The following is a 56756-nucleotide window of genomic DNA, read 5'->3' on the forward strand; positions in this document are numbered from 1 at the left end:
CTCCTCGGGCTATCATCTCCTCCGTGCTTAGGTTTCACGATAGGATGCAGCGCATTCTCAAACAGCACTACCTGAACCTGCCCCCTTACTGATGTGGGATGAGAACGAGATGAAGAGATGGGTGGAAGGAGGAGATATTACTGCATAAAATTGAAACAAAGCGAAATTTTTGATGCAAAAAAATAAAAAGGGGTTAGTTTGCTTTTTCCCTTCCCCTTCTATCAGACTATTTTATTCTACTGCTTCTGCGATATCTTCTGCCTTCACGGTCTTCCTTCCGGCGTGCTTCGCGAGGGCTACGGCTTTTTTCGCTATTTTAGCGCCTTCTGCCTCTATAAGCTTCGCCAGCTCTTCAGTAGCGTCTTCGCTTACTCGCTCTGCTCCTGCGTTCCTAATTATCTTGGTTACCGGTGCTTTTGGTATTTCAGCCATTTTTATCACTATAATAAAGTAATGGGCAGTTATATAAAAGCTTTTATCTAGTTTAGCTTCTAAAAAATCATAAAATACGATGAGCAATTATGTTCTGTCTTTATCCTGCAAACAACTCCCTTATAGAAGGCTGTGAACCTGCCCTGCGTCTGAGGGAAAGAAGGAGATGAAGCGATAGGTGGAAGATGAGAAGGGCGTAAGCTGGGTGTGGGTGGGTGGGTGCGTAAAGGCTACAGGTGTGGAGCGTTTTGCTCAATTCACCTTCTCAGCGCTCTTAAAAACTTCATCAATCTCCGCTTGCACCGCAATCTTCCGCTCAATCGCTTTTTATCAGTGCCAGCTCGACCAAGCGCTTGTAACTAAAGGAGTGCCCCCCCCCCGCGTTTCTCAGCATGCAATTCGCCATACCGGATCCAGCGCTTCACACTCTCAGGATGGACGCCCAGTATTTTTGCCGCTTCCAAGACGGTCACCTCGGGTTCCATGATCCTCTCAGTATATCTATAAACAACAACAGTTAAGTTGTTTTGATAAAAGAGAAAGGGTTATCATTCCCCCATACGACCGGAGGTCTTCGCTTCGCATTACAAATCAGCCAAAAGCGGAAGGTTTATATATCCTATGCTCTAACAAGTTATACAGTACAAAAATTTCGAGAGGTGAGATAATGGTTGAATATCCTTACATCTTGGTTACGGGGAGATTAAAAGACTTTTTGAAACATATCAAAAGTGCGGGTGTTCCACCTAAGATAACTATCAGCTATCTTCCTTCTGTTAGCTTTAAAAGCACTAACGACCGTCCAATTGTCAAAGTGTTGAAATTTATTGGTTTTTTGGATTCTAGTGGTATCCCTACTGAGAGCTATAAGCAATTTCGGCTGAGAGGAGCTGAGGTAGTAATGGCAAAAGCTCTTCGGGTAGCCTACGAAGATCTCTTTAGAACTTACCCCGATGCCTATCGAAAAGATAATGAAGCATTAAAGGACTTTTTCAGGTCACATACAACTGCAGGTGAGCAGGTAGTCAATCAAACCGTTGTAACATTTAAAGCTTTATGCGAGTTTGCTGACTTTGAAGCTAAGATCGAGGGGGAGAAGCAGCCAAAAACCGAAAACGAGTCGGAAGATTCATCCAAAGGGGAGAGTCATGGAGCCCCAAGAGATGTTACAGTAAATATCAATATCCAATTACAACTACCAGCAACTGACGACGCACAAGTATATGAGAATTTATTTTCTGCCCTTAAGAAGCATCTGTATCCGTAGGTCTTGGATCTAATGATAGACAATGTTGAAGAGATTTATCTAAAAGTCCAAGCTTTTGAGAAAGATGCACATGTAATACTTGGAAAACATGAGACTTCAACATCGCGTATTGTCTTGCTTGGGCAAACTTATAAAAAATTAGGCGGATTAAGTTTGCAACAAGATGAATTGTTTCGTCAAGCACTTCGTTGCGTAGAGAATGGCCTTTTTAGAGCTGCACATGTTATGGCATGGGCAGGATTTATGGATTTCATTGAGGAAAAAGTTGCATCGGATGGTTTTATAAAACTTAAAAAGGTTAGACCTAAGTGGAATTTTTCGAGTGTTGAAGATCTACGTGAAAACTATCCTGAGTTTCAATTGATCGATGCCTGTCATGCTGTTGGTCTGTGTACAAAAAACGAGAAGAATACGCTTCATGGCTTATTAAGCAAACGTAATGAATGTGCACACCCTAGCAATTATTATCCAGGACTAAACGAGAGCCTTGGTTATATTTCAGAACTCCTTCGACGCATACATGCATTAAAAAAGAAAACTTTGTAGTTATTCCATTCTTAATCTCCTCTCTAGTTCGAATCCTACCTAGACTTTTTCATATTTTCACCCTTCCACAACACTCTCTTTATGGTGATAGTAAGCTATACGACGGTTTAAGAACCTAGGCGATGTAAATAACCTTTAAACACGGTAAAGAACACCGTCTCTCGCTTTGAGTCCGCACACGAAGCGGCTCTGAAAGACTCTTCTTTCTATCGTGCCATCACTCAATCATCCCGACTCCGACCGCTAGCGACCAACCACAAAGTTTTTAAGGTGACGTGCTATACATCACACTAGCCAAGGAGGGTAGTGTATGGAAGAAGAAGACGAAGAGGTGCTGGAAACTCCAGGATTCGCGTGGCGAGTTTCACTTTCCATCATTGGGGTGTGGGCTGGCTCGTATTTCTCATCTTATGGGTGACCTTCTATGCCTCTACGTTCACGCTCCTGGAGAACCTTGTAATTGTCCTTGTCTCTCTGCTCATCGTGGGTGCGATACTCGGTGCGTCATGGGGCATAAAATACGGTCGGAAATTCGGGAAGTGCAAATAACTTCTTTAAAAAATACGGTATGCGTCTGTGGGCAATCCGAAACGGCTGCTCTGAAGAAATCAATTTGACGTCAGGAGCATATGCAGAAACAAAAACAAAGGCAGAGGAATAATTAATCGCTATCCCGGGTCGGAGGAGGAGGATCAAACTGCGCCAAGAACAAACGTGAGCACTTCTCTTCCAGAACCCGCATCGCCTCCTTCTCCCGACGTCCACCGCACTTCTCGACTATTTCCCTGTATCGTTCAATCAACCGCAGCATCTCCTCCCTTTCCTGCTCGTCTTTTGCCAGATCAAGCCGCGTTGCGAGTATCGTCGCCTCGATTACTGCATTCCGTCCTCGGTTGATCGCTTTTACTTCCTTTTTATTGATCTTTACCGTTTGCGGCAGCACCTGGAAATAGAAATAGTCGCTGCGTTCTTCTATCAAAACGGTGGTGAAGACGATCCATGCATTTGCTTTTGCTAGTACGGGCACACCGGCAAACTCGGAGAGATTCAATTCGCTCAGATGCCCGAACGCCGTTTTTACGAACAGAACCGCGTCATCAGTCACGTTCGCCGCTACCGTACTGGTTTCGAGTACGTTCTCGAGCGTCTGTGAGCCCTTGTAAAGCTTTACGAAATGCGTTGTCTTCCCCTGCTGCTCGTCGTCAATCTCGGTTATGATTCCTACGGGAGCGGCATTCGGCATTCCCACAGCCGACTGCGTCGTAACGATGACTTCCGAGATGCCCTCGCCTATGCCTGCTTCCTGAAGTTTCATTTTTTTGTTTTTACGCTTCTGCCTACGTGCAACAGGTGCTCGATTCAAGCCCACATCTGTGCTATTGCTTCCGCGGCTTCACCTCTGGGTTCTACCTCATACGCCACCACGGGCACGCCAGTAACCAGTGCTTTCGTAACGGTCTCGTCATTTAGTATCTTGCCGGCGATCTTTATCCCTTTTTCCCTGCAGTACTGTTCGATCTCCTCACTTACCACTTCATTCTGATCGTACTTGTTGATGCAAACCGTCGCTTGCCGTCGAGATGCTCATCACTGCACCACCTTTATTCATCAGACCTTCCACTTCTTTTCTCCTCTATGGTAAGCCAGAAGACTTTGTTTCTGTATTCTACCTTCTTTATTTTGCCGCTTTTCTCCAGTCTCATGAAGCTATCGTGAACAGCTCCTGCCTCCGCCTCGAATTTCTTTAGTGTTTCTATAACCTGCTCTTCCCGCATTGGATGACGTCGTATTATTGCTAAAATAGCGTCTTCGGGATTTGTGAAACCCTCGATGGAAAATTCACCCATTTCCTCTGCGGTAATATCCATTATCACGTTAACCTCGCTCAGCATCGCATGTGCTAATGCGATGGCTTCGTGATCAGGAGGAACAGCCCACGGCTCCGCGGGAGGTCTTATCGGGACATTGATATAAATCCGGTCGGGCGCTATGTGCTTAAGCCTGCTTTTTAGCGCCTCCAATTCCTCCTCTGAGTCATTGAGCCCCTTTACCAGCATGACCTCAACCCAGAGCTCTCCATCATATTCTCGTCGGAACCGTTCCATACCGTCGACAACCGCCTCAAAAGCAATCCCACGAAACGGTCTGTTTATCTTTCTGAACGTTTCCGCAGTGCCTGCATCGAGTGAGGGCATCACTACATCTGCCTGCGAAAGGTCGGCTCTTACATCCGCCCTGTTAAGAAGAGAACCATTTGTATCAACGGCTATGGGTATTTCTGCTAATTCTTTAGTCTTGCGGATTAGCCAGCCAAGGCTTTTACATAACGTCGGTTCGCCTTCCCCTACGAAGGTTACAAAATCTAGCTCATTCCGGGTACGTTCTGTTTCTGGTTCTGGTTCTAGCACTCGCGTGATCTCGTTTAGTATCTCTTCCGGTGGAAAGAAGTCTCTACGCTGATTGGTCATCTGCGTCGTCCGGCCAAGCTGACAGTAGACACAAGAGTAGTTACAGGTTTTGAATGGAATTGTATTTACGCCTAAAGAGCGCCCGAGACGCCGTGATGGAACCGGTCCATAGACCAGCTTCATTGTATGCGCTCCCAAATATCCCGTATCGCATTCGAGACGACCCCTTCCGAGAATTCAACCACCGGCATACCTGCAACCATCGCTTCAGTGACCACGGGGTCGTAGGGGATGTTTCCAACGATCTCCACGCCACGTTGCCGGCAAAACTCGGTAATTCTCGTGCTGTTCTCCTCATTAATGTCATATTTGTTGATGCAAACCGTAGGCTTCACGCCGAAGTGCGCCACCACATCCAGAATGCGTTTGAGGTCGTGCAGTCCGGACATCGTGGGCTCGGTAACGATCAGTGCGAGGTCCACGCCGGTCAAGGACGCAATCACCGGGCAGCCGATGCCAGGCGCGCCATCAATTAAAATGAGGTCTGAACCTTCCCGTTCTGCGATCTCCCGCGCCAGCTCTCTAACGACCGTAACCAGTTTCCCGGACGCCTCTTCCGCGATATTGAGCTGCGCGTGCACCATTGGGCCGTACTTTGTGGTTGAGACGTAGGTGTACCCGGAGACGCGTTCCTGCAACGAGAGCGCCTCTTGCGGGCAGGTGAAGACGCACGCGCCACAGCCTTCACACCGTGCGGGATTGACCGTATACGTCGCTTCTTCCGTCACGTCTATCGCATTGAACCGACAGGTCTCCGCGCACGTGCCGCACTCGCTGCACAACGATTTGTCCATTACTGCTACTTTCAAGCCTTTGAATTCCTGCTTCGTTACCATTTCAGGATGCAACAGCAGATGCAAGTCAGGTGCATCCACATCACAGTCCGCAATGACTTTGTTCTCCGCGAGGACCGCGAAAGAACCCACAAGCGTGGTCTTGCCCGTGCCGCCCTTGCCGCTAATAACCGTTAATTGTTTCACCGCTCGTATTCCTCCTCGATACGCCCCATCAGCGCTGCAAATCGCTCCCGCCATTCCGGCAGCTCCTTTATGAAGAGCACACCTTCCGAATAGCTCCGCGCAATTCGTTTGTCGTGCGGGATCTCGAGCAGAATCGGAATTCGCTCAGCAGCGCAGTACTCGTAGACTTTTCGATCGCCAACCCCCGCTTTGTTTATTACCACACCAAAAGGAAGCTTGAGTACTCGAAGTACCGCAACTGCAAGCGTCAAATCATAGAGTCCAAACGGCGTGGGTTCAGTCACGAGAATACAGTAATCACTGCCCTGCACCGCTGCGATCACCGGACAGGCCGTGCCCGGCGGCACGTCAATAATCACGGTCTTTGCTGGATCGATTTCCGCTTTTACCTGATCGATCAGCGGTGTCGCCATTATTTCGCCGATATTCAGCAGCCCGTACACAAGCGCTATGCTGCCGTCACCACTTGTCCCTTTTTTGATAACGCCAATCTCACGTGGTTGCTCGCTGATCGCACTCCGCGGACAGACCAGAGAGCACAACCCACAACCGTGGCAGAGTCCTGGGAACACCATGACTTCTTGCTTTGGCACCACGACAAGCGCGTTATATTCGCATGCCAAAGCGCACTTCCCGCAGAAGTCACACAGCTCGTAATTGACCGTTGGCACCAGTGTATACGCGGACTTTGTCTCCTGAATCACGGGATTCAAAAAGAGGTGTGAATTGGGCTCCTCGACGTCGCAATCGAGTAATTGCACGTGCCTGTTCGAAAGCGACAGGGCAAGATTCACTGCCACGGTCGTCTTCCCCGTGCCGCCTTTGCCGCTCGCTAGTGAAATGATCATCCGTTCACCGTTTTGTTTTGTTGCGTTGTGGGCTTAAAAATGCTTAATGCCGATGTTCCTTGCACGCAGTGGCGTCACTGGCTTCAATAAGCTCTCCAGCCTGAAAAGCTCGTATTGTGTCCTGCACCGTGCCACGGGCACCTACGTACACCTCAATTCCTAACTGCTCAAACGCGTTGATCGCTCGCGGACCTAACCCCGAGCAGAGCAGTACTTCAGCACCTGCCGCTGCAACGAGATCCGGTGTGTTGCCAACACCGCCAAAATGCTCGCCGGTATTCTTCACCACGTTCACCTCGTTATCCGCCATGTTCACAACAGTAAAGGTTGGCGCACGTCCAAAATGCTCACTTACTAAATCTTCCAATCCACCAGTTCCCAGCGTGGGAATGCATAATTTCATACGTTCTTTACCTCCTCTCTTCTTCTCCACTCAACTTACTCTTATAATCCTCCAGAGCCGCTCTGAGCGTGTTCGCGGCAAGTAGAGCGCAATGAATATTATCCTCGGGCAACCCGCCCAAAACCGACAGAACGTCCTTGTCCTGTATCCTTGACGCTTCTTCTACTGTCTTTCCTTTCGCCAGTTCGGTAATGACACTGCCGCATGCTGTTGAAGCGCCGCAGCCGTCGGTGATGAATTTGCTAGCCACGATCGTATCCCCTTTTACTGCAAGGTGTATCTGCACAGTATCGCCGCACGGACCCGTTATGCTGGCCGCACCGTCGGGATTCTTCAACTCTCCCACGTTCTTCGGGTTGTAAGCCTCTTCAAGCGTCCTTTCCGTGTAAATCTCTCGCTCTTCCTTCTGAATCGTCTCTTCCATACTCGCTACAAACTCGTCTAAACCTGAATAATCCTTTCTATCTACTTTTGACCGCTCTTTTTGCGTCCCTTTATCCATTTCTTGTATCCCAAATTATCTGATTATCAGTATGCCTGTATCACACAGTAGTGAATTCCATAAGGTATGAGCACGCTAAAAATAGGATAAGGAGGAGCTGATTTACTTCTTCAGCTCTTCCAAGCGCTTCTTTATCTGCTCTAACTGGTCACCAAGCATCTGCGCCTGTGATTCGAGCATTGTGATCTCCTGCTCCTTCGGCATTGCAGGCATGCCTATTGGCGCTGTCGCTGCTACTGCTACTGGTGCAACAGGCGTTTGCTGCTGCATCCAGGAAGCAAACTGCGGCATCTGGCCTGTCTGCATAAGATACTGCGCACCTGGCGGCATTCCCGTTGGACTTCTATCTATCCAGCCGGGAGAGTAGCCAAACCGCATCCACCCAGGCAAACCAGTTAGATAATACATGTTTCTCCTTCTATTTCCTCCCATTTTTTCCTCTTCGCCTCCTAAACAGACTTTTTAACAAAACATTTCTCTCAGGGTCTCGCCATTTTAGACCCGCATTTGGGACAGGTTTGCTGGAAACAGGGCACGCCAACTTGATGAGGCATTGTATAGCCACACTGTGGGCATCGGCAATCTCCGCCAGGGCCCAAACCACTGCCACCCATTCGTCCTCGACCCTGACCACCTCGTCCCACTCCTTGACCTCGTCCTCCACCACGGCCCATGCCACTCATCTTATCGTAGCCACCTCCCGTAGGAATAGCCATAATGTGGTACGGGGTACGTTGAAGGAGCTAGTGGCCCATACATGCCAGTCCACCACCCACTGGGAAGCCATGGGAAGTTCCGGCAGAATGGATAGGGGTTTCCCATGCCCCTTCCAGGTCCTGACCCAAACCAAAATCCTCTCCCAAATCCCATTCCTCTTCCTCTCGGCATTTTTATCACTCCTTTTTCAGTTCCTTTATCCGCTTCTTCACTTCTTCCAAACTCTTCTCCAAAGACTCAACCACCGCTGATAGCTGCTCGACGTCATCTTCTTTTGCTTTCGGCTCGACGGGCATTTGCTGCGGTTGCTGTGGTGGCATTGGTTGCTGCATGCCAAGTCCCATACCTCGGCCCATGCCTCTGCCGCCGCCTCGGCCTCCACCCATGCCTAGGCCCATCCCTGCGCCCATACCCGCATGAGCGGCAACCGTCGAAGTTCCCGTCTCACTGAGCTTACCGCTTTTATACATCTCAACCGCTTCTTTTACCGTGCCGTAAGCGCCCGTTGCGATTTTCACGCCTGCAGTCGAAAGCACCTGAAACGCATTGGGACCCATGTTACCTGAAATGACCACGTCCACGCCTTTATTCACCATTGCTTGCGCCGCTTGAATCCCCGCGCCTCCCGGTGCGTTCATGGCTTCGTTTGGCAGTGCTTCGAACGCCATCGTGTCAGCATCAACGATAACGAAATATTGACTCCTTCCAAATCGCGGGTCTACCTGTGCATTCAAATCACCCGCTGTCGCTGTTACACAAATCTTCATCTCTTTTCCCTCCTAAGTGAATATATATTCATATTGGTATATAAAGTTATTCCTTTGCTTTTTTACCCTCCACAAACGCTCGCACGTTCTTCACGATCTCTTCAAATGCCTTACTCACTTGCGACCCCGTGTGTAGCACAAAGGGCGTTCCATTGTCCGCAGCTTCGACCATCTCGGGATCAAGTGGCACCCTGCCGAGGAACGGCACACCTAATTCCTCCGCCGCACGCTCGCCTCCGCCGTACTTGAAGATGTTTACCTCTTTGCCACAGTGCGGACAGGTAAAACCACTCATATTCTCTATTACGCCTATGACGGGCACTTTCAAGATCTCTGAGAAGTTCACTGCCTTCCGCGAGTCAAGCAATGCCAGATCCTGCGGTGTTGTGACGATGATCGCGCCGTCCACCTTCTTCATCAGTTGCACAACGCTGAGCGGCTCGTCTCCTGTCCCTGGCGGAAGATCCACAATCATATAATCCAGCTCACCCCACTCCACACCGGACAGAAATTGTCGTATCGCATTCATCTTCATCGGGCCACGCCAGATAACCGAAGAGTTTTTACTCGGAAGTAAAAACGCGATGGAAATCGCTTTCAGTCGCGGTGTGACGGGAACCGGATAGATTTTATCTTCGTGTACTTCCGGCCGCTTCTCCTCGATTCCCAAGATCTTCGGCACATTCGGCCCGTGTATGTCCGCATCCATCAACCCTACATCTAAACCCTGCATACCAAGAGCGAACGCGAGATTCGCGGCTACTGTCGTCTTTCCTACGCCGCCCTTGCCGCTCATCACCATTATCTTATACTTTACCTTTGCCATTCGTGACTCTACCGTCCCTTCTTGCTCTTTTCCCTTCTCTTCGCCTTTATTTTCCTCTACTATTCCCTTTTCCGTGCTCATAGTTCATTTATCCCCCTCAGAAAGTCTTAAAATATCAATTAAAGCATTCCTCCTCGTCTGCACCATCTTCCTCTTCCATAACCAACCGGTACCGTAGGAGAAGGCTTTTGAACGTCATCAGCCTTGGTCAGTATGTAATTACCGCCCTCTATTCGAATAGCTTTACCTTCGACGAAGGCTTCGGCTATCTTCCGATGCGCTTCGCTTACTATCCGGTGGAACGTCGGTTGCGAAACACCCATTCGTTCTGCTGCTTCCTCTTGGCTCAGCCGAAGATGATCTTTCAGTCTTATACTCTCCAGCTCCTCCACCTTCAATACGCTCTCCTCTAGCTCTGAGTCTTGTCCTCCGTCTCCATCTCCACCACGCGGCTCGAACCGCGGCTCAAAGTAGAGGAATAGCGGCTCAAAGCCCACGCATCGGCATCGTCTTCTCCCTGGCATGGTACTATAATAGCTGAATATATATTCTTATTTACTTACTCTTAAAGTTTCTCGACCTTCCGTCTGCACTCCATCGCCAAGGGTTGAGGTTGCTCTGAAGTGATAATGGTAAGAGGGCGATACTGCAGCAAACGGCATGCTGTTCTCCCCGTGTACCGCACTGATCAGAAGCTTTTATGGGAGACCGTGTAATTAATAATAGAGCACGCACGTAGTCAGGAGTAGAATCATGCCACGAAAAGACGAGTTAAAGAATAAGGAGATCGAATGCCCGAAATGCTGGGTCACGATGCGCCAGGAGGAAGTCGAGGTCTTCGGTCCGAACATCATCATCGACCGCTGTCCCGAGTGTGGCGGAATCTGGTTGGATCACGGTGAATTGAACAAGCTGTTAAAAGACAGGAAACTCTCGAATTATCTGACCAAGCACATTGGTACTCAGAGCAAGAGCAAACTGGTATGTCCCCGATGCGGGTGGTTGATGGACATCGAGACCGCAGAAGACGTAGAAGTCGATGTTTGTTTGAAATGCGGCGGGGTCTGGCTCGATGCGGGTGAGCTGGAGAAGTTGCGGGAGATCTCGGATGCCGGCTTTGAAGGTGATGAACTCGCGAAGGCAGAAGAGCGGTGGGAAGAGCTGAGACAAAAGGATCGTGAATCGGTGCTTCTAGGACTCTTCAGTCGATTATCGCGACGGTGAGGTGAATAGAGGTCACTACTCCTTTAACTCCTCGTCCTTCAACCGTTCCACAATCTCCTTTATAACCGCCTTTAAATTCTGTATATTATCGTAATCCTCTGCTGATTCTACCGTGCCAGCGCCAGCCTTAACTATCGAAATCAGGTTGTCCAGAGCGCGTTCTATATCGTCCACAATGCTTACGGTCGCATGCCGAGACGTTCTCGATACCGGATTCAAATCGATGGTCACTACCTTCTTACCCATCGCGATTAAGGCTTCGCACCGATCACCGTCTTCTAACGGCGTCAGAACTGCGTCCGCATCGTAAATACCATCAGCGTCGACGCGTGCTCGTGCGTGCTCTATGCCAGGTATTCTCGCATCTGCTTTCACACCCAGCACGTTCGTAGCGCCGTGCCGCTCTAGGTGCTCCTTTATCTTCCGCACGCGCTCCTCAGTCCAGTAAAAGATGTTGACCTCCAGCGGCGCGTTCAGCAACTCGCTCAGCTCGATCACCTGTTCAGGCACCAGCGCCGCGACGTTGCCATTCACGGAGATTACAGGCTTCTTTGCTCGGAGCAGTAAAGCAGCGGCTGCTTCCGTCGCCCGCATCACAGACGGTAACGTTCGTTCACCGAGCAGATAATCGAACGCTTCGCCACGACCGTGCGCGATCAAGCCTTGCCTGCTGGTTATACCTGCCTCTATACCTTCAACGATCCTTTCACGCTTCACTAACGATTTGTACCGGGGATGTGACTCTGGAACTCGAAACATAAGCTTTAAACAACACCACTAAACTGGCTGATTATATCCGTTTAATGGTAATTTCACGCTTCTTCGGCGTTATCTGCTTCAGAATCTCTTTAAATTGCGCATCGGTGATCATGCTCTTTAATCGCCCCGTCTGCGCTAATGCAATGAGCTGATTCTCCAACAGCTCGGCCAGTTCAGGCTTTGCCATGCGAATGGTATTCAACCGCTCTCGTGCCTCGGAAGTGAGAATTTGCCGGATGATGTTCTTCTTTGCCTCTTCGAGCTCCTGGCGCTTCTGCTCCTCCGCTGCAGCCCCTGCGTGCTCCTGTTGCAATTGCTCAAGCTTGCGCCTCCGTAACGCTTCTAACTCCGCTTCATCACCGGCCATCTTTCATACGCTCCCTTACTTAATCTTCCTTCGGTTCAGCGTGCATAAGCTTCAGCTCGTGCGCAGTGTTGTCAAGGAACTTCTGGCCCTTCGGCGAGATCTTCCGACCTCTCTTCGTCTTCGTTACGTACTCCGCTCGTTCTAACTGCATAAGCACTTCGCGAATTATCTTACCCGACGCTTCTCGGAACCGCTCCTTCTTCGTACCCCTTCGCACTCTTCCACCGTAATAGGTGCGCAGCCTTGCCACTCCGACCGGCCCGTGGAGATAGATCTGCCGGAGCACGGACGCGCATCGCACCCACCACCAGTCTTCATTCTCTGGCGGTAACTCTTTATGCGCGCCTTTCTTGACATCCAAGCCCCACTTAGGCAGAGAAATCGCTTTATTCTTTTTCAACTTCTCCCCGGCCATCTTTACCAGTTTATCCGGTGGCACATCGTATACTGTCGTCATTTTATTTATCCATTTATATGCCACCAAGACATAAAAGTTTATGTACTAAAAGTAGTGGGTATTTGGTGAATGGAGAGCGCGTAAATGGAGGTAAAAATCGGTTTAGAATGTCATGCACAACTTCTCACGAAGTCGAAATTATTCTGCCCTTGCTCTACCGATTATCATAACGCCGAGCCGAATACGCACGTCTGTGCCACCTGTTTGGGCTTACCCGGTGCGCTACCCGTGGTTAACCGGCGTGCAGTACGCTACGGCATAAAAATCGCGCTCGCTTTAGGCTGCTCCGTGCAGTCCGACATCATCTTCTACCGGAAGAATTATTACTATCCTGACCTCCCACGCGGGTTCCAGATTACGCAGTATGATTTCCCCATTGCGTTTGGTGGCCTGGTGCGCATAGAGAGCGAAGACAGTGATGGCAACGGCGGAAAAGAGCGCGAGATCCGAATCACGCGAGTGCACATGGAGGAAGACCCCGGCAGGCTGGTGTACAAGGGAACGATCGATACGGCGAGCTACGCGCTCGTTGATTATAATCGGTCAGGAATGCCGCTGGTGGAGATCGTTACGGAGCCCGATCTCAGGTCGCCGAAGGAGGCTCGCATATACCTGAACAAGCTGCGGAGTATTCTGGAGTACCTGGACGTATTTGACGGCGATTTAGAAGGTGCGATGCGTGTGGACGCGAACATCTCGATCGAGGGCGGCGAACGTGCGGAAATAAAGAACATCTCGTCGTTTAAAGGCGTGGAGCGCGCTCTGCTCTTCGAGATAACGCGGCAGAAGAATATGCTGCGACGCGGGCTCACCGTACAGCAGGAGACGCGGCATTACGATGAAGTGCGCGGCATCACGCTTTCGATGCGCACGAAGGAGTTCGAGCACGACTACCGCTATTTCCCGGAGCCCGACCTCGTGCCGATTCGCATTGCGCCCTATGTCGATGGAGTGCGGCAGGAGATCCCGGAACTACCGGACGAAAAGAAGCTGCGGTTCGCACAGCACTATGGCATAACGCGAGAGCATGCGAATTCGCTCACCTACGATCTCCATACCGCGGACTTTTTTGAAGCGGTAGCGGCGAAGATCGATCCGAAACTGAGTGCGACCTGGATTGCGGACGTTTTGAAAGGTGAGTTGAATTATCGCTCCCTGTCCATGAAGGATGCATTGGCAATGATCTCACCCTACAATTTTGTCGCTATTTTAACCTATTTGAAAACGGGCATGATCACCGAACGGGGCGCGACGGAGATCATTCGGGAGACGCTCGATCACGGCGGTACGCCCAAGGAGATTATAGCGCGGAAAGGGCTGGGCAGTATCGGGCTGGACGCGATTGAAACGGCGATTGAAGCAGTGCTTAAGGAGCATGCAAGTGCCGTTCAGGATTACCGAGCGGGCAAAAAAGAAGTATTGAATTTCCTCGTCGGGCAGGTGATGAAGCAGACCCGAGGTAGATCGGAACCAAAAATAGTTCGTAATATGCTGATAGAGGCGTTATATAAGAAGGTAATAGACGATGCGACTAAGAGGTATTATGAACCTTTTTGAACACGAAATCCAGCTTCATCCGCATACCGCTCGATCAGCGGCTTTAATCGGTCGCTGTACCAGCCCTTCTGGATATATTGTGGATAAATCGGCAGCCGCTCCCGTAACTCAAACGGTGCGATTTTATGTCTGAGTTCTTCCTCTCGGGGCCAAGGCGCTTCTGGATTGATGTAATCAATCGTCCGTTCCGAGATGCCGCCGAGGTCCGATGCACCCAGCTCGATCAATTCTTTCGGTGAGGTTAAGTTCGGCGGCACCTGAATCGCAATATCATCGGGCAATAGTGAGCGCGCTGCACGCACCGTCTCTTTTATCACCTCAAACGACGGTGAGGGTGTCTCCCACATCGCCGTTCTCGGCTTCGGTAAGAACGGCTGGATAATAACTTCCTGGATATGCCCGTACTGCTTGTGTACCGATGCAATAGCTTCTAACGAGCGGATACGATCTTCGTTGCTCTCGCCGATCCCGATTAAAATGCCAGTGGTGAACGGTATTTTTAGTTTGCCAGCCTCTTCGATCATCTGTAAACGCAATGCGGAGTCTTTACCTGGCGAGTTCCTGTGCGCCTCCAACTCTGCAGTGGTTTCGAGCATCAGGCCCATCGAGGCGTTCACGTCTTTTAATTCAAGGAGCTCTTCCCGGCTCAACACGCCCAAATTGCAGTGTGGCAGTAACCCGTGCTGTATCGCGAGTTCACAGAGATGCTTCGTGTATGCAACGAGCGATGAAAAACCCTCTCTGGTAACGCGGTCGTTAAAGAACGAGGAAAGAGCTGCGTCTTCGGGATTCTCACCCCCGGAGAAAAGAGCCTCGGTCGCCGCGCCTTTGTTCAGCACAACGGTTACAAAGTCAGATACCGTGGTGACGTACGCATCGTTGCGGCTGCGCGCTCGAAAAACACAGTAGTCGCAGGCGTTTCTGCAGACGTTCGTCACCGGTATGAAAATGTTCTTCGAGAAGGTTACGTACTTGCGAGTCATCGTCTCTCGTAGAGTGCCTCGTTAACTATAAATAAACTCAGCAAATAAACTAACATAAGTAGAGTAAGGTGGATGAGAGATGAAAATAATACCCGGAGTAACCACGCAGGTTTTGGCTGCGCGCATTGCGGCGGAACTGGGCGGAAACGCCTCATTATGCGAGTTCAAGAAGTTCCCCGACGGGGAGTTGTATACGCGTGTGGTGGACGAGATAAAAGACGAGGAAGTAACGATTGTGCAGAGCCTCATGGCAGATTACGGCTTGATCTCCCTGTTGCAATTGATCGACGCCGTAGAAGAGGCACATAAAACGACCGTGGTCATTCCCTATTTGGGCTATGCACGGCAGGATAAGCGATTTAAACCCGGTGAAGCGATTAGCTCACGGGCAATCGCACGCGGCATCAGCTTTGCCGGCATCGTTGATAAGATCTACGTGGTGAACGTGCATAATCGGGCGGTGTTGCAGTATTTCGATGTCGATGCGAAGGAGCTCGATGCCGCCCCGTTAATTGGCGATTACATCGCGAGGAAGAAGATCGTAAAGCCCGTGATCATCGGACCTGACGAGGGTGCACGCGAGTTAGCAAAGGCAGTTGCTGCGCCGCACGGCTTCGAGTATGACGTGCTGGAGAAGAAACGGATTAGCGGCGAGGAAGTGCAGATAAAGCCAAAAGAGTTGAGCGTGGAAGGCAAGAACGTGGTCATTGTGGACGACATCATCTCCACGGGCGGCACAATCGCAGAAGCGGCGGCTATGCTCAAAGCACGAGATGCCAACGATATTTACGTCGCGTGCATTCACGGCCTGTTCGCGCAAAATGCCACCCTCCGCATACTCAATGCGGGTGTCAAGAGCATCATCGCAACCGACACCATACAATCCATCTTCAGCGAGATAAGCGTCGCGAAGATGATCGCCGACGAATTAGCCAAGTGAACGTCGTACCGATCGTAGAGGCTTGGGATAGCTCCTAAAGGCATCCGCAACGCGGTCTTCGTAAGTTCCGTAAACAAATACCCACAGCCAGGATAAGATACCCTGCACCTACCGCACCAACTGTGCCCAGAATATTTCCGATCACCAGCAAAGCGCCTAAGATAGCACTACTCAGCATCGCAATCTTTAGCGTGTATCTATCCACCGCTCTCTTTATCGCTTTTTCACTCCTTCTATAGCTGCGAATTGAACGACCAGAATTGCGAATTAATCGTCTTATGTCTCGCATTTCTGTGCCCGGTGTTAATTTCACCCAGATAAAAGCGGAGATCATTGAACCAATCACCACAATCAATAGGCCTATTACTATCCTTGCTGCAATTTGCCAATACGCAACGTTCGGATACGTGCTGTACACTAAAGGTGGATACCAGTCCCACGAGCTGTAAATGGGATCGAGATAATACATCAAGCCGGAAACCGGGATGTTTCCGTCATATGTTCCAAGAACAGTAATTCCGTGAGAATAAAGTAGTCTTCCAAGACTTTGTATAACTCCTGGCAGTATTCGCCCTAAATTCAAAAATACGAGTGGGACAGCAATTGCGTAAGTGAAGTGCACAAACGTAACTGGGATTCGGATTTTGCATCGGTAACCTGCCCTTTTCGATCGGTTTTGTATTTTCAGTTCTATACGGGCACTCATCAAATAAATGAGGCTGAAGAACACCGCGATGGTGGTAATAAGCGCTATTAGGTGATGCTGGAAAAGGATCACCATGTCGTTCTCCGCTATCCCCTGTGCTATTCCTTGCCCTTGACCTATAAGTTCAATCCCGCGGGGAATGCCACCAATTGCCCAACCGCTTTGGTCATGCACCCCATTAAAGAGCCCTGTAATTAGTTGTTCCGAAACGCCCGCAACGATGAAAAGACCCACACCTGATCCGATTCCCCATCGCGATACCACTTCTTCCATGTAATAGATGAGCATCCCTCCGACAAAAACCTGAAGGAAGAGCAAGAATGAGATGAAACGCAAAGATACTCCGATTAAGTCTGCAATATCCTGATTGGGCAGGTAAAAACCCCTCGTGTAGGTGAAACTTGCAAAAACAACAAAGCAGAGAACGAGCAGTTTCTGAAGGTTCACATAAAACGCCTGGTCCTTGGGATTGGTTAAGTCAAGTTTCAGCAATTTTGGACCTGCTACGATCTGTAACATAATCGAAGCATGTATAATCGGCATAACCCCAAGAGCAGCTAGCTAGAACCGCTGATCTGCAAAGAGCGCTCGCCATCTGCAGAAAAGGTCGAGCGACTCGGGAGCTAGCCCGAAGAAAGGGATGTTACCTAAGGCGAAATAAAGAATGAGTATAGCGAAGGTAAATATGAGTTTTGTCTTGAGCGGAACATGCCCTGTAGGGCGTTCAACCATCGGGATCTTACGTAAAAAAGGTGTTAAAACTTCCCTCAGTCTTGTTCACCTCCTTTTCTCTTCGCTACTTATTCGCCGCCGAAGAAGTGCCGCATCATTGGGTACATCTCCATCATCTGCTCTGATGCCACCGACTCATACAGGTTGTACGCAATGCTCACCGCCAGGAGCAGCCCCGTACCTGATGCCTGACCAAGTGTGCCGAACATATTTGCAATGACGGCTAACACGCCCAGGAGAGCGCCGCCCATGATCGCTATTTTCGGTATATAGCCTTCCATCATGCGCTCTATGTTTGCAGGGTTCCTGCGATGTCCCGGGACTTGGAGCCCTGACCGGTAGATCTGCGCCGCCACGTCCTTCGGACCCATGCCCGTCGTGTTTATCCAGAACAGAGCGAAGATCATGCCGCCGATGATCATGAACGCAAGATCAACACCCAGTCGCAGCGCTATTTGCCAGCTTGCAACGTTCGGATACGCTGCATGCACGAGTGTCGGGAACCAGTCCCACGGACTGTAAATGGGATCGAGATAGTACATCAACCCGGAAACCGCACTGTTACCTTCGTACGTGCCGAAGAGGGTAATGCCACGCGAATAAAACATCCTGCCAAAACCCTGTATACTCGCCTGTAACGCTCGTACAAGAATCATTGGCAGCACACTCGCGTATAAAAGCTTGATAGGAAACCTGCCGCGAGCACCGCGTGCCATTGAATGTGCCAGTGGGATTTCCAAACGTGTACTCTCGAGGTAAACAACGATGAAAAAGACCGCGATGGTGGAGAAAAGCGCGATTAAGTTATGCTGGAACAGGAACGAGATTCCCCCACTCACGATGTTATAGCCAAGATCTCCTTGCCGTGCTAGTTCTATCCAGCGCGGGATGACACCCACCGCCCAACCGGTTTCGTCCGGCACCCAGTTTATCAGACCGGTGATTACCTGCTGCGAGACGCCAGCGAGAATGAACAATGACACGCCTGAACCGATCCCCCATTTCGAGACCACCTCATCCATGAAGTAGATGAGCATTCCGCCGATGAATATCTGGATGAAGAGCAAGAATCGGATGGTTCCGAGTGAGACCCCCATTAAGTTCGCTATGTCCTCGCTGGGCACATAAAAGCCAACCACGTACGTCATGCTAATGAGCGCGGTAAAAGCCAGGACGAGCATTTTCTGCAGGTTCTGATAAAACGCCTGGTCGCGGGCGTCGCTCAGATTCAAGTTGATAATACCCGCACCGACCAGCAGCTGTAAGACGATAGAGGCATCGACGATTGGCATGATCCCCAGCGCGGTGAGCGAGAACCGTTCGCCTGCGAAGATCGCCCGCCACCGACCGAAGAGGTCCAGAGATTCTGGCGATAATCCGAAAAGCGGCACGTTGCCAAGTGCGAAAAAGAGTATGAGTATACCAACAGTCCACCCCAGCTTCGATTTGAAATGAACGTGCCAACTGGGGCGTTCTACCATAGGGAATTTGCTTAAAGCAGCCGTTAACGCATCTTTAAAGTTTATCTCGGTCATCTATACAAGTAACACTTATATCCCGCTTTCTGCCTCTAAATCTACACTACCGCCCACTCGTTCTATCTTCTCCTGCGCCGTTTTTGATATCTTCTCCGCCTTGAGTATTAGCTTCCTCGTTACGTTTCCCTTCCCCAGGATCTTCTGTACGCCGAGTTCCTGGACATCGAGATAAATGCCATCATCTTTTTCTTCCGCTTTCCCAGCCTTGAGCAGTTCTCCCATCATCTCCTCTAACTCGCCCACGTTTATCGTCGTATCGTCACTGCTGTCATACTGATACGGCTTAGAGGCGTTATGTCCCTTGATTATCCCCCGTTTCAAAGACCATACCACGTGATGCGAGTACGCGCCAGCATGACCGGAGCCACCTTTGCTCCCTTTTCCTCTTCTCTTTTTGGCTGAGCCACCGCCACAGGTTCGTGTTCCTCTTATCCTCTTTATCCTCTTCTTCATCTCCGCAGACTCTCACCTCTGTCCTACCAAGAGTTTTAAAGTGTCACTTATATAGCTTTAGTTTTTTATACCTATTAGCACAACTAATAGTATAGCTTACTCTGTATTTAACAAATTAGAGGATTGGGGGAATAAGTGAGATGGTAAAAGTAGATATAAAGATAGAAAATGTAGTAGCGAACGCGAGGATTGCTGAGAGCCTCGATCTAGAATATATTGAATCGCAGTTAGAAGATGCAATGTTCACGAAAAAGAAGTTCCCAGGTCTGGTGTACAGGACAAAAGATCCGAAATCCGCTTTCCTTATCTTTCGCTCCGGGAAAGTGGTGTGCACGGGGTCTAAGACTGAAGCAGGCGTTCGGAAGGTAATAGACATGCTTGCTTCCGCACTCAGAGGCATAGGAATAAAAGTAGAAGAGCATCCGGTGTTTAAAGTGCAGAATATCGTCGCCTCTGCTAATCTTGGCAAGGAACTCAATCTCGGCGCCATCGTGGTCGGGTTAGAGCTGGAGGGCATGGAGTACGAGCCCGAAGTTTTCCCCGGATTGGTGTATAGAATCACTGACCCCAAAAGTGCCATATTGATCTTCAGCTCCGGACGGTTAGTTATCACCGGCGGAAAGACCTTGGGAGATTGTGAAAAGTCCGTAGAAGTATTACTCAATAAATTGACCGAGTTGGAATTGCTTTAAACGCAGAGGTACGGTCAGCAATCTCGGCTCCTTTTTTCCTGCACCTATACTACAAAAAAGGAATGGAAAAGGAGATAGAACAGAGCGGGTCGAGTGAGGTACGTACGAAGGCTCACACTAAATGAGTGCTTCCTTTAGAGTCTCCAGGTTGAACTGGGTATTTGCGCAGCCGTTCTTTGTCAGGGGGATACCGCGAACCGCCAGGCCTTCCGATTCCGCAACATTGAGCCCGAATTTTATCTCTTCCGGGCATGCGATTCCAGAAACCGCATCACAGTGCATGCATTCCAGGATCTTCCTCATACACGAGCCGCCAGGCAGAATGAAGACTTTATATCCCCGTGATTCGCCAAATTCCGCTGCTTGATGCGCTAAACAATCAGAAGAGCAGTGGTTGCAGGAATACGAGGACAAATCAGGATTAAAGTCCGCTTTGCACTGCCAATCCATATATTTCCGGCAGCAATGCGGCACCAGCAGGATCTTGCTGTCCGCGTTTTTGAAATCCTCCTCGTGTATCAGATTCTTTATTTGGAGATCCACCAGGTCCTCAACAATAGAGATCGCATCTTCCAACTGGATGCCGAGGAGCTTATCCACCTTGAACTTCCGCACGCTGGTTTTGGAGAACGAGCCCAGCTTCTTGTGCAATTGCCGTTTATCCACCACCTTCGCAATATCTTTGAAAAAGCCTCGCGGGAGTTTCGACAAATCGTAGTTGAACGGGTACGCCATAATCTAATGTTCACGTTGAGGTAATTAAAGATTAGCTATTATGTGGGTCTCTAAATGCCAGCAGGGATAGGCAGGCGAAACTATTTTGTCACCAATCGTTCTTCACAGGTATTGCAGCACCGCATGCCGGGCAGCTGTTCGCTGCCGTAAGGTGGGAATCAACCACATCAAATCCGTATCGCTCGATTACCAGTTCACCGCAATGCAAGCAGTACGTGTTCTCATAAGGATGCCCCGGAACATTGCCGAGGTAGACATAGTTCAGACCCTCGGATCGTCCTAGTGCCCGTGCACGCTCCAACAATTCGACCGGTGTCCGCCCGTCATAAAGACCACCTTCACGCGCCTTGTACGCTGGATGGTATTGCGTGACATGCCAGGGTATGTCTTTCCCGGCGTCGTCTCGGATTCGCGATGCGATGCTTCTCAAACAGTCCGCATCATCATTCACGCCGGGTATAACGAGTGTGGTGATCTCAATATGTACGCCCTTTCGCTTCGCAGCCCGTATATTCCGCCAGACGACTTCCACATCGGCGCCACAGTAGCGCCTCACCGCGTCCTTACAGCCCTTCACATCCACATTCATCGCATCCAGCCCGTGCTCTACGAGCAAATTCAGTGCATCGGAGCTCATATAGCCGTTCGTTACGTAGGTATTATAATAGCCCTCCTTTTTAGCCAGCGCAAACACGTCAAGCGCGTATTCGAGGAGCAGTGTGGGTTCGTTAAAGGAAATCGAAGTACCCTGACAGCTCATCTCCTTCACGAGTTGTACTAATCGCTCTGGTGAGATGTACTCGCAGCTCGCAGGTGTTGGTACGGATCTGCTAATCGTCCAGTTCTGGCACCACGGGCAGGAGAAATTACAGCCGTAACTGCCGACCGTTAGTGCTTTGCTGCCCGGGAAGAAATGGAAGAACGGTTTCTTCTCTATTGGATTCGCACTGATCGACGAGATATCGCCGTATCCCAGCGTATACAGTTTTCCCTCGATGTTCTTCCGTGTTTTGCAGAATCCTAACCTGCCCACCGCGATCTCGCAGAACCGCTCACAGGTTGTGCATCTTACACGTTTGCCTTTGCGCTGCTCGTATAACAGAGCTTCTTTTATGCAACTCGTGGTTTTCATCCCATCCTTCGACGCTCTTTGCTACAAGCTTTTTTAAGCCCGCGCACTGTATACAAAATAGATCATAAAGGAACCTAAATATAAGGAGAAGTGCCATAAACATGACGAAACGAATCGTTCCGTGTCTGGATACAACGTTTGATGAGCAGGGTAACGCGGTTGTGGTGAAAGGGATAGAATTCGAGAACCTCAAATACGCCGGTGATCCCGTTGCACTCGCCGAGAGATACGATGCGCAGGGCGCCGATGAGCTGGTCTTCCTCGACATCTCTGCGTCCTTCGAGGGTAGAGAGACGATGATTGCAATGGTTGAGCAGATAGCCGCGCATGTATCCATTCCACTGGCGGTTGGCGGCGGGATAAAGAGCATCGAGGACTTCGAGAAGGTCTTCAATGCCGGCGCGGATAAGGTGGGCGTGAACACCGCTGCCGTTAAGAACCCCGAGTTGATAAAAGAAGCTACCGAACGGTTTGGCAAACGTGTCGTGGTTGCCATTGACTGCAAGCGGAGATTTGAGGACGCAGAGGGCAAGACGCCAGTGCAACTGGGGGACGGCACGGAAGCGTGGTACGACGTCGTCATTTATGGCGGTCGCGAGTACGTAGGGCTTGACGCGATCGCATGGGCGAAGCAGGTGCAGGAGCTTGGCGCGGCTGAGATCCTCCTGACGTCGAAGGATAACGATGGGAGAACGGACGGCTACGACGTCCCGATTACCAAAGCGATTGCTGAGGCTGTGGATATTCCCGTGATTGCATCCGGCGGTGCCGGGAACATAGAGCACATGTACGAGGCGTTTGTCAATGGCGCGGACGCGTGCCTCGCCGCGAGCATCTTCCATTACGAGACGTACACGATCAACGAGATAAAGGAGTATTTGCGGGAGAAGGGGATTGACGTGTAACTCTAAGGGTAGACAACGCTTTTACAATTATTCCTAAAACGAGAATTAGAGCTAAGAATGGAACAGCATGAGGAAAGAGCCCCTCTTTTCAACCTGTTTTAATCAGACCACAACATAATCGCGGGGATCCAATTGTCGTACGTGCGACCATTAGCATCCGTGAACTCAGTGCAGTTGATCCAGCCGTTTGCGGTCTGTAATGTTCGATTATGGTGAATCTGCGGATACGAGCCTGTGCGGATGGTGTAGTTGTAAGTTTCATCTTTGTAGAGTATAAACGATTCGTTGAACTTCAAATTGTGCCAGTCTTCCACATAGCCGTTCCATGTTGCTGTTACGTTCCAACCGGTGCTATTCCATAACTTTACGTATTCAGAATGCCCACCGGTCCCAAGGCAGGAATAGGTGTACATTTTCGAGACGTTAAGGTCATAGAAGGGCGTGATGGTGCCGTTGTGGGTGCCGGGGATGCTGGGGTAAGTCCCAAAGCGAGTGTCGAAGATTGAGGGCTTTACCAGCGGTAAATAATCTTTATTCTTGCCTACACGAATGTCGTAAGGTGTATCACCAAGACCATCGCCATCCTCATCTGCTCCTGCGTAATCACTCCAATAATTCCCGCCCAGCCATGAACCACCGATGATGTTCGTTCCCGCGGTTTGTGTTATATTCCAGCTGTTTTTGCCACTATCCCACGCGTTGTGCGTATTGCTTAAATAATTGTTGTAGATTGTGTTACTATTTGAACCATAATACAAATAGATGCCGTACTCATTGCTAGCCATAATGTTGTTATAAAGTGAATTATTATTCGAATGATCGTATACATAAACGCCGTATTTGTTGTCGCCTATAGTGTTATTATTTAGATAGTTGCTATTTGAATATAGATAAACATAGATGCCACTATTACTGTTAAAATTAGCAATATTGTTAACTATTGTATTGTTATTTGAGCAATAATACAAATAGATCCCATAACTGTTATTCATGATGTGGTTGTTAATAAGAATATTATGATCAGAATACCAGGATAAGTGGATACCTCTGTCATTATTTTTCACAATGTTACTGGATATTATGGTATTGTTTATCTGGAAATACAGGAATATTCCAATTCCATTATTCAAAACAGAATTGTTAATAAGCCAGTTATTGTTGCTAGACCTTACTAAATCTATCCCACGACCGCTGTTATTCAAGACCTCGTTGTTTGAAATGATACAATGATCTGCACCATTTAGATGTATCCCCGCTTTGTCTATTATTCTTACACCTTTCACCGTGAAGCCCGTTATGTTTACATAATCTGCGGTTACATTAAAGACGTAATCATTTGGATCTGTCGCGTTCACGATACAGTTCGCAGAGCCGTTCTCTGATTTTATGGTCAAGTTAGCGACGTTCACGTCCACGTTCTCGTTGTACACCCCATCCCTTACGATAATCATATCACCCGAAGAAGCATTATCGACCGCTTCTTGTATTGTTTCGTAATCGTCAGGCACGTAAACGGTCTTTGTAGAAAATCGATTCGCAGTATTATTTGTTGAGGAATCGTCTGCACCACTTGAAAAAACCGTACCGCAGACCGCCATTGCCACAACAACTGAAACTGCCGCTATCTTCAGAAGGATTTTAGCCTCATCCGTTTTTATCATCCTCTTGCATTTCAAACTACACACTTAACATTTGCGTTGACGCTTATAAATTTTCCGATTGGTTCTTGATACAACGCAATTTTTTTGGGAACTCGCGGTTTGTGCCGAATTTACCTTTAAATAGAACCATCCTATCAAAGCTATACACCTGAACGCCTGAACTAACAGGGAAATCAAAAAAGTGCACTACATCATCGCCGAGAAAGGGACAACTGCAAAAAGACTCGCCGCTATTCTATCAGAGGGCAAAGCAAAGAAGCGAAAGGTAGGCAGCGTAGACGCCTATGAGTTCGACGGCAAGGTAGTTGCAGGACTCAGCGGCCACGTGTTCCGGCTGGACTTCCCCTCGACGTACAACAATTGGAGCAAGATAAATCCTGAGAAGTTGATTGACGCCAAGATCGTGGCGATCTCGCTGAAAAAGACGATTGCGAACGCGCTGGAGCAGATCGCAAAAGATGCCGAGTCCGTAACCATTGCTACCGACTATGACCGTGAAGGCGAGTTGATCGGTGTGGAGGCGCTCAGAATTATTAAGAAGATCAATCCCGACGTGCACGTTGACCGGATGCGGTACAGTGCAATCACCGAGAAGGACATACAAGAAAGCTTCGCCGCACGCAGCGAGGTCGATTATAACCTGGCGGCATCGGCGGAAGCGCGAGGGGTCATCGACCTGATCTGGGGCGCCGCGCTGACTCGGTTCGTTTCGTTATCCGCGAATCGTTTGGGTGAGGAGTTCTTTTCGGTTGGCCGTGTGCAATCGCCCACCCTTGCGTTGCTGGTGGACAAGGAGAAGGAGATACGGAAGTTCGTACCCCGTCCATACTGGGAACTGCACGCGCAGGTAAAGAACGACAAAGGCGAGATCTTCGAGGTTAGCCACAAAACGCTGAAATTCTGGGATAAAGCAGAGGCGGAAACGATAAAATCGCGCATCGAGGCGGCCAAGGAAGGGGTCGTCACCTCGGTCAAGACGCGTACGCGAACCGAAAAGCCGCCGACGCCGTTTGACACCACGAACTTCATTCGGGCTGCATCTGCCATTGGATACACGCCAAAACGGGCAATGAACATCGCGGAGAGCTTGTATCTCCAAGGGCTCATATCATATCACCGTACTGACAACACCACGTATCCCGAGACGCTTGATTTGAAGGCGTTAGTGGAGCTGTTCCTCGGTACTACGGACTTCGGCGAGTACGCACGCCTATTGTTAAAGAAGAAGCGATTGAAACCAACGACCGGTAAAAAGAAGACTACTGACCATCCGCCCATACATCCCGTCTCGGCAGCGGCATCGCCGGGAACGATTGGCAAGCCCGAATGGAAGATCTATGAGCTGGTGGTACGGCGGTTTTTAGCTACGCTTTCCGATGCCGCGAAATGGGAAGATACGGACGTTAAGATCGAGTTCGGCGACGAGGTACTGAACGCGAAAGGTAAAGAATTAAAGGACGAGGGCTTCCTCGCTATCTATCCGTATCAGAAGAAAGAGGAGATCGTAATCCCGAAGTTAAAAGAAGGCGAGCACGTGCACCTCGAAGAGATCGAGCTTGTGGAGAAGGAGACAAAGCCGCCGAAACGGATCTCGCAAGCGGGCTTGATAAAGAAGATGGAGGAGTTGGGCCTGGGCACGAAGAGTACGCGGCACGAGATTGTGGGGAAATTGTACGAACGGTCGTACGTGCAGGATAACCCCGCTAAGCCAACGGAGAAGGCGATCGCGCTTATCGATTCATTAGAGAAATACGCGGAACTGATAACGAAGCCGGCGATGACAAAGACGCTGGAGCAGGAGATGGAGGATATAAAAGCGGGCAAACGAACGAAGAAGATCGTTGCGGACGATTCGCGGAACATGCTGCGTGAGGTGTTCCAGGAGATGACGGAGAATCGGGCGGAGATCGCGAAATCGCTACGAAATGCGATGAAGGGCGGCGCAATCGTAGGAGCCTGCCCCAAATGCGATTCAGACCTCTTCATGGCAACCTCACAACGTGGTAAGCGGTTTGTGGGCTGCAAGAACTATCCGTCCTGCGATTTCTCGCTACCGTTACCCAAGAGCGGACGCGTGGTCGTAACCAATGAGACCTGCGATAAACATCCGTCCCTCTTCAAGCTGAAGATCATGAAGAAAGGCTCGAAACGGCCCTGGGATTTCGGCTGCCCGTATTGCAATTTTCTGCAGTGGAAGGCGAAGAGCGGTAACGGCGATGAAGATAAGACCTCCTGAGCTTCATCACAAAATTAAGCAGCGTCCAAACAGTGAGTTGGGATCGCGCTGTTTCCATGGACTTGATGGCGTACGCTCAGCTCAGTTCACCAATCACGGTGAGCACCGTCCGGTGATGGTTTAACGAGCGTAGGAAAACTAAAATCCGACCGATCATAATCAAAAGGGAGAGTGATACCGACCTGTTCAAAAAGAGTGGTTTTTATAAGGGGGTTTTATAATAAGGATAAGAGCCGAAATGAACAAGATGCTGTTCCAAGAGGAAGTGCAGTATTTCAATCGCAATTTATCGGAGGCGATCGAGCGGAAATTGCAGGGCTGTCACAATGAGCTGTTATGCGATGCACTGAGCTACATCAAGGATACCGGAGGGAAGCGACTGCGGCCGATTATTTGCTTCCTCTCTGCAGAGGCCGTGGGTGGCTCCCGTGAAGACGCGATCTCCACCGCGATAGCGATTGAACTCCTCCATAACGCTTCGCTGGTTCACGACGATATTATAGATAACAACTATATACGGAGGAAGAATCCGTCCAATCCCGCGATGTACGGTGAGAAGAAAGCGATCGTCATCGGCGATCTCTTGTTCGGACTTTCGTGCGAGATGCTCGCCCAGTGTGGTGTGCCGGAAGTCGTGAGCTTGGTCTCGAGTGCCGTGGCTGATATCGCGATGGGCGAATATCTCGAGTTTGCCTTACGCTACCTGCTTGAAGCGACCGAGCACTCGTACATGGAAGTTGCGGAACTGAAAACCGCGGCCACCTTTCGTGCGAGCGCCGAAGCGGGTGCCGTGCTCGGCGGTGGATCCGAAAAAGAGATCGAGAACCTTCGCAACTACGGTAACAATTTAGGGATTGCCTTTCAAATTCAGGACGACATCTTAGACATCTGCGGCGAAACGGCGAAGATAGGCAAACCGGTTGGATTGGACATCAAAAACGGTGAGCGCACGCTGCTTGTCATTCATGCATTGAACCACGCGGAATATCCCGAAAAGGATTATATCAAAGCGATTTTATTTGGGGATGGCGAGCCGGAAAGTTTTGACATTGATAAGGTGAGGACTATTTTGATAAAGTCCGGCTCGATCGATTACGCGCTTCGACTCTCCGCGGAGTTTGTAAGAACCGCGATCGATTGCATCGCAGGGCTCGAAGATTCGGAAGCGACGCAGAAACTGCAGTTCATTGCTGACTTCTCGCAGGAGCGAATAAATAATCACGTCCTGAAAACGCTTGGATAAGCTAGCAGTTGGTTCTATCAGTTTCATTTTTGCCTTTTGCTGGCTATCTCCTCTTTCGCTGGCTTACTTTCCTATACCAGTGCGTCGCACTTCGATCCCTTGAACGGGTTAACCTCTGGCTCGTAGCCGGTGTTTTGCCAAACTTCCACATAAAGGATATGGACGCGTTGGCCCCGGGAATCAACTCGCTGAATGATTTTTGGCCAAAAAAACGCCCGTTTAAAGGCTCGTACTAGCGCGAAATCTATTGCTCATCGGAAAAAACCGAAAGCTTTTTAAGTTACGAGCCAAAACGTTCATTCCATGAGTGCAGATATGTTATTGCTGGCGACCCTTTCAGGTATAGCGGTTCTCTTCGCTCTGGGGGTCTTAGTGAGCAAGGATAACTTCTATTCAGCGCTTTTCATGTCCGTAACACAGGTTTTTGTCGCGACCGTTTACGCGCTCTTTAACCTGCAGCCAGTGTTCGTTCTACTCGTGTTCATCTTCGTCGGTGCGATCGGTATAGTAACGGTAGCGCTTGCAGCAACGTACAGGTCTGAGCCGGAGCGGCAAGTTTCTGGATTGTGGGCAGCTCCCGTGGCTATAACTGCCCTTATCATTGCCTTTGCCCTCTTCTACTCGATGCTCAATACGCAACCGATGGCGGCCAGCACGATTGAATTTGAACTCGCCAATTTCCTGCCCGTTACAGAGTACCTGCTGATCATCGTTGCATTGATTTCGCTCGTTGTGCTCCTGCTGTTGTCTGTCTTGAAAATGAGTGTAGGGGGGAGAAGCTGAATGCCTGTGATAGATATGATGAGTTTGTCGATAATCTATGCGGCGTCGTTTGCGATCTTACTGGTTGGATACCTTGCAGCGATCTCGAGTAAAGATGTGATCAGACTTCTTATTGCGCTTGAAATGATGTTTGGAGCGGTGTTTATGGCGTTGCTGCCGCTCTTTTCCGTTGCGAGCCTCGTCAATACCGCGTTTGGCATCGCACTGATCACGATCTTCGCGAGCAGTGGCGAACTGTTGATCTTAATCTCCGCGATTGCCATGCTCGACCGGCAGAAGAAGAGTATTAAAACAAGCACAGTTACGATAGGAGGCGACGAGCTATGACGGGTATGTTTCTGCTAATCTTGATACTCCTGCCCTTACTGTCGGCGATTATAGCGCCACTGTTGAAGCCGAAGGCAGCGACGTATCTTACCGCCCTGTTCTTCTTACTGCCCTTCTTCGGTATAATCTACAGTGTTCTCACCAATTATACCCCAGTGATCCATCTAATGACTTTCTCAGCGCCAATTGGCGAAATTTATCTCAATTTTGACTTTATCTCTCATGCTCTGGGGCTTACGATTTGCATTGTTTCGGCTATGATTGCCATGTTCGCGTTACCGTACATGCAGCATCGATTCGAGGAGATGAAACTCGACGTGGAGAAGGAGTTCCGAACGTACATATTCCTCTACGATCTCTACGCGGCTTCGATGCTCTGGCTCGTTTACAGTGGCAATCTGATCCTGCTGTACGTGTTCCTGGAAATCGCGCTGATCACCGCGTTCCTGCTCATTTACTTCTACGGCTACGGAAGCCGGCAGTGGGTGGGCCAGTTATACCTGATCTGGAGTTTAGTTGCCGGTGTTCTGACGTTGGCAGGGATTCTTATCATCGGTGTTAACCATGACACGCTGGCTCTCAATGCGTTAATGCTGCCTGGTGTTACCGTTAGCACGGTGGCGTGGGCGTTCATCTTTATTGGTATGGTGATAGAGCTACCGGTTCTCGGTCCGCACGTATGGCTGCCCTGGGCGCACGCAGAAGCGCCAACACCGCTGAGTGCTTTGTTAAGCCCATTAACCGTTGGTCTGGCCGGGTATGTCCTTTTACGCGTGGCTTTGATCGATTACTCCTTTATCGTTACGTATCGGATACCAATACTCGCGTACGCGCTGTTCTCAAGCATTTACGCCGGGTTCTCGGTCTTCAGGCAGACGGATTTCAAACGACTGCTGGCGTATTCCACGGTGTCTCAGATGGGGTACGTGCTGGTAGCGCTCTGTCTCGGTCCTTTTGGACTGATCGGCCTGGTCATCCAGTACATGTCCCACGCGTTCGGTAAGTCAATCTTGTTTTCGTCCGCAGGCGGGGTCATCGCAGTGCATCACGGATTGCGAGACCTGAGGAAGATGGGTGGTCTGCACGATTCCATACCTACGATCTCTAATGCGGCCGTGATGGGTTTCCTGAACCTCGGCGGGATGTTAACGATAGGCATGCTCGGCGAGTTCTTCATATTACGCGGCGTTATAGAGACGTTTGGCATCAGCACAAAGGCCTTACCGGTGCTCTTAGCGGTGATATTCATGTTCATTCTCTCGGTTTGGTACGGGTTCTACACGATAAAGCGAGTTTTCTACGGTAAGCCGAAGAGCACGGAACGGCTAGAGATAAGCAGTTACCTCTACGTCCCGCTGTATATAATCGGGCTAGTGTCAATACTGCTCCTGTTCCCACCATTGTCATCCGCACTGATTCCAGGACTTAAAGCAGTTATATTAGGAGGGCTGATACCATGAACGAGTGGATTATCTTTTTGTTGCTGTTTCTGACACCTGTCGTCAGTAGCGTTCCGATTGCGTTAGCGTACAAGAGTAAGGAATGGACGGAGAAGCTGCCGTATCTCTCGGTATTCGGGATCTTCGTTTCGGTCGTGATGAGTATTTATATCTTCCTCACGTTCCCGGAACAGCAATACTCGTACCCGTGGATTCCCGAGCTGGGGATTAATATCGTGGTCATCACGGACTATCTGAGCAGGTACATGGGCGTTGTTACCGCGCTTATCGCGTTCTTCATCGGCATTTACGGCCTCGATTACATGAAGGGCGATTACCGACCAAGCTGGTACTGGTTCTTCTTCAACCTGTTCACCGCGTCCATGCTTCTCGTGGTGTATAGTGACAACCTGTTCCTGCTCTTTGTCGGTTGGGAAGGCCTTGGTGGCGCTTCCTGGGGACTGATCGGGCACTGGTTCCGGGACGACGATGATATCGCATACGTGGGTAGAGAAGGGAGAAAGGTCGGGCCTCTATTAATGCACTGGCCACCGAGCTTTGGTGGATGGCGAGCGATCTCAACAATTCGATTCGGCGACGTTCCCATGTTCCTCGCAATCGCTGCGATATGGACATTATCACCCACCCTTAATATCTCAGAGATGGACTGGGGCGGACTGTTCACCACGATAGGAGCTGCCGGGACGATAATACTCTTCCTCTGTTTCCTCATGGGGCTGTTTACGAAGTCCGCACAGGTGCCGTTCTCTGAGTGGCTCATGACCGCGATGACCGGCCCGACAACTGTGAGTGCGCTCTTACACAGTGCGACCATGGTGGCAGCGGGAGCGTTCGTATTCCTTAAATTGACGTGGTATATCGAGCCGTGGACCTTGCATGGTGTGCCGGGGCTTGAGACGGTTTACACGATCGTCCTTTTCGTTGGGCTTCTATCAGGCTTGTACGGTGCGCTTTCGGGATCCGGCATGCTTGAGCGGAAAGTTCTACTTGCGGCATCCACGATGTCCAGTATCGGACTGATGTTCGCATCGACTGCCGCTTCGTTCTGGGTCGGCCATTTCGCCGTGCTCGTCGGATTCTGGTATATGGCGGTGCATGCGTTTGCAAAAGCGAGTTTGTTCCTCGTCAGTGGCCATTTGATCCACGCGACGCACAGCAGGTTCCTGGGCGGCGGTCGCGAGTTCGCGAAGAAGATGACACCCGCATTTGTCGTTACCATCGTCGCTACTACGTTCCTCGTTGGTATGCCGCCGTTGACCGCATACTGGGTGAAGTCTGGAATGGACTTTGTCATGGAAGAGCTGCATCATGAGTTTGGTCTGCTGCCGCTTGCACTGCTTGTCGTTACCTCGTTGGTCTATTCGGGAATCCTCGCGAAGTTCCTCAGCTTGAACTTCATCAAGGGCGAAAAACCGCACCACGAGCATACCGAAGGCGGAGGGCTGATGAAAATCGGATACATCTTGATGGTCTCCGTGCTCTTTGTGATCACGTACCTGTTCCTCTTTACGGCTGGCGAGGCACACGTATTCGAAGAATTTGTGCACGAAGGGCAGGCCGAGGTGTCTATTATAGTGGGATTATCAATTCTGGTAGCGTATGTCGTGGGACTTGTTAAGCCCCGGATAAGCGCTCTTTCCAAGCTCGGCACGTTCTTCAGCGACCGGATGTATCTCCCATTCCTCAACGATTACATTGTGCCAAAGGTTGGTTTCTCTATCTCGGACGCCGTTCAGGACTATGGAAACGAGAGTATAGACGGATTCTTCAATACAAAGGTGATACCGAGCTTTTTCGGCAACGTTTCCACGAGAATCAGATCTATTCAGACCGGGTACCTCAGTAGATACGTAAACATAGTTCTCGGTGTTGTGATGGCAATTCTTATATTAGTCGCAATAGGAGGGGTGTTGCTATGATCTCAACGACGATAATGATGATGTTCGGGGCCTTAGTGATCTTGACGCTGTGTTCTGTAGTTGCCGTTAAAGTCCGTGACGCTGGATTGGTTGGCGCGATTGTAGCGATCCTGCTTGGGTTCGCAGCGGTTACGTTCTCGAACCCCAGTCTCATTTATTATAGCGCATTCGTGCTCGTGATTAGTTTCATCAACCTTGCTTCGCTCAAGACGATCAAGAGCGTCATTCAAGGCGTGGATTACGGCCTAGTCGGATTGATGGCGCTGGCAACGCTGTACATCTTCAGTACGCAGGATCTCGCCATGGTTCTGGCCGCGTTTGTGATCGTTTCCGTGCCCACCTATATCCTGGTGATGGTGCGCGAGGGCGGCACGAACGTAGAGGTGGGCGTCAAATACATCACCTTTATGGTTCTGGCCACCGTTCTGTTCCTGATCGGCGCGGTTACCTTGGCGTACACGAATAACGCACCGAACGACCTCCTGTACATCTTCGGCTACGTAATGCTCGTGTTAGGGTTGAGCATGGAAGTAGGCGTGGCGCCGTTGCACGAGTGGGTTCCGGACGTTTTCGCAAGTGCGGATCCGATTCCACTGTCTATCATCGCTTCGCTTGCCAAGGTCGTTCCGTTTATCATCGCTTTGAAGATACTACACTCCACTGCGACTCCGTTGATCGTTTCGCTCTCACTCTTTACCGCGGTGCTCGCGGCAATCTCCATGTTTACTGGTAATATCGGAGCGTTGACCTCGAAAGAGCCGGCACGCGTGCTCGCGTATTCTACGGTTGCGAACATGGGGTACGTGCTGGCATGCGTGGTGGTGATAGCGAAGCCGGAGTACTTCTATTTCGCGCTGACCGGAGCGTTGCTCATGCTGTTCGCAAATGCTGCGGGAAAGATAGGGTTCTTCAACGCGATCAAGAACAAAGGCGCGTTCTCACCGCTGATGTACATGCTTGCGTTCTCCTTCATCGGGCTGCCACCGCTCATGGGATTCTGGGGTAAGCTGTTCATCCTTTTCACTCTAGTCAAGGCCGAGTATGTCTGGCTGGTTGCACTGATGGTTCTCAATTCCGCAATATCGGTTCCGTATTATCTGCGGCTCGCGCGGGAACTCGGCGTCGGATGGAAAGCTGACCTCACCAATTACATCTGCGTCGCCGCGGTGCTTCTAACGTTGGTCACGTTCTTGCCAGATTGGTTCTTTAAAGGAATGGAGGTAATCGCCCAGACGATAAGTATAGCGATATAATGGGAAGAGAGAAAATGATAGAAAATGTACTGATAATCGGTGTCCTGATCGCTGTGTGCGTGCTGGTAGATCTGGTTCTGCTCTTGCTCGTGAAAGTATTGCCGAGGTATGACCTGACGGAGATAAAGACGATGCGGTGGGAAGCAGGGAACCCACCGATGAAGTTCCCGAAGTATACGCTGTCCATGCAGTATTTCGGGTATATGTACCTGTTCATGGCGGCGGAACCCGTTGTCGTTCTTCTGCTCCTGTTTGCAGCGTATCAAACGGTAAGCTTCCTGATGCTGTTGCTGCTTTCACTCGTCCTGATGGTGCCTGCGATCTATGCGGGCTATACGATCACACTTGAAATGGCGGAGGCAAGAAGCTAAGCTAGGAGAAGAGAAAAAACATAAAGAGAGGTGACGAGATAAAAAATGGAAAATCCAAACAAACATATAGACTTCCTCGAATCAGGACCCCTTGCACCGTTTAAGAAATGGGCTGCGAAGTGGAGTTTATGGCCTTGCCATTTCATTACATCCTGCTGTGGCGTTGAACTCGCCCATGCGTTTGCGTGCGGCTATGATGGTGAACGATTGGGAACGTTGAACCTCGGTATCGCGCGGCAGTCGAACTTTATCATCATTGAGGGGACGATCTCAAGGAAGATGGCGCGGGCGTTGCAATTCGTGTACGGGCAGATGCCCGACCCGAAGTTCGTGAACGTGATTGGCGCGTGTGGTGAGCGAGGCGGAATATTCTGGAACAGCTACAACATCACGCATCCTTCTGATATCGTTCCGGTCGATTTCTTTATCCCTGGCTGTCCGGTAACACCCGAGAGCCTTTTACGGGGAGTGAGAGCGCTTCAAGATAAGATATCAGGTGTAAAAAACCAAAAGACGATAGAATTCACGAAGGTGGAGCTGCCGTTCGAGCAGAAGCTGGAGGAACGAATGGTGCCCACATCGCCAAAGATCTATGCGCCGACGCCCGATATCCGAGTGGACGTTAAAAGGATGGTTGACTGGTCGTTCGGCAAAGGGTTAGAGGCTCGTTTCAAAAAGGACCTGAAAGGTCTTTATGAATCCATAACGATCACCGGTACGAATCGGATAGCGATAAAAACGACGCCGGAGAACCTGATAAAAGTTGCACAGCGGCTCAAGGGTCAGATGCAGTTTGACCACGTAAAGAGCGTGAATGTGATCCAGGTGCCGCACGAGCGGAAGTTTATTGTGGAGTACCTGACTTCAAGTTACCGTGTTGAAGAGCTCATGCCTGTGCTCGTAACCATTTTCACGGAGATCGGGCTGAAGGATCCGAAGATCAAGAGCCTGATGTCCATATGGGAGAGCGCGAATTATTCCGAACGGGAATTGCACGAGTTCTTTGGCGTCTGGTTCGAAGGGAACAACTGGATGGGCAAGAAGTTCTTGCTGGCGCCCGACACGCCGGATCTCCCGCTGCGTAAGGAATTCAAGCTTCCCGATGAGCGATACGTCTTTGAGAAGGATGTGGAGCCTGAGTTCATGGTGCCCATCGAGCCGCCAAAGGATCTGTATACCCCGATTTGGCAAGAGTTTATAGATGAGGCGTACGATAGTGACGAGATGGTCGTTCCCATAGGACCACACCATGCGGGCAGCGGGCATCTCAGGGTGACGTTCAGGATAAAGGGAGATCGAATCGTAGATGCCATTCCCGAACCGGGATTTGTGCACCGCTCGATGGAGAAGCTTGCGGAGAACAAGCTGTATATCCAGAACGTTCCGCTGTTTGAGCGTTTGGCGATCAACGATCCGGCGAACATGAACTTAGCGTACGTCAGGACGATAGAAGACGCGCTGGGCGTGGAAGTGCCGGAGAGAGCGAAGTATTTACGGACCATCATGGCCGAGCTCTCACGGTTAGAGGCGTTCTTCTACGACTCCGGGATATTCTCCCTGTTCTTCGGCCATACCACGGGCTTCATGTACTGCATGGCAATCAGGGAGATGTTAATCGAAGCGCTGATGCATATCTCAGGCTCGCGAAGCGGGCCTTCCTTCATCGTTCCCGGTGGACTGCGGCGAGACATTTCGGATGACGTGCTCCAGATGATCGATAACATCACGTTTGCAATCCACAAGAGGATGAAGAAGTTTGAGAACATCTTTGTCTATAACCCCGTGACGATAGCGCGAGCAAAAGGTGTCGGGGTGCTGACGAAGGAGGACGCAATACGCTGCGGTATGGTAGGGCCATTCCTGCGAGCGTCCGGTGTGAATTACGACGTCCGGAAGATCGCGCCGTATGAAGCGTACGATAAGCTTGATTGGGAAGTGACGACCGGCGACGACGGCGATTGTCTGGGCAGGTTCCTGGGCAGGCTGGAGGAGATACGCGAGAGCATAAAGATAACGAAACAGGCAGTGGACGCAGTGCGAGGTATAAAAGGCCCGATTCTGAGCGAAGATATCCTCGGCGAGTACAAGGAGGCTGCAAGCGACATAAAGGGCAGTTTCTTCAGAGTTTACGGCAACTTGGTGCTGCCAAAGGGTGAATGGACGACCATTACCGAGGCAGCCCGGGGCACGACGTTGTTCACGATTAGTAGCGATGGCGAATCGAATGTTCCGTACCGTGTGCGGGTCATAAGCCCCTGTTGGATGAACCTGAGAGGCTTTATGGAAGCGGTCAAGGGCGGACGATATGCAGACTTCTGGGCGGTGTATGGTAGCTTTGGGTACTTCCCACCGGAGGCGGATAGATAGGAGTATAGGAGAGGAGAAGAAAAATGATAGATATAAGCGGTCTCATAAGCACGATAATGAGCAACCAAGTGAATATCCCCTTACTGTACGTGATCTACGAGTTCTTGCTCACGATACCAGTGATCGGAAGTATCGTTGCGTTCATTTTTAACATGATCCCCATATCCGGGGTTCCGATCGTAAAGCTGATCATTGGATTTGTACTGTGGAAGCCGATGTTTATAATGCTCCTTTTGCCGGGGTTCGCGACGCTGGGTACTATGCTGCTCGTTTTGCCTTGGCTGGAACGGAAACTTGTGGGCCGGATGCAATGGCGGGTGGGTCCGCGTGAGATTGCACCGCGTACAAGAGGAAGTATTCAGTTGCTCGCAGATACATTCCGCTTCCTTTTCCAGGAGGTAATCATCCATAAGGATGCGGATCGCCTGTATTTCTTACAGTTCCCGTTCCTCTATTTCCTGCCCGTGCTACTCCCGCTCCTCTTTATCAATATGGGAGCTGCCGGTCGGCCACTCGTACCCATAGAGACGCCTTACGCACTGCAGATAATGATCGGGTTGGTCAGTTTCATGCCTGTATTCATCATGGGCGTTGGCTGGGCTTCGAACAACCGGTTCGCGTTCATCGGTACGGTTCGAGAGGCGTTCATGTACTTTGCCTACGAAATACCGTTTATTATGGCAGTGCTCGCGATGATTATCCTTTATGGCACATCAAACACCGCAGATGTTATGAGTCTCGCGTTAGGTAACCAAAGCTCGTGGTGGAACTGGGGAATCGTCCTCAATCCGCTCGCTGCGCTCACGTTCTTCATTGCAATGGTGATGGCGACCGCGCGATTGCCGTTTGAGATCCCAGAAGCAGATCAGGAGTTGGCCTTCGGACCGTTCCTCGAGTTATCGGGTATTGCCTTCGGGCTTGCGTACATAATGGCGTACGAGAAGATGTATGTGCTCGCTGCGATCATGACGATGTTGTTCCTTGGCGGTGGCAGCGGTCCGGTCATTCCCTATTTGGGCGATTTGTCCTACGGTATCTGGTTCGTGGTGAAGACACTGGTCATTCTGCTGGTCGGGGTCAACCTCCGTGGCGTGTATCCGCGGTATCGGCTTGACCAAGCACTGAATGTGGGATGGAGCGCAATACTCGTACTTGCTTTGGTTGCACTTGTATGGTCAGTCGTATTAGGAGGATTACTATGAAGAAAGTAGGAACACCGGACTACAGCACGTCGGACAAGTTAAAGACACATGTATCTGCACTGGGAACTGCGGCGAAGGAGATGCTCATACCGCTGAATATAACGACACACTACCCGCGGGAAAGGAAGAGGCAACCGGCCTGTTTCAGGGGCTATATGCTCTTTGATCCCGAGCGGTGCATCAGTTGTTTCCAATGCTCGTTTGTATGCCCAGCGAATGCGATCTGGATGAAAGAAGCGCCGAGCGGGCGATATTATCCGACGGTCGATTACGGTAAATGTATCTTCTGCCATTTCTGCGTGGATTCGTGTCCGGGCAGTGCATTACGGACAACGAAGATCCACGACGTGGCGTACAAGACCATGGACGAGATGTTCACGAGCACTGAAGAGCTGGTAGAACCGCCGAAGATAGTACGCGAGGACAAGGTGGTTGTGGACTACGTGATAGACCAGGAAGACCTCACGCTGAAACGCACGAAGGAAGTGGACGAGCTTATTGTGGAGGTTGAGCCAACCCCTGGGGTTCCACTGGTGAGTCAGTGTGTGGACCGAGGGAGCTGTATTGCGTGCAAGGTTTGCGAGCGAGTGTGCGAGAGCGGAGCGGTTTCGGCGGTTGTCGATGAGGCGACGATGACCGTGCAGATGAGTATAGATCAAGAGAAGTGCACCGGGTGCGGCTTATGTGTTAAGGAATGCTCAATGCAGATTTTAAGTCTTGTTAGGAAGTGAAGGAAGAGGGGGAGAGAGGAGAAGAAAGAAGATGGCAACAGAGAGTGAAGCTGAATGGGAAGTAAAGATCCCAGAGAAGAAGTTAAAAGATAGACTGTTCTTTGAGAACCTCAAGGCGACCGTGATAGACACGCAGATGTGCAGCCGGTGTTTGACCTGCGTCTCTATATGCCCGAGTAAGTTGATAGTAAACGAAGAGGACATCGTTGATTTCCCTGATTTCGAAGAGAAATGCCTTGACTGCGGTGCTTGCGTGCGCGTCTGTCCGCGATACGATTACAAGCCGAAGAGCGGCTTGGGCGATTACATTGAGTTCACGGCGGGGAAATCGAAGCGTTTCCAAGGCCAGGACGGTGCGATGGCGACGGAATTCATCTTCTCCGCGATCGACATGGGCCTTATAGACCGTGGCATATTCGTTGACCGCGATGAACAGTGGCGAACGCACGTGTTCCACGTTCAGGCGAAGGAGCAGCTTGAGAAGCTGCCGTTGGGCGGCACGAAATACGTCTTTGCGGATGTTCTTCCGGAATTGAAGAAGGCCGTGATGTTAAGCAAGGTGGGCGTAGGTGTGGTTGGCACGCCCTGCATGGTCTCAGGGGTACGGAAACTACAGGAGGAGTTCCCCGTTTTCAAGGAGAAGGTGAAGCTCGTGGTGGGCTTGTTCTGCACCGAGAACTTCCATTATAATGAGGTCGCGAAATACCTTGAAGAGAAGGGTGTTGACTTCTCAAAGCTGGTCAAGACGGATATCATGAAGGGTAAGTTCGTCGCGACCATGACGGATGACGAGGTAAAATTCAAGGTCAGTCAACTTTCGGATATACTGCCCAGTGGCTGCAATGTGTGTACGGACTTCACCGCGGTGGAGAGCGACGTGAGCGTCGGCAGCGTCGGTAGTGCCCCGGGCTTCTCGACGACCGTGGTGAGAACCGAGGTGGCGAAGGAGGTCTGGGAGTACATCAAGAAGATGGGTAACGCCGAAGTCGGTGAGGGCAAAGTAGAGGAGCTCGATTATCTGATTGGCCATAAGAAGCAGCGGGAGAAGAATATACCAGGACAGTAACCCGCGGATCCACGATTAGAGAATAATCGGGAGCTTTTACACCGCCTTTGTGTCAAACGCTGGTCTCCTCTTCTTTCAAATTGCGTACTTCGCCGAGATATGTGCCGTCCAGCAGGTACGCTTCCATCGTTTCCGTGCGGAGCAGTTTCGAGGCTACGGGACCTAATAGCTCGCCTTTCGCAGCGTTGAATGCGACACCGCCACAGAGCTCGTTAAATGCCGGCATGATGGTCACCCACGGCGCGTTCTCTTTAGTCAGCTCCAGCTTCGGATAGTGCTCCTTTACCGCCTCTGGATCGCACTGCACACGGATCCAGACGGGCTTCATGCTCGAATGCCGCGAAACGGAGCTTACCAGCCGTATCCGTGGATGATTGTGCCCGATCAGGATATACGGTGCGGTAAACAGTTCTGGTGCGGGCCAGGAATGCCCGTGTGTATAGCCGACGTTATCGAAGAGGAATCCTTTGGGGGTTTTGACGATTATTTCGTGTCTGGGGCTCCAATCCGGCTCTGCAACTTCGAGCAGTATTCTGTCGATGTAGCCGTCGTGGTTCCCTTTCACGATGTAGACCGGCGCATACTCTGCGAGCTGCGCCACGAAGAACGGCACTTCCTTTCGATCGGAATAGAGAATTTGCGGCACCGCGTGTTTCACATCGCCGAGCAGAATGATCACGTCTGGCTTCGCGGCTTTCACGCACGTGAGCGCGCGTTTCAGCAATTTCTCCGTCTGGCTGCCGATGTTGATGCCCTTCTGCCGGAAGGTGGCTTCGATGCCTAAATGGAGATCGGCAATCACCAGTGCTTTATGGTCGTTCTCGACGACGAGTGCGGGCTCATCGATCAACGGTTTGAGCGTTGGCGTGGTGGTGGTAGGGGTAGTAGCGGTCATCCTACTTGTAATTGTAACCTTGTATCTAAGAAAGAGTTTGAAAGGAACAGCGATTAAAAGTGAAAATGACTGGAGAGAAGTTTGATTTAAGTTCCTAGTGGTTATCTCTATCTATCTGTATGCAATGAGAGTCTTAAAACGAAAGCTGAAGCCGAAGGAAACAGAAACCGGTGAGAGGAAACGTGTGGGTGAGCTTTCGCTCGTGCCGGAATCGCTGGACGATTTATGGCATCTCAAGCACGTGATCGAAGCGGGCGATCTCGTCTATTCGCTGACGTATAGGAGAATGGAGGAGGCAACGGATAAGGTACGACCGGATAAGGTGGATAAGAAGCCCGTACGGTTGGGTGTCCGAACGGACGCCGTGGAATTCCATAAATTCTCACGCAGGCTGCGAATAAAAGGCGTGATTGAAGAAGGCCCGGAGAGCGAGCTGGGCGCGTATCATACCTTTAATATTGAGCCTGATGTGAAGCTGTCCGTGGTGAAGGCGTGGAAAGAGCACCAGTTGAAACGGTTGCGGGAAGCGGAGAAGGCGGTTGCTACCACCGAGGTGCTCGTCGTTACGGTAGAAGAGGGCGAGGCCGTAGCCGGCATTGTGAGACAGTACGGTGTAGACGAGCTCTTCTCGTTACGGTACGGCAGTGGCAAAGGCATGGAGCACGCAGGTGGCGGCAGTGGCAAGAGTGACTTTTTTGGCGAGTTGCTGAAGCACCTTCAAAACTCGATGCAAACGACGAAGGCGGACGCGCTCATCATTGCGGGCCCGGGCTTTATCAAGGACGATTTCTTCACGTTCCTGAAAGAACGAGATACCGAGTTAGCGAAGAAAACGCGAATCGAGCAGACTTCTTCGATTGGTGTTTCAGGGTTTCTGGAAGTCTTGAAACGCGGCGCGGTGGAGCGGCTGAAGCATGAGGAACGGTTGACGAAAGAGGTGACGCTCTTGGATCGGTTGATGGCAGAGATAAGCAAGGATGAAGGTGTGAAGGCGGTGTACGGCAAGGACGAGGTAAGAAAGGCGCTGGAGTACGGCGCCGTGGAAACGTTAATGGTAAGCGACGAGAAGCTCATGAAGTCGCGGATCGAAGGCGCAGAACAGGAGAAGGAAGCCGAAGAGATTGACAAAATGCTCGAAGAAGCTGAACGGAAACGGGGCGAGGTCGTGATCTTCAGCACCGAGTTCGAGCCCGGCAAGCGGCTCAATGCCCTGGGCGGGATTGCCGCGCTGTTGCGGTTCGGGATAATAAGGTAACTCGCATCATTGCTTTCGATTTTGATTGGACTAGATGGAAGGACGAGCACCCCAAAACGTTCTTCTTCGCTTAGAATTGTACGTGTACCGCTATATTACAAGGGCCACATCAGAAACTTCTTATTTCGCAAGACTATGAAGCGATGGTAAAATGTCAAAAAAGTATAATAAGCTAAAATTGCTATAGATAAAAGTTTAGCTGAAAGATGTGCCATATTTTTAAGGGGGAATAGTCGGAAGATGATATGGAAGCTGTTTAAACCAAATATTGAACGGCTGAAAGAAAAAGGGAACATTAATCGATTAATCAGGACACTCGGATACAATGATAGCGAGTTACGTAGAAGAGCAACTTTTGCTTTAGTACAGTTACTCGGTGAGGAAGATGTTGAGTCGCGTAAAAAGGTGATTCTTGCCATGGAAGAGACTATCACTCGTGTTGGAGATAAAGATCTAATTGACATCGTTCGACGAATTAAAAGTCAGATAATTGATGGAGAGAGTAATCGGTGCTTTTACTGCGGAAAGATAGTAACTTACACCAACGGTAGACGTTGTAGTTTTTGTAAATTAATGGTCTGTGATGACCACACCCTACCCGAAACACATGGGTGTAGAGGGGAAAACAAACCGCCAGTGGGCATCGCCTATACTCAAGATGGAAAAGCACATGCACAAGAAGGGCGGCGTTACGGAAAGAGTTTTTAGCTGGCCATTGATAAACTTACATTCCAAACAAATAAAGAAGAAATGGTGATCTTTAGCACCGAGTTCGAGCCCGGCAAGCGGCTCAATGCGCTCGGCGGGATTGCTGCGCTGCTGCGGTTCGGGATATAAACAGCTAGTGTCTGCCCACGCACGTCGCATATTATGTCGAGAAGCTCTAATTTGCATTCATTTGTTATTCATTCGTTCCTCTCTCCTTTCCTAATCGCCTCATTTTTGTCTTATTCTGGTAGGAACCCGTATAAACAATTCCCCGCCTAAATGAGGGATAATTTTATATTAAGGGAGCGCTAAGCTGTTTGTTGGATGACACTACGAAAGCGGACTCTGCTCATTGTAACCGTGACCCTCGCGGCGTTGATGGTGATTCTTTACGCCGTGGTGGGCGTCACCTTCATGAATAGCATGCTCGAACTCGAGGAACAGGATACACGCCAGAACGCCGAGAAAGTGCTGAACATCTTGGCCGATGAGTTCGTGGAATTGGACGCGACCACGTGGGATTGGGCTTCGTGGGACGACACGTATGCCTTTATTGAGGATGGCGATGAGGAGTATCTCAGCTCGAACCTCGTCGATGGAACGTTCATTACATTGCGAACCAATCTCATGCTGTTCATCAACTCGTCCGGCCAGATCGTTTATGGCAAAGCGTTTGATCTAGAGAATGAGACCGAAGTTCCGCTTCCGGCTGGTATCCACGCGCATCTCGCTCCCGACTCGCCGCTTATGCAGCATGACGATGTCGAGAGCAACGTCACAGGGATTATTATGCTCCCTGAAGGTCCCCTGTTCGTTGCAGCCCGTCCTATCCTGACCAGTGATGACGAAGGGCCGATCCGAGGCGTGTTGCTTATGGGACGCTACCTCGATGCCACGGAAATTGAGTATCTGGCTGAGATATCGCACTTGCCCCTCACCCTGCAGCTCTTAACGGACGAGCAGTTGCCGCCTGAGTTTCAGGCGGTGCAGAACTCCATGCCTGAAGACGAAGAATCGCCTGTTCTTGTCCAACCGCTGGACGAGCAGACCATTGCGGGCTACGTCCTCTTACGCGACATATACGGGACTCCCGCGTTTGCGTTGCGAGCGGATATGTCACGGGATATCTACGCGCATGGTCAAGCAGCCATGCGTTATTTCCTCGGGTTTATTCTGACTGTTGGGCTCGTGTTCAGCGTGCTGATTCTGGTGCTCTTAGAGGTCCTGGTCCTTTCGCCGTTGAGTCAACTCAGCAAGAGTGTCGAGGGGATTAGCGCACGCAGTGACCCGTCGGCACGTGTGCCGCAAGTAGGAAAGGACGAATTGGTGACGCTTTCGGATACGATCAATAGCATGCTGGCGTCGTTGGAGCAGTCGCAAACGGCACTCCGCGGGTCTGAAGAGCAGTATCGAATGAAGAACAGAGAGCTCGAACGGTTTACCTATACGGTCTCTCACGACCTGCGCTCACCGCTCGTTACCATCCAGGGCTTCGCCAATCTGCTCCAGAAGGATTTGAATGCGGAAAACCGGGAGAAAGCGGTGGAAGATCTGCGGTATATCATAAAGGCCACGGACAAGATGGACACGCTTCTGACTGACACCCTGAAACTCTCCCGGATCGGTCGAAGCGCGAATCCGCCCGAGTATGTGCCGTTCGGCGCGATCGTGCAGGATGCCTTAGCGCAGACCGCTGGCGCACTACAGGCACATAACAGTGCGGTCTCGGTTGCCGACGATTTCCCTATTGTGCACATCGATCGGATGCGGATCGAGGAACTGCTGGTGAATCTGATCACGAACTGCATCAAATACCGGAACGAGCAGCAGCCGGAACCGAAGATAGAGATCGGCTATCGTCGGGGGGCTGGCGAGGAGATCGTCTTCTTCGTGAAAGATAACGGTATCGGCATAGCGGAGAGCGAGCAGGAGAAGGTCTTCGAGCTCTTTTACCAGGTGGATAAGGAGAACGAAGGGACGGGTGCGGGGTTAGCAATCGCGAAACGAATCGTCGAGGTGCACGGCGGTCGGATCTGGATTGAATCGGAGCCAGGAAACGGGTGCACGGTCTGTTTCACGCTGCCCGTGCAATAAATTACTGTCATTCTGCTTGTTCTACTATTTTTATTTCTTCCTCCGTCAATCCGTACAGCTCGTACACCAGCCGGTCAATCTGCACATCAACACTCTTTATCTGCCGTTCAAAAAGCTCTTTATCTCGCTCAATTCTCGCCTCGTGGTATTTCTTCTGGAGTTCGAGCATGTTCTCTACTAAGGAAACGAGTTTATCGTGCTGCGCTTTTTTGCGGTCTTATTTTTTGTAATTTCACTTATTACCGTTTTTAGCTTTCTTAACCACGCTTTCCAGTACAGGATCCGGTTCTATCTCAACAGGTTCATTGGAACTTTTCGTTTCCGGCTTTTTCTCCTTTTCCTTCTCCATTTTCTCAACCTCCTATAATACTTAAAATTAAACTGATCAGCCCTATGAACATTAAAACGAGGGAACAATTAATATATTCAGCTTTCTTCTCTATTTTATTTTTGTTATGCTCGAAGGACTGGATATAGTTATCGATGAGTTGCTTCCTTACCTTTTTACCGTTCTCTCTCAGGTATTTTTCAGTGAGTCCCCTCGGTTTTGGATCTTTTCTGTAGCCTTCGACTTTGTATGCTGAGAACGATAAGAAAATGGATATCATAAACAAAGTCATACTTGAGCCAAATAGATATGAATTGCTTTGCGAATATAACTGTAACGATATTCCGATTATCACGCCAACAAATCCAATAATGACACTTGCCTTTGTATCGAGACTGTCAATCGACTGAAACTGCGTATTCAATGCATCTTTCACTTCGTTATAGATTAATTCAAGTGTTTCAGGGGGATAAGTATCTTCATTCATTTTAAGCCACCTTCCACCACCTTTATCTCATTCTCCGTCAGCCCATACAGCTCGTAAACCAGTTTATCGATCTGCGCGTCAACGATTTTAATCTGCCGTTCAAAAAGCTCTTTATCTCTGTCCATCCTTGCCTCGTGATATTTCGTCAAGTATGTTCTCCACTAAAGAAACGAGTCCCTTAACCTTTATTTTGGTTTGCCCTTTTGTGTAGCTCATTCACCCTATTTCAACCTTCATTTCTTGAATAACTTATAACTTTCGCATTATATCCATTTTTACACGCATACTCCTTTCTAACACCATCAAGAGGAGCAGGTGCACGTAAGATGACTCACTCTGATTTTGAGATCATTTAAAGCTAAAATTTCTCTTAAAAACCTCTTTTCCCTAGTTGATGTTTTTCTGCGCCACCCAGATATCGCAGACCACCCTGACATCTGTATCCCTTGTACTCAAGAACACTTCTTCGCATTCAACACCAACCAGCTTGCCCACTACCCGTACTCAAAACCCTTCGCTTCAAATATCCTCCCATTCCGGCTCTTTAATTTCGATCTACAGCCCGCAGCCGATAGACCATCGAAGCCTTCGCTTCGTAGTCCTTCTTCCTGTATGCAGCGATCTCTAATTACCTACCTACGGTCCGGCAGGTATTTGAGCCAGTGGAAGTTGCTCACCGAAATATCCCGCGTTCGCTGCGACGAAGGTGATTACCACAATAATCACAGCGATGACTACCAAGAGCCGGAACAATGGGTTGTCATAAATTGACCCTTCCGCCATGTTCGCAATTACCCCCTCTCCTCTCCTCTTCTCACCTTAGTTCAGTTCTCGAGCAGTAGAAGTTGATTGTTTGTAAGCATATAAAAAGTTTTCTGTATTTTTACCTATAGGAATAGCTATTGTTTACTGCCATGTGTTTATAGTATACCCTACGTAGCGGAAGAAGTAGAAACTCGAAGCGGCTGGCTGTGAAGAACAAATGAACGAACGAAAAACGTGTGCGGAAGAAAGGGAGAAATGGAAATAAAAAAGAAAAAAAGAAAAAAGAGAACTCAGTGGGTTGCGTTTAGTTAAATTACGCAAAATCCAACTGAGCGTACAACTGCCTTGCCTTGAAGTTCTGTAACGAGATCGCGTCTGACGGACAATACGCAGCGCAACTGCCGCACCCGATGCAGCCCTCCACGGTAACGCGCGCAAACTTCTTCGTGCCGCTGGTCGTTGTCATTATGTTGTAGGTAACCGCAGCTACTGGCTCTTCCACCAATTCGATCGCTTCGACCGGGCACATCTCCACGCATACGCCGCAGCCGGCACAGATAGCCTCATCCACGACGGAGACTATTCCCGGCGTCTCGAGGAAGTTCTTCGCTAAGAGCACACACGCCCTCGACGCTGCTGCGCTGCCCATGCCGATACTCTCGTCGATCAGCGCGGGCGCAACTCCGGAGCCACAGATGAACACGCCTTCGTTCACCGTATCCACGGGCGTTAAGATCAGCTTTGGCCGCTCCTGCGCCTCCATGAAGAACCCGTTCTTCAGCGGTATCATGAACATCTTGCTCAATTGCCCGTTCTCTGCCGCAGGCTGCATTAATGGGCTGACCACGATCAAATCGGGCTTTATCTGGATCTCATCGTTGAAGATCACATCGAAGACCGAGACGATTCCGTCCGCGAATGTCGGTTGACGCTCCGCATCGTATCTGATGAAGGTCACGCCCTTCTCTCTCGCCGCTTTGTATGCCATCTCCCATTTGCCGTACGTCTTGACGTCCTGGAAAAGCACGAACACGTTCAGCTCCGGCTTCAGTTCCTTTGCCTTTAACGCATTGCTCACCGCTTCGATGCTGTTGTACTTCGCGTTAACGCCATCGCCCGAAACGCCGTCTTGAATCATAACCACCGTGTTCGCATCCACAGTAGTGCCTGCCAGCATCTTCGCGAAGTCGGTTTGCGTTACCACGTTGCCCGCCTGGCCGTAACCGAAGTAGCCCTCAGGTACAAACTCGCGCGCGCCGGTTGCAAGCACTGCTGCACCGAAATCAATATCTTCATCCGCGCCCCCTCCGGTTACCTTCGCTTTAAACGCGCCTACTCGGCCTCTAACGTCCTCGATCGCGGCACCCGTATACACCGTTATCCGCTCGTTGCCCTTTACCTTGCCAACCAAATCCGCTAAGACGTCTGCAGCTTTCACATCGCTCTGGAACTCGGTGGCCTCTGTCAAACTGCCGCCTAATTCCGCTTCCTTCTCCACCAGACAGACCTCGTAGCCTGCATTCGCGATGTCCAGCGCTGCAGTCATACCTGCCACGCCGCCACCGACAACCAGCGCGTTCGGCGTCACCGGATACTGCTCAAGCGGTATCGGTTCGAGATATCGCGCACGCTCGACTGCCATGGTCAGCTGGCTCATCGCTACGACCGTCGCTTCCTCCTTATCGTGCACACACGCACATTGCTCCCGGAGGTTCACCATCTCGAGCAGATACGGATTCAAGCCCGCCTTCGCACACGTGTCCCTGAAGATCTCTTCATACGCGCGCGGCGAGTAGCCTGCAACCACTATTCTGTTCAGGCCTTCGTCTATTATTCCACTCTCTACCGCGCCCATGGTCTCTTTCATGGTGTTCGTCTCGGTATTCACCACGGCCACATCCCTCAAGCTGCCCACGTGCTCTGCGACCACAGGTATATCCATTGCACCCGTAACCTCGCCTTCGCAACCGCAGATGAACACGCCGATCTTCGGCTCTTCGCCTACGTCCACGTATTTACGCTCTTCCTGCCCAGGGATCTCCTCCGTCCGTTCGGATAACTGCGCGGCCTTTGCTGCTGCTCCCGTTGATAGTATTACGCTTTCACGAACCTTCATCGGCGCAGTTGCCGTGCCTCCTGCGAATATACCCGGCACACTCGTCTCCACCGGGCTCGTCATGCTCGTCGCTATAAAGCCATAAGGATCCAGGTTCACGCCGGTCACCTCAGCAAGCTTTGCCATCGTCTTCGACGGTAAGAGACCGACTGCGAGAACCACCATATCGAGATTTAACTGCTCGATCGTGCCGTTCGCTAAATCCTCGTACTTTACCGTGAGCGCCCCGCCCTCAGCCAGCACTTCCGGAACTCGTGACCTGATGTAATGCACACCGTATTTGTCCTTTAACTTCGCTACCAGCTCCTCATCCTTGCCGAATACGCGAACGTCCATGTAGAAGACGTACGCGTCAATGGTGGGATAGCGCTCTTTCAGCTCCCAAACCTCTTTCGCCGTGTAGCCACAGCATGCCGTCGAACAAATTTCATTCTCCTTACATCGTGAGCCGATACACTTGATGAATCCGATCTTCTTCACCGGCTGGCCATCTGAAGGTCGCACCAGCGCGCCTGTCTCACTCACCGTACAGGCACGGAGCATCCCTTCAAACTCCAATGACGGGACCACGTCAGGATTATCAATTGCATAGCCCTTCGCGATGTCATCGTAAACGTCATAGCCCGGCGTCAGCACCACGCTCTCCACGTTGAGTTCCTTCCCCCCTGACACATTCAGCTTGAAATCACCCGCTGAGCCCGACAAGCCTTCCAACTCGCTTGAGAGCATCAGTTCGATGTTCGGATGGTTCTCTATCTTCACTATCCGCGGCGATATGCCGGTTTCACATTCCGCCAGCTCCGAGACCTTACCGCCGAGTCTGTCATTCTTCTCTATCAGATAGACTTTGTAACCAGCATCTGCAAGGTCAAGAGCCGCCGTGATACCGGCAACACCGCCTCCTATAACTGCTATTCCCATTTTTACACCACCTTCTCCAGTAGTTTCTTCGTGTCTACGGCATTCTTCTGAAGCCCCAGCTTATTCGCGTCAATACCAAGCGCGAGCCCCAACAACTGCGTGATATACACCACCGGCATTTCGAACTTAACGCCTAATGCTTTCTCCACATCTGGCTGCTTCGCATCCAGCATCATGCCGCACAGCGGACACGCAAGTGCTATACAGTCCGCACCGGCATCCTTCGCCGTCTGCAGGATCTTCCGCGCCATCTCGAATGCGAGATCACCTCGCGTCATCATCAGCGGCCCGCCACAGCATTTCGTCTTCATGGAGCTGAACGGAACGATCTCGCCTCCGATTAACTCGATCAACTGGTCCATCAAGACCGGATCGTCTGGATCGTCAAATGCCGTCTCCGGCGGCCTACCCAAATAACAGCCATAATACGGTGCTACCTTGAGCTCCACCTTCTTCACTAACTTACTCTTTATCGCATCCATGCCGATATCGTTGACGAGGACTTCGATTACATGCTTCGGCGTTACCGTGCCGTTATACTCAAGCGAAGGATCGATCCCTTTTATTGCCGCACGTAACTCCTCGTCTTCCTTCAGTGCATTGTTCGTCCTCGCTAAATTGTAATAGCAGATACTGCACGGCGTCATGATGTCCAAATTACCCCGCTCGGCAATGGCGAGATTCCGCGCATTTAACGCGTATACCAATCTCGGATCCTCCGCTTCCGCCGCGCCACAACAGTTCCAGTCTTCGACTTCTTCCAGCTTAACGCCCAGCTTCTCAAATACGGCTTCCGTTGACAGGTGCTGCTCCAGCGCCGTCGCCTCTGATGGACACCCCGGATAATATGCAATCTTCTCTATGCTCATTTCTCTTGCTCCTCTGCCCACGCGAAGATCTTCTTCATCACCTCACGCTGCTTTATCTTCGATGGTAGCAATCCTTTCGTCACACCGTGACCACCGAGTGGCCCCATTTTACCTTTGAAGAACATGCGCATACCGAAATCCATGTAATCCTTCATCATCGCTTTTTGCCCCGCAATGAACGAGCCTTCTCTCTTCGGGTAGTATTCCATCGCCAGACCGATATCATAAAGCCGCCCGTACTTCTCCAGGGTATGCAGGAACGCTATCTCAAAGAGTGGTCTCGGGCTCTCGATCTTTATCTCGCCTGCTGCCTCTGCCTTCTCTGCTAACCGCCGCATTACCGCGAGCACATCGCCAACCACCACGTCTTGCGGGCATCGCGCCGTGCACGTCTGACAGATAGCACAGATCCACAAATCTGGATTGGACAACACTTCCTTCCGCATTCCCAACAGGCTCATCTGGATAAATTTACGTGGGTTGTAACTAGGAACGAGTTCGGTAAGTGGACAGCCGATAGTACACGTGCTGCACTGGTAACATGCGGTAAGGTGCTCCCCTCCCGGCTCCTTCAGGATCTCGTTTTTAAAGTCCGGGTCCAGTTCCCAGGTCTTTATTGGCATTTTATCTCAAACACTCTTCTAGCTCTTCATCCTCGTAGGTGGTGAACGGTAGAGGCTCCTTTACATCTTTACCCGGCACGTACTCGAAGATCTCCTGCACCTTCCTTGTAAGGACCGGATAGAATCTCGTCAGTGGAATATCTTTCGGACATGCATCTTCGCACGCGCCACAGGCAACACAGGTCGTGCTGACGTGATACACCCTCGTGAGATGGTACATCAGCTGATTTGTTGGTACTGCGATCGCGCCACGCGCCTCTGCTAAGTTCAGCAAGTCGCCGCCCGTAGGGTTCCCTATCGGCTGATCAAAGAAGCATTCTTTACAATAACACACCGGACACACGTCTCTGCAGTTTTTGCACACGATACAGTCACGGAGGAACTCTTCCAATGCCGCCTCGCTGTCGACCTTCGGCAGCGCATCTAAATTCGCTTTCGCTTCCGCTGCTATCTTCTGATTCTCCGCTGCCCTATCCAACTCCTTGTCTTCTAGCGTTAGACCCGCAGCCGTCAGAGCCGCATCACCCTTCTCCGTCAGCCCTGCAACGACCACCTTCGAGCCGTTCGCCTGCGCGAGGGCTATATCACCAACGTCTGCAAGCCGGTTGTCACAGATAGCACAGGCATCCCGTATCGAAATCCCCTTGCCTGCCAGGTCTTTTATCTTCGCACTGTCCACCTGATCGCCGATAGCCGCATAATTCGCTGCATAAACCTCATTCGCGTAGGCTCCCGCGCAATCCACGGTTATAAGAAGCACACTCTCCTCATCCAGTTGCTTGAGCTTGACCAATTCAATTGCTGCGCGTGTCTCGCAGGGTTTGGCTACAATACCCACTTTCTCATCGATCAGCCAGCCCTTAACGATGTTCGCGGCGTTTACACCGAACGACGGCGCGAAGATGACTGACTCGGGCGATGTGATCTTATCCTTGTCCCTGACGAGCATGTAGGATACACCAGCCCCTACTCGACGCGGTATGACCAAGGCATCGACGACGTTGTTCTCCAGCAATCCCTTAAAAAACCCTTCTAAATCCCCATAACTGAGCTCTGTTCCTTTCATAGTATCTCATCCTTCATGGGATTCGGTCCCACTTCTTTTATGTGCGCTGCCAGGTTCTTCATGGTATTCGCGAATTTGTCACCCTCCGACGCGCTGATCCAGTGTAATTGGACTCGGTTATCCAACCCCAACTGCTGCAGGATCGTCCTCATTGCGGCTATTCTGCGTCTGGAATAAAAATTCCCCTTTATGTAGTGGCACTCCCCTGGATGGCAGCCCCCGATGAACACTCCGTCTGCACCATTCAATAACGCCTTGAGCACAAACATCGGATCTATCCGCGCCGTGCACATAAGCCTTATTATCCGGATATTTGGTGGGTATTTTTTCCGCGACGTCCCTGCCAAATCTGCACCCGCATAAGTACACCAATTACAGGTAAATCCAACGATCTTTGGCTCAAAATCCTCCTTCTCTTCTCCCATTTTTTATCACCTAGGTCTATGCTTCCTTTCCTCGATAACTTTTGGCTAATCTTCTATTAGGTATAACCTATATAAGTTTTTCGATATTTCTTAACGCACCACCTTCTTCGACGCTGGGCTACGGCACGTGTAACTGTTTAATACGAGAAATCCACATAAGATACTGGGTATGGTGCGGTGAAAACGCTTGCTTTTGGTAGAAGAGAACTGAAGTTAGGAAACGGTAGAGCACGATTCTACACGGCTCCGCAATTGACGACGCTGATGCTTGGTGCTGCTAGAGGAGGGGTAGCGGCGCGTACGAGTGGTTTGAACTCGCCTGATTGTCGTACGTATCGACGACGGCCACAAGGTTACGATAACGGCTACGAACATAGAGAAGGAGGCAAGCTGAAGTAAAAATGACGCTCTCACCGTTCAAGCCGCCGCAGCTGATTCTACTCCACGCACCAACCGTGTATGATTTCCGCAAGTATCCGCTCATGTTCGGCCCGATCGCCGACGGCGTGCCCTCAACGCCCTTATTCGAGATGTATCCAATCGGCTTCTTCTCTATCGTGGAGCATCTGAGCAGAAACGGGATTGGAGTGCGGATAGTCAATTTGGCAGTGCGAATGCTGAGTAGCGAGGATTTTGACGCGGAGAAGATGATACGAAAGCTCAAGCCCAAGGCTTTTGGCATCGATCTCCATTGGCTGCCTCATGCACAGGGGAGCCTTGAAGTCGCGAAGATCTGCAAGCAGTATCATCCCGAGATACCGGTCATCTTCGGCGGATATTCCGCGACCTACTTCCACGACGAGCTGATTCGCTATCCCGAAGTGGATTTTGTTATACGAGGTGATTCCGCGGAAGAGCCGCTGCGACAACTCATGACCGCAATCGCTCAGCAGTCTTCCGCCACCACCTTCAGCGCTATCCCGAACCTGGTCTGGAAGGATAGCCGCGGTGAGGTACACGTAAACCCGTTTACACACGTTCCAAACGAAATTAACAAATTCGGGAATAATTACGTCGCGGTGTTCAAATTGGCATTGAAATACCGCGATGTTAAAAGTCTGAGCCCCTGGAAAGGCTGGACTTCACACGAATGGCTCGACTATCCGATCACACCCGTGATCACCTGCCGTGGCTGCATCCATGATTGCACCTTCTGCGGCGGTTCTCGTACCGCGCTGGCGCTCTACTGCAATCGGAAGAGACCCGCGTTTCGCGACCCGCACTTAATCGCACAAGATATCATAAAGACTTCGAAATATACCCGGGCGCCCATATTCATCATCGGCGACCTCTTTCAACCAGGTAAAAAATACGCGTACGCCATCTTAGAAGATCTGAAAAAAGCTGATCTCAAGAATCACCTCGTCTTCGAGTTGTTCAAACCCGCACCAAAGGATTATTTCGACCGTGTGGCGGAATCGGTGGAGCACTTCAACTTCGAGATATCGCCCGACAGCCATGACGAGCGGGTACGAGCCGCGGAAGGGAAGTCGTACAAAAATGCGGAGGTCGAGAATAATCTGAAATGGGCCCTGGATGCGGGCTGCAACAAATTTGATCTCTTCTTCATGATCGGCCTCCCGCAACAGACCTGCAAATCCGCGATGGAGACGGTGGAGTGGTGCGGAGAGCTGATGGAGAAATTCGGCACGCGCGTTGTCCCGTTCATTCTGCCTTATTCGCCCTTCATCGATCCCGGCTGCATTGCGTACGAGCAGTCAGAGAAGATGGGCTATACGATCCTGCTCAAAACGCTCGAGGAGTATCGAACGGCGTTGCTATCGCCGAGCTGGAAATACGCCCTGAATTACGAGACAAACTGGATGACGCGGGACGAAATCGTCGATTGCGCGTATCAGGCCGGGCTGCGAATGAACGAACTGAAGCGAAACTGCGGCTTGATCGACGAGCAGCTCTTCAAGAAGACAGAAACGCGGATAACGCTCGCTATCAACCTTACAACAGCCGTGGACGAGATCCTGGCGCTCAATGACGCGTCCGCCCGGCAAGAGCGATTGATGGATTTGAAACCCGAATTTGATACGCTCTTCAACTCGGTCATCAACGAGAAGGTGCAACTGGATTGGCCGGCTGCGAAGCGTGGTTTGAGGATTTTACCACTCTTAAAGTTAGCACTACTCGATTCCTTAACAATGCGACGTGTATAAAGGCAGATTTAAGCAGCGGGACGCGGAGCGGGACGATGAGGATCGAAAACACCCGCAATTTGGATCCCTATCTCGTAGAAGATAACGAGGGGGATCGCGACGATGAGCTGACTCACGACGTCGGGCGGCGTAAAGAACGCGGCAAGGACGAACATGATCACATAGATGTATCGTCGGTATTCCTTCAGCGTCTCGAGCGGGACGAGTCCGACGCGAACAAGAACGATGAGAAGAAGCGGAACTTCAAACGCGACGCCCAGTACGAGCGTTATTATGATGACGAACGATATGAATTCGTATATCGAATACGTGGCGGTAACGCCACTCGCCGCTGACATAATGTGAAGATACGTGAGGACTATCGGCAGCATGAGAAAGTAGGAGTAGCTTATTCCCAAAACGAAGAGAGAGACGGCGGTGATCACCAATATAATGAAGTGCGACTTCTTCATTGGATTCTTTATGCCAAACCGCACCTTCAACATCTTGTAGACGTAGTGGAACACAAGCGGAATGACCAGTATGACGCCGATGACCAGCGCCATCTTCAATTTCAGCATGATCACCTCCACGGGCGATATATAGATGAGCGTTGCACCTTTGGGGAGGAGATCTTGCTTCATTCGCTCTAATACGGGATCCAAGAATTGAAAAGAGATCATAAACCCACCGAGAAAAACGACGGCAATGGGTATGAGCTTTTTCTTTATCGCTGCCGTTATATATCCTAACTCCTCACTGATACTCGCCATCGTCTCGTGCTCCTATTACTATGAATGGAGAAATGATAAAATACCAAGCTAAAACCGAAGCCCGGATGAAGACGAAAGAGAAACTGCGGATGACTGACGATGCGGCTCTCGAGTTAGATGGCCCAATAGGGGATAATGAGATACCGATATTCGAGCATCTCGAGGAACTACGAGAGAGGCTCATCGTCTTTTTGATCCCGTTCTGCATCGCTACGATCGCAGCGTATCCGTTTTCAAACATCTTACTCCGCCGCATATTATTCCATAATCTCTTCCCCGAAGAAATGGCCATGTTTGTGTATAGCCCGATGGAGTGGATGAGCGTACGGCTCCTGTTCTCCTTCTTACTCGCCTTCTCTGTTACGATGCCCTTGCTCTTATTTGAGCTTTTCGCTTTTATGCGGCCGGGTCTCTATCCGTCCGAACGGAAATTCTTCGTGATGGTTGCCATCCCCTCGCTCTGCTGTTACGCCGTCGGTGCTATCTTCGCCTATTACTTCGTCCTGCCACTCATCTTCGGCTATCTCATCAACTACTCCGGCGATGTCGCACGGGTTGCGCTTTCTGCGAAGCGGATCTTCTCCATCATTCTGTACACCGCGGTGAGCTTCGGTCTGATCTTCCAGATCCCGTTCGTAATGACCCTGGCGGTGAAGCTGCAGATAGTCACGTATTCCTGGCTCAGGGACAAGCGAGTGATAATCTACGGGCTGATAATCGGCATCGCGTTCTTTGTCATTGCGGACCCGACAGGAATCTCGATGATCATGGCATTGGTCTCGATAGCGCTTTTCGAGTTTGGATTGCTCCTCACACGCTATATCGGACGCAGACACAAGTAAAAAAGTATATCACCATGCTCTGAACTCACTCTTTGATTGCTTGATTGCATCGGAAATTACAAAATAATCAAAATAGAGGAGTGCCAGAGTGAAGTGATTATCACCCTCCAGAAAGACCAGAGCAAAACGTTTCGATGCTTTTTATATATATATGCTCGCCCTATTTTAATAGTATAATAGAAGAAGTCAAATTGTGAGGTGCAAAAAGCCATGATAGGTCCAACTGAGATGATGGTAATTGCAGTAGTGGCGATTGTTTTGCTATTCGGAGCAGCGAAGGTGCCGCAGCTTGCCAGGTCGTTTGGGCAGGCGATGGGAGAGTTCAAAAAAGCGAAGAAAGAATCCGAATTGAGCCTCAAGAGTTTCGAAGACTCCGTAGTGGGCGATGAAAAAGAGAGAGCGGAAACGGCATCACCAGCGGCGAAGAAGGGCGAAGAGGTCAATATAAGAGAAGTAGCCGCTTATATGGGTATCGATACCGAAGGGAAGTCTGACGAGGAACTCAAAGAGGAAGTTCAAGCGAAGATGAAGTCCTCTTCCAAGTAAAGTAAGTACGACCACCAGTTTATCCGTGCCCGTCCCCGTAACGAGGACCGCGAAGTTTAACACCGTGCATGCTCCGGGTAACCTGAGTTACTTGGCTTCATGTACTTTTTTCATTGGGCTTAGTGGCACCGAGGTTCATTCATCCAACCCAACCAACCCCTTCTCTTCACTCCAAGTTGGAGCTGATTAGCGTGTGTATCAGTGTAGACTATCGCGATAATTTTGAATGCGAGGAAAACGAACGCGTTTTTGAGTGCCCGTTATATTACCTTTATACTTACAGTCTCCACAGACTACACCAGTAAAACAAGGTTTGGCACTACTCTTGACTCGTTAAACGA

General features: G+C 50.4%; 61 protein-coding genes and 2 pseudogenes. 28 read left to right on the forward strand and 35 right to left on the reverse strand.

Annotation, left to right across the window (positions count from 1 at the left end; all coding sequences use genetic code 11):
* Window positions 1-231: 231 nt before the first annotated feature.
* The gene (locus JW878_00520; protein ID MBN1761549.1) at window positions 232-432 is read right to left on the reverse strand and encodes a histone family protein; all 201 of its coding nucleotides are present in this window, start codon (window positions 430-432) and stop codon (window positions 232-234) included.
* A gap of 359 nt (window positions 433-791) precedes the next feature.
* Window positions 792-917, reverse strand: coding sequence for a helix-turn-helix domain-containing protein (locus tag JW878_00525; GenBank protein MBN1761550.1), 126 nt, complete (start codon window positions 915-917; stop codon window positions 792-794).
* 182 nt (window positions 918-1099) lie between these two features.
* Between JW878_00525 and JW878_00530 the strand changes: the two genes are divergently transcribed.
* From JW878_00530 to JW878_00540, 3 genes are all read left to right on the forward strand, one after another.
* Window positions 1100-1699, forward strand: coding sequence for a DUF5343 domain-containing protein (locus JW878_00530; GenBank protein ID MBN1761551.1), 600 nt, complete (start codon window positions 1100-1102; stop codon window positions 1697-1699).
* 3 nt (window positions 1700-1702) lie between these two features.
* A complete protein-coding gene (locus JW878_00535) occupies window positions 1703-2245 on the forward strand; it encodes a hypothetical protein (protein ID MBN1761552.1) in 543 nt (180 codons plus the stop codon).
* A 354-nt stretch (window positions 2246-2599) separates the two neighbouring features.
* A complete protein-coding gene (locus tag JW878_00540; protein ID MBN1761553.1) occupies window positions 2600-2794 on the forward strand; it encodes a hypothetical protein in 195 nt (64 codons plus the stop codon).
* A 112-nt stretch (window positions 2795-2906) separates the two neighbouring features.
* Here the strand turns inward: JW878_00540 and JW878_00545 are convergent, their stop codons facing one another.
* From JW878_00545 to JW878_00600, 12 genes are all read right to left on the reverse strand, one after another.
* Complete coding sequence (locus tag JW878_00545) at window positions 2907-3560, reverse strand: DUF447 family protein (GenBank protein ID MBN1761554.1); 654 nt, start codon at window positions 3558-3560, stop codon at window positions 2907-2909.
* Between the two features lie 44 nt (window positions 3561-3604).
* A complete protein-coding gene (locus tag JW878_00550) occupies window positions 3605-3778 on the reverse strand; it encodes a hypothetical protein (GenBank protein ID MBN1761555.1) in 174 nt (57 codons plus the stop codon).
* 68 nt (window positions 3779-3846) lie between these two features.
* Window positions 3847-4836 carry a radical SAM protein gene (locus JW878_00555; GenBank protein MBN1761556.1) on the reverse strand — a complete coding sequence of 330 codons (990 nt, stop codon included), beginning with the start codon at window positions 4834-4836 and terminating at the stop codon, window positions 3847-3849.
* On the reverse strand, window positions 4833-5693 hold the full coding sequence (locus tag JW878_00560; GenBank protein MBN1761557.1) for a 4Fe-4S binding protein: 861 nt from the start codon (window positions 5691-5693) through the stop codon (window positions 4833-4835). Before JW878_00560 ends, JW878_00555 begins: the two co-directional genes overlap by 4 nt.
* Window positions 5690-6541, reverse strand: a complete 852-nt coding sequence (locus JW878_00565) for an ATP-binding protein (GenBank protein MBN1761558.1) — start codon at window positions 6539-6541, stop codon at window positions 5690-5692. The genes JW878_00560 and JW878_00565 overlap by 4 nt, the downstream gene beginning before the upstream one ends.
* Before the next feature lie 43 nt (window positions 6542-6584).
* On the reverse strand, window positions 6585-6944 hold the full coding sequence (locus JW878_00570; protein MBN1761559.1) for a NifB/NifX family molybdenum-iron cluster-binding protein: 360 nt from the start codon (window positions 6942-6944) through the stop codon (window positions 6585-6587).
* Between the two features lie 7 nt (window positions 6945-6951).
* Complete coding sequence (locus tag JW878_00575; protein ID MBN1761560.1) at window positions 6952-7368, reverse strand: iron-sulfur cluster assembly scaffold protein; 417 nt, start codon at window positions 7366-7368, stop codon at window positions 6952-6954.
* A 180-nt stretch (window positions 7369-7548) separates the two neighbouring features.
* The gene (locus tag JW878_00580; protein MBN1761561.1) at window positions 7549-7878 is read right to left on the reverse strand and encodes a DUF5320 domain-containing protein; all 330 of its coding nucleotides are present in this window, start codon (window positions 7876-7878) and stop codon (window positions 7549-7551) included.
* A 47-nt stretch (window positions 7879-7925) separates the two neighbouring features.
* Window positions 7926-8120: a hypothetical protein gene (locus tag JW878_00585; GenBank protein MBN1761562.1), complete on the reverse strand. Its 195-nt coding sequence runs from the start codon at window positions 8118-8120 to the stop codon at window positions 7926-7928.
* Between the two features lie 219 nt (window positions 8121-8339).
* Complete coding sequence (locus JW878_00590; GenBank protein MBN1761563.1) at window positions 8340-8930, reverse strand: NifB/NifX family molybdenum-iron cluster-binding protein; 591 nt, start codon at window positions 8928-8930, stop codon at window positions 8340-8342.
* A 46-nt stretch (window positions 8931-8976) separates the two neighbouring features.
* Complete coding sequence (locus JW878_00595; GenBank protein MBN1761564.1) at window positions 8977-9837, reverse strand: Mrp/NBP35 family ATP-binding protein; 861 nt, start codon at window positions 9835-9837, stop codon at window positions 8977-8979.
* A 38-nt stretch (window positions 9838-9875) separates the two neighbouring features.
* On the reverse strand, window positions 9876-10280 hold the full coding sequence (locus tag JW878_00600) for a DUF134 domain-containing protein (protein MBN1761565.1): 405 nt from the start codon (window positions 10278-10280) through the stop codon (window positions 9876-9878).
* Window positions 10281-10509: 229 nt separating this feature from the next.
* Here JW878_00600 and JW878_00605 point away from each other — a divergent pair, with 229 nt between their 5' ends.
* Complete coding sequence (locus tag JW878_00605; protein MBN1761566.1) at window positions 10510-10980, forward strand: zf-TFIIB domain-containing protein; 471 nt, start codon at window positions 10510-10512, stop codon at window positions 10978-10980.
* Window positions 10981-10995: 15 nt separating this feature from the next.
* Here the strand turns inward: JW878_00605 and JW878_00610 are convergent, their stop codons facing one another.
* The 3 genes from JW878_00610 to JW878_00620 are packed head-to-tail and all read right to left on the reverse strand — an operon-like array spanning window position 10996 to window position 12563.
* Window positions 10996-11739 (reverse strand): phosphopantothenate/pantothenate synthetase, encoded by a 744-nt coding sequence (locus tag JW878_00610; protein ID MBN1761567.1) that lies wholly within the window; start codon window positions 11737-11739, stop codon window positions 10996-10998.
* A gap of 31 nt (window positions 11740-11770) precedes the next feature.
* The gene (locus JW878_00615) at window positions 11771-12106 is read right to left on the reverse strand and encodes a DNA-binding protein (GenBank protein MBN1761568.1); all 336 of its coding nucleotides are present in this window, start codon (window positions 12104-12106) and stop codon (window positions 11771-11773) included.
* A 19-nt stretch (window positions 12107-12125) separates the two neighbouring features.
* A complete protein-coding gene (locus JW878_00620) occupies window positions 12126-12563 on the reverse strand; it encodes a 30S ribosomal protein S19e (protein ID MBN1761569.1) in 438 nt (145 codons plus the stop codon).
* 84 nt (window positions 12564-12647) lie between these two features.
* On the opposite strand from JW878_00620, the gene gatB reads away from it, so the two are divergent.
* Window positions 12648-14120, forward strand: coding sequence for an Asp-tRNA(Asn)/Glu-tRNA(Gln) amidotransferase subunit GatB (gene gatB / locus JW878_00625; protein MBN1761570.1), 1473 nt, complete (start codon window positions 12648-12650; stop codon window positions 14118-14120).
* On the opposite strand, the gene cofG is transcribed toward gatB, so the two are convergent.
* Window positions 14105-15103 (reverse strand): 7,8-didemethyl-8-hydroxy-5-deazariboflavin synthase subunit CofG, encoded by a 999-nt coding sequence (gene cofG, locus JW878_00630; GenBank protein MBN1761571.1) that lies wholly within the window; start codon window positions 15101-15103, stop codon window positions 14105-14107. The two genes, gatB and cofG, sit on opposite strands and share 16 nt — an antisense overlap.
* A 79-nt stretch (window positions 15104-15182) precedes the next feature.
* Here cofG and JW878_00635 point away from each other — a divergent pair, with 79 nt between their 5' ends.
* Window positions 15183-16043: a ribose-phosphate diphosphokinase gene (locus JW878_00635; protein ID MBN1761572.1), complete on the forward strand. Its 861-nt coding sequence runs from the start codon at window positions 15183-15185 to the stop codon at window positions 16041-16043.
* Window positions 16044-16077: 34 nt separating this feature from the next.
* Here the strand turns inward: JW878_00635 and JW878_00640 are convergent, their stop codons facing one another.
* The 4 genes from JW878_00640 to JW878_00655 all read right to left on the reverse strand — a co-directional run bounded on the left by JW878_00640 (window position 16078) and on the right by JW878_00655 (window position 19472).
* Window positions 16078-17292 carry a preprotein translocase subunit SecY gene (locus tag JW878_00640; GenBank protein MBN1761573.1) on the reverse strand — a complete coding sequence of 405 codons (1215 nt, stop codon included), beginning with the start codon at window positions 17290-17292 and terminating at the stop codon, window positions 16078-16080.
* Between the two features lie 18 nt (window positions 17293-17310).
* Window positions 17311-17481, reverse strand: a complete 171-nt coding sequence (locus tag JW878_00645) for a hypothetical protein (GenBank protein MBN1761574.1) — start codon at window positions 17479-17481, stop codon at window positions 17311-17313.
* A gap of 68 nt (window positions 17482-17549) precedes the next feature.
* Window positions 17550-19007: a preprotein translocase subunit SecY gene (secY, locus tag JW878_00650; protein ID MBN1761575.1), complete on the reverse strand. Its 1458-nt coding sequence runs from the start codon at window positions 19005-19007 to the stop codon at window positions 17550-17552.
* A gap of 24 nt (window positions 19008-19031) precedes the next feature.
* On the reverse strand, window positions 19032-19472 hold the full coding sequence (locus JW878_00655; GenBank protein MBN1761576.1) for a 50S ribosomal protein L15: 441 nt from the start codon (window positions 19470-19472) through the stop codon (window positions 19032-19034).
* A gap of 140 nt (window positions 19473-19612) precedes the next feature.
* On the opposite strand from JW878_00655, the gene JW878_00660 reads away from it, so the two are divergent.
* Window positions 19613-20164: a TATA-box-binding protein gene (locus JW878_00660; GenBank protein ID MBN1761577.1), complete on the forward strand. Its 552-nt coding sequence runs from the start codon at window positions 19613-19615 to the stop codon at window positions 20162-20164.
* A gap of 117 nt (window positions 20165-20281) precedes the next feature.
* On the opposite strand, the gene JW878_00665 is transcribed toward JW878_00660, so the two are convergent.
* Together JW878_00665 and amrS are read right to left on the reverse strand one after the other, a co-directional pair.
* Window positions 20282-20899, reverse strand: a complete 618-nt coding sequence (locus tag JW878_00665) for a DUF116 domain-containing protein (protein MBN1761578.1) — start codon at window positions 20897-20899, stop codon at window positions 20282-20284.
* Window positions 20900-20987: 88 nt separating this feature from the next.
* The gene (gene amrS, locus JW878_00670; GenBank protein MBN1761579.1) at window positions 20988-22031 is read right to left on the reverse strand and encodes an AmmeMemoRadiSam system radical SAM enzyme; all 1044 of its coding nucleotides are present in this window, start codon (window positions 22029-22031) and stop codon (window positions 20988-20990) included.
* A 101-nt stretch (window positions 22032-22132) separates the two neighbouring features.
* On the opposite strand from amrS, the gene hisF reads away from it, so the two are divergent.
* Complete coding sequence (gene hisF, locus JW878_00675; GenBank protein MBN1761580.1) at window positions 22133-22936, forward strand: imidazole glycerol phosphate synthase subunit HisF; 804 nt, start codon at window positions 22133-22135, stop codon at window positions 22934-22936.
* A 98-nt stretch (window positions 22937-23034) separates the two neighbouring features.
* Here hisF and JW878_00680 read toward each other — a convergent pair whose 3' ends face one another.
* Window positions 23035-24597: a right-handed parallel beta-helix repeat-containing protein gene (locus JW878_00680; GenBank protein MBN1761581.1), complete on the reverse strand. Its 1563-nt coding sequence runs from the start codon at window positions 24595-24597 to the stop codon at window positions 23035-23037.
* A gap of 181 nt (window positions 24598-24778) precedes the next feature.
* Here JW878_00680 and JW878_00685 point away from each other — a divergent pair, with 181 nt between their 5' ends.
* The 13 genes and pseudogenes from JW878_00685 to JW878_00745 all read left to right on the forward strand — a co-directional run bounded on the left by JW878_00685 (window position 24779) and on the right by JW878_00745 (window position 39555).
* A complete protein-coding gene (locus JW878_00685; protein MBN1761582.1) occupies window positions 24779-26833 on the forward strand; it encodes a DNA topoisomerase I in 2055 nt (684 codons plus the stop codon).
* A gap of 238 nt (window positions 26834-27071) precedes the next feature.
* Entirely contained in the window at window positions 27072-28076 is a 1005-nt protein-coding gene (locus JW878_00690) for a polyprenyl synthetase family protein (protein ID MBN1761583.1), read from the forward strand.
* 303 nt (window positions 28077-28379) lie between these two features.
* Window positions 28380-28859, forward strand: a complete 480-nt coding sequence (locus JW878_00695; protein MBN1761584.1) for an NADH-quinone oxidoreductase subunit J — start codon at window positions 28380-28382, stop codon at window positions 28857-28859.
* Between the two features lie 15 nt (window positions 28860-28874).
* Complete coding sequence (locus tag JW878_00700) at window positions 28875-29186, forward strand: F420H(2):quinone oxidoreductase (protein MBN1761585.1); 312 nt, start codon at window positions 28875-28877, stop codon at window positions 29184-29186.
* 5 nt (window positions 29187-29191) lie between these two features.
* Window positions 29192-30646, forward strand: coding sequence for an NADH dehydrogenase (locus tag JW878_00705; protein ID MBN1761586.1), 1455 nt, complete (start codon window positions 29192-29194; stop codon window positions 30644-30646).
* On the forward strand, window positions 30643-32565 hold the full coding sequence (locus tag JW878_00710; protein MBN1761587.1) for an NADH-quinone oxidoreductase subunit L: 1923 nt from the start codon (window positions 30643-30645) through the stop codon (window positions 32563-32565). The genes JW878_00705 and JW878_00710 overlap by 4 nt, the downstream gene beginning before the upstream one ends.
* Complete coding sequence (locus JW878_00715; GenBank protein ID MBN1761588.1) at window positions 32562-33818, forward strand: NADH-quinone oxidoreductase subunit N; 1257 nt, start codon at window positions 32562-32564, stop codon at window positions 33816-33818. Before JW878_00710 ends, JW878_00715 begins: the two co-directional genes overlap by 4 nt.
* A 14-nt stretch (window positions 33819-33832) precedes the next feature.
* Entirely contained in the window at window positions 33833-34189 is a 357-nt protein-coding gene (locus tag JW878_00720; GenBank protein MBN1761589.1) for an NADH-quinone oxidoreductase subunit A, read from the forward strand.
* Between the two features lie 45 nt (window positions 34190-34234).
* Window positions 34235-35305: pseudogene (gene nuoB, locus JW878_00725) on the forward strand (NADH-quinone oxidoreductase subunit NuoB).
* A 27-nt stretch (window positions 35306-35332) separates the two neighbouring features.
* The gene (locus JW878_00730; GenBank protein MBN1761590.1) at window positions 35333-36556 is read left to right on the forward strand and encodes an NADH-quinone oxidoreductase subunit D; all 1224 of its coding nucleotides are present in this window, start codon (window positions 35333-35335) and stop codon (window positions 36554-36556) included.
* A gap of 23 nt (window positions 36557-36579) precedes the next feature.
* Entirely contained in the window at window positions 36580-37758 is a 1179-nt protein-coding gene (gene nuoH, locus JW878_00735; protein MBN1761591.1) for an NADH-quinone oxidoreductase subunit NuoH, read from the forward strand.
* Window positions 37755-38489, forward strand: a complete 735-nt coding sequence (locus tag JW878_00740) for a 4Fe-4S binding protein (GenBank protein MBN1761592.1) — start codon at window positions 37755-37757, stop codon at window positions 38487-38489. Before nuoH ends, JW878_00740 begins: the two co-directional genes overlap by 4 nt.
* 31 nt (window positions 38490-38520) lie before the next feature.
* The gene (locus JW878_00745; protein ID MBN1761593.1) at window positions 38521-39555 is read left to right on the forward strand and encodes a Coenzyme F420 hydrogenase/dehydrogenase, beta subunit C-terminal domain; all 1035 of its coding nucleotides are present in this window, start codon (window positions 38521-38523) and stop codon (window positions 39553-39555) included.
* 52 nt (window positions 39556-39607) lie between these two features.
* Here JW878_00745 and JW878_00750 read toward each other — a convergent pair whose 3' ends face one another.
* A complete protein-coding gene (locus JW878_00750; protein MBN1761594.1) occupies window positions 39608-40450 on the reverse strand; it encodes a metallophosphoesterase in 843 nt (280 codons plus the stop codon).
* Between the two features lie 124 nt (window positions 40451-40574).
* Between JW878_00750 and JW878_00755 the strand changes: the two genes are divergently transcribed.
* From JW878_00755 to JW878_00770, 4 genes and pseudogenes are all read left to right on the forward strand, one after another.
* On the forward strand, window positions 40575-41705 hold the full coding sequence (locus JW878_00755) for an mRNA surveillance protein pelota (protein ID MBN1761595.1): 1131 nt from the start codon (window positions 40575-40577) through the stop codon (window positions 41703-41705).
* Window positions 41706-41945: 240 nt separating this feature from the next.
* Window positions 41946-42413 (forward strand): hypothetical protein, encoded by a 468-nt coding sequence (locus JW878_00760; protein ID MBN1761596.1) that lies wholly within the window; start codon window positions 41946-41948, stop codon window positions 42411-42413.
* Window positions 42414-42452: 39 nt separating this feature from the next.
* Window positions 42453-42542, forward strand: a pseudogene (locus JW878_00765) (hypothetical protein).
* A gap of 195 nt (window positions 42543-42737) precedes the next feature.
* Window positions 42738-44507: a hypothetical protein gene (locus JW878_00770; protein MBN1761597.1), complete on the forward strand. Its 1770-nt coding sequence runs from the start codon at window positions 42738-42740 to the stop codon at window positions 44505-44507.
* 7 nt (window positions 44508-44514) lie between these two features.
* Here JW878_00770 and JW878_00775 read toward each other — a convergent pair whose 3' ends face one another.
* The 8 genes from JW878_00775 to JW878_00810 all read right to left on the reverse strand — a co-directional run bounded on the left by JW878_00775 (window position 44515) and on the right by JW878_00810 (window position 52107).
* Window positions 44515-44676 (reverse strand): hypothetical protein, encoded by a 162-nt coding sequence (locus JW878_00775; protein ID MBN1761598.1) that lies wholly within the window; start codon window positions 44674-44676, stop codon window positions 44515-44517.
* 184 nt (window positions 44677-44860) lie between these two features.
* Window positions 44861-45322, reverse strand: a complete 462-nt coding sequence (locus tag JW878_00780) for a hypothetical protein (GenBank protein MBN1761599.1) — start codon at window positions 45320-45322, stop codon at window positions 44861-44863.
* A 636-nt stretch (window positions 45323-45958) separates the two neighbouring features.
* Window positions 45959-46105 (reverse strand): hypothetical protein, encoded by a 147-nt coding sequence (locus JW878_00785; GenBank protein MBN1761600.1) that lies wholly within the window; start codon window positions 46103-46105, stop codon window positions 45959-45961.
* Window positions 46106-46400: 295 nt separating this feature from the next.
* Window positions 46401-49124, reverse strand: a complete 2724-nt coding sequence (locus tag JW878_00790) for a CoB--CoM heterodisulfide reductase iron-sulfur subunit A family protein (GenBank protein ID MBN1761601.1) — start codon at window positions 49122-49124, stop codon at window positions 46401-46403.
* Window positions 49125-49126: 2 nt separating this feature from the next.
* A complete protein-coding gene (locus JW878_00795; GenBank protein ID MBN1761602.1) occupies window positions 49127-49993 on the reverse strand; it encodes a CoB--CoM heterodisulfide reductase iron-sulfur subunit B family protein in 867 nt (288 codons plus the stop codon).
* The gene (locus JW878_00800) at window positions 49990-50616 is read right to left on the reverse strand and encodes a 4Fe-4S dicluster domain-containing protein (protein ID MBN1761603.1); all 627 of its coding nucleotides are present in this window, start codon (window positions 50614-50616) and stop codon (window positions 49990-49992) included. The genes JW878_00795 and JW878_00800 overlap by 4 nt, the downstream gene beginning before the upstream one ends.
* Window position 50617: 1 nt before the next feature.
* Window positions 50618-51682 carry a 4Fe-4S dicluster domain-containing protein gene (locus JW878_00805; GenBank protein ID MBN1761604.1) on the reverse strand — a complete coding sequence of 355 codons (1065 nt, stop codon included), beginning with the start codon at window positions 51680-51682 and terminating at the stop codon, window positions 50618-50620.
* Window positions 51679-52107 carry a hydrogenase iron-sulfur subunit gene (locus JW878_00810; protein ID MBN1761605.1) on the reverse strand — a complete coding sequence of 143 codons (429 nt, stop codon included), beginning with the start codon at window positions 52105-52107 and terminating at the stop codon, window positions 51679-51681. The genes JW878_00805 and JW878_00810 overlap by 4 nt, the downstream gene beginning before the upstream one ends.
* 401 nt (window positions 52108-52508) lie before the next feature.
* Here JW878_00810 and JW878_00815 point away from each other — a divergent pair, with 401 nt between their 5' ends.
* Entirely contained in the window at window positions 52509-54275 is a 1767-nt protein-coding gene (locus JW878_00815; protein ID MBN1761606.1) for a TIGR04190 family B12-binding domain/radical SAM domain protein, read from the forward strand.
* 8 nt (window positions 54276-54283) lie between these two features.
* On the opposite strand, the gene JW878_00820 is transcribed toward JW878_00815, so the two are convergent.
* Window positions 54284-55027 (reverse strand): preprotein translocase subunit TatC, encoded by a 744-nt coding sequence (locus JW878_00820; GenBank protein ID MBN1761607.1) that lies wholly within the window; start codon window positions 55025-55027, stop codon window positions 54284-54286.
* A gap of 20 nt (window positions 55028-55047) precedes the next feature.
* Between JW878_00820 and tatC the strand changes: the two genes are divergently transcribed.
* Together tatC and JW878_00830 are read left to right on the forward strand one after the other, a co-directional pair.
* Window positions 55048-55869 carry a twin-arginine translocase subunit TatC gene (gene tatC, locus JW878_00825; GenBank protein MBN1761608.1) on the forward strand — a complete coding sequence of 274 codons (822 nt, stop codon included), beginning with the start codon at window positions 55048-55050 and terminating at the stop codon, window positions 55867-55869.
* Between the two features lie 210 nt (window positions 55870-56079).
* Complete coding sequence (locus tag JW878_00830) at window positions 56080-56415, forward strand: twin-arginine translocase TatA/TatE family subunit (protein ID MBN1761609.1); 336 nt, start codon at window positions 56080-56082, stop codon at window positions 56413-56415.
* The last annotated feature ends 341 nt before the right edge of the window (window positions 56416-56756 follow it).

This window comes from Methanomicrobia archaeon (genome assembly GCA_016930255.1).
Lineage (GTDB): Archaea > Halobacteriota > Syntropharchaeia > Alkanophagales > Methanospirareceae > JACGMN01.

Excerpts from the sequence above, each read along its gene's own strand:
- JW878_00520 (MBN1761549.1), bottom strand. The coding sequence starts at position 432 with ATGGCTGAAATACCAAAAGCACCGGTAACCAAGATAATTAGGAACGCA.
- JW878_00570 (MBN1761559.1), bottom strand. The coding sequence starts at position 6,944 with ATGAAATTATGCATTCCCACGCTGGGAACTGGTGGATTGGAAGATTTA.
- JW878_00810 (MBN1761605.1), bottom strand. The coding sequence starts at position 52,107 with ATGGGAGAAGAGAAGGAGGATTTTGAGCCAAAGATCGTTGGATTTACC.
- JW878_00830 (MBN1761609.1), top strand. The coding sequence starts at position 56,080 with ATGATAGGTCCAACTGAGATGATGGTAATTGCAGTAGTGGCGATTGTT.
- JW878_00655 (MBN1761576.1), bottom strand. The coding sequence starts at position 19,472 with ATGAAGAAGAGGATAAAGAGGATAAGAGGAACACGAACCTGTGGCGGT.
- JW878_00580 (MBN1761561.1), bottom strand. The coding sequence starts at position 7,878 with ATGGGAGGAAATAGAAGGAGAAACATGTATTATCTAACTGGTTTGCCT.
- JW878_00715 (MBN1761588.1), top strand. The coding sequence starts at position 32,562 with ATGATCTCAACGACGATAATGATGATGTTCGGGGCCTTAGTGATCTTG.
- JW878_00610 (MBN1761567.1), bottom strand. The coding sequence starts at position 11,739 with ATGTTTCGAGTTCCAGAGTCACATCCCCGGTACAAATCGTTAGTGAAG.
- JW878_00525 (MBN1761550.1), bottom strand. The coding sequence starts at position 917 with ATGGAACCCGAGGTGACCGTCTTGGAAGCGGCAAAAATACTGGGCGTC.
- JW878_00615 (MBN1761568.1), bottom strand. The coding sequence starts at position 12,106 with ATGGCCGGTGATGAAGCGGAGTTAGAAGCGTTACGGAGGCGCAAGCTT.
- JW878_00690 (MBN1761583.1), top strand. The coding sequence starts at position 27,072 with ATGAACAAGATGCTGTTCCAAGAGGAAGTGCAGTATTTCAATCGCAAT.
- JW878_00585 (MBN1761562.1), bottom strand. The coding sequence starts at position 8,120 with ATGGGCCGTGGTGGAGGACGAGGTCAAGGAGTGGGACGAGGTGGTCAG.
- JW878_00665 (MBN1761578.1), bottom strand. The coding sequence starts at position 20,899 with ATGGCGTACCCGTTCAACTACGATTTGTCGAAACTCCCGCGAGGCTTT.
- JW878_00600 (MBN1761565.1), bottom strand. The coding sequence starts at position 10,280 with ATGCCAGGGAGAAGACGATGCCGATGCGTGGGCTTTGAGCCGCTATTC.
- JW878_00740 (MBN1761592.1), top strand. The coding sequence starts at position 37,755 with ATGAAGAAAGTAGGAACACCGGACTACAGCACGTCGGACAAGTTAAAG.
- JW878_00815 (MBN1761606.1), top strand. The coding sequence starts at position 52,509 with ATGACGCTCTCACCGTTCAAGCCGCCGCAGCTGATTCTACTCCACGCA.
- JW878_00620 (MBN1761569.1), bottom strand. The coding sequence starts at position 12,563 with ATGACGACAGTATACGATGTGCCACCGGATAAACTGGTAAAGATGGCC.
- hisF (MBN1761580.1), top strand. The coding sequence starts at position 22,133 with ATGACGAAACGAATCGTTCCGTGTCTGGATACAACGTTTGATGAGCAG.
- JW878_00755 (MBN1761595.1), top strand. The coding sequence starts at position 40,575 with ATGAGAGTCTTAAAACGAAAGCTGAAGCCGAAGGAAACAGAAACCGGT.
- JW878_00820 (MBN1761607.1), bottom strand. The coding sequence starts at position 55,027 with ATGGCGAGTATCAGTGAGGAGTTAGGATATATAACGGCAGCGATAAAG.
- JW878_00750 (MBN1761594.1), bottom strand. The coding sequence starts at position 40,450 with ATGACCGCTACTACCCCTACCACCACCACGCCAACGCTCAAACCGTTG.
- JW878_00575 (MBN1761560.1), bottom strand. The coding sequence starts at position 7,368 with ATGGAAGAGACGATTCAGAAGGAAGAGCGAGAGATTTACACGGAAAGG.
- JW878_00565 (MBN1761558.1), bottom strand. The coding sequence starts at position 6,541 with ATGATCATTTCACTAGCGAGCGGCAAAGGCGGCACGGGGAAGACGACC.
- JW878_00785 (MBN1761600.1), bottom strand. The coding sequence starts at position 46,105 with ATGGCGGAAGGGTCAATTTATGACAACCCATTGTTCCGGCTCTTGGTA.
- JW878_00805 (MBN1761604.1), bottom strand. The coding sequence starts at position 51,682 with ATGAAAGGAACAGAGCTCAGTTATGGGGATTTAGAAGGGTTTTTTAAG.
- cofG (MBN1761571.1), bottom strand. The coding sequence starts at position 15,103 with ATGACTCGCAAGTACGTAACCTTCTCGAAGAACATTTTCATACCGGTG.
- JW878_00695 (MBN1761584.1), top strand. The coding sequence starts at position 28,380 with ATGAGTGCAGATATGTTATTGCTGGCGACCCTTTCAGGTATAGCGGTT.
- JW878_00770 (MBN1761597.1), top strand. The coding sequence starts at position 42,738 with ATGACACTACGAAAGCGGACTCTGCTCATTGTAACCGTGACCCTCGCG.
- JW878_00710 (MBN1761587.1), top strand. The coding sequence starts at position 30,643 with ATGAACGAGTGGATTATCTTTTTGTTGCTGTTTCTGACACCTGTCGTC.
- JW878_00745 (MBN1761593.1), top strand. The coding sequence starts at position 38,521 with ATGGCAACAGAGAGTGAAGCTGAATGGGAAGTAAAGATCCCAGAGAAG.
- JW878_00555 (MBN1761556.1), bottom strand. The coding sequence starts at position 4,836 with ATGAAGCTGGTCTATGGACCGGTTCCATCACGGCGTCTCGGGCGCTCT.
- JW878_00545 (MBN1761554.1), bottom strand. The coding sequence starts at position 3,560 with ATGAAACTTCAGGAAGCAGGCATAGGCGAGGGCATCTCGGAAGTCATC.
- JW878_00605 (MBN1761566.1), top strand. The coding sequence starts at position 10,510 with ATGCCACGAAAAGACGAGTTAAAGAATAAGGAGATCGAATGCCCGAAA.
- JW878_00780 (MBN1761599.1), bottom strand. The coding sequence starts at position 45,322 with ATGAATGAAGATACTTATCCCCCTGAAACACTTGAATTAATCTATAAC.
- JW878_00720 (MBN1761589.1), top strand. The coding sequence starts at position 33,833 with ATGATAGAAAATGTACTGATAATCGGTGTCCTGATCGCTGTGTGCGTG.
- tatC (MBN1761608.1), top strand. The coding sequence starts at position 55,048 with ATGAATGGAGAAATGATAAAATACCAAGCTAAAACCGAAGCCCGGATG.
- JW878_00760 (MBN1761596.1), top strand. The coding sequence starts at position 41,946 with ATGATATGGAAGCTGTTTAAACCAAATATTGAACGGCTGAAAGAAAAA.
- JW878_00530 (MBN1761551.1), top strand. The coding sequence starts at position 1,100 with ATGGTTGAATATCCTTACATCTTGGTTACGGGGAGATTAAAAGACTTT.
- JW878_00595 (MBN1761564.1), bottom strand. The coding sequence starts at position 9,837 with ATGAGCACGGAAAAGGGAATAGTAGAGGAAAATAAAGGCGAAGAGAAG.
- JW878_00775 (MBN1761598.1), bottom strand. The coding sequence starts at position 44,676 with ATGCTCGAACTCCAGAAGAAATACCACGAGGCGAGAATTGAGCGAGAT.
- JW878_00795 (MBN1761602.1), bottom strand. The coding sequence starts at position 49,993 with ATGAGCATAGAGAAGATTGCATATTATCCGGGGTGTCCATCAGAGGCG.
- nuoH (MBN1761591.1), top strand. The coding sequence starts at position 36,580 with ATGATAGATATAAGCGGTCTCATAAGCACGATAATGAGCAACCAAGTG.
- JW878_00635 (MBN1761572.1), top strand. The coding sequence starts at position 15,183 with ATGAAAATAATACCCGGAGTAACCACGCAGGTTTTGGCTGCGCGCATT.
- JW878_00590 (MBN1761563.1), bottom strand. The coding sequence starts at position 8,930 with ATGAAGATTTGTGTAACAGCGACAGCGGGTGATTTGAATGCACAGGTA.
- amrS (MBN1761579.1), bottom strand. The coding sequence starts at position 22,031 with ATGAAAACCACGAGTTGCATAAAAGAAGCTCTGTTATACGAGCAGCGC.
- JW878_00640 (MBN1761573.1), bottom strand. The coding sequence starts at position 17,292 with ATGCCGATTATACATGCTTCGATTATGTTACAGATCGTAGCAGGTCCA.
- JW878_00790 (MBN1761601.1), bottom strand. The coding sequence starts at position 49,124 with ATGGGAATAGCAGTTATAGGAGGCGGTGTTGCCGGTATCACGGCGGCT.
- gatB (MBN1761570.1), top strand. The coding sequence starts at position 12,648 with ATGGAGGTAAAAATCGGTTTAGAATGTCATGCACAACTTCTCACGAAG.
- JW878_00680 (MBN1761581.1), bottom strand. The coding sequence starts at position 24,597 with ATGATAAAAACGGATGAGGCTAAAATCCTTCTGAAGATAGCGGCAGTT.
- JW878_00730 (MBN1761590.1), top strand. The coding sequence starts at position 35,333 with ATGGTGCCCATCGAGCCGCCAAAGGATCTGTATACCCCGATTTGGCAA.
- JW878_00660 (MBN1761577.1), top strand. The coding sequence starts at position 19,613 with ATGGTAAAAGTAGATATAAAGATAGAAAATGTAGTAGCGAACGCGAGG.
- JW878_00705 (MBN1761586.1), top strand. The coding sequence starts at position 29,192 with ATGTTTCTGCTAATCTTGATACTCCTGCCCTTACTGTCGGCGATTATA.
- JW878_00645 (MBN1761574.1), bottom strand. The coding sequence starts at position 17,481 with ATGGTTGAACGCCCTACAGGGCATGTTCCGCTCAAGACAAAACTCATA.
- JW878_00800 (MBN1761603.1), bottom strand. The coding sequence starts at position 50,616 with ATGCCAATAAAGACCTGGGAACTGGACCCGGACTTTAAAAACGAGATC.
- JW878_00700 (MBN1761585.1), top strand. The coding sequence starts at position 28,875 with ATGATGAGTTTGTCGATAATCTATGCGGCGTCGTTTGCGATCTTACTG.